The sequence below is a fragment of the Nocardiopsis halophila DSM 44494 genome (assembly GCF_000341245.1).
In the GTDB taxonomy this organism is placed as follows: Bacteria; Actinomycetota; Actinomycetes; order Streptosporangiales; family Streptosporangiaceae; genus Nocardiopsis_A; species Nocardiopsis_A halophila.
The window spans coordinates 1-57,671 of record NZ_ANAD01000102.1 but is presented as its reverse complement, the minus strand read 5'-3'; the positions used below and the strand labels follow the sequence as shown (position 1 = coordinate 57,671).

Below are 57,671 nucleotides of genomic sequence, written 5' to 3'. Positions count from 1 at the left end.
GGCGCCCCCCGCCGACATGCACACCAGCACGGCCAGGGGGAAGCGCCGGCGCGCCACCAGGGCCAGCGCCAGGGCGGCCCCGGCGAAGTAGCCGCCGAGCGGCCAGGTCCAGACGCCGGTGAACTCCGCGGACCGGCTCCAGGTCGGCACGAGGGCGGCGTTCAACCCGGTCAGGAGGAGGACCAGCAGCGCATCGGTCACCCGGTCCCGGCGCCGGGCCGGGAGCCGCGCGACCGCCCAGCGGGGCGCGCCGGAGCGGCGGTCGGACGGCGGAGCGCCGTGCTCGGGCGGGGAGGCCGAAGAGGATGGGGACGACGACACAGCCCGACGCTAGACCGTCGGGCTCTCCACCAGTACCTCCCCGAGGCCGATCCGGACTCCTCCCCATGGACGATGCGGCACCGCGCCCGGCACGCTCCCTACCGAGCCGGCACGGACGGTGGAGGGACGCGCCTGGAGCGGCGGACCGGCCGAGGAAACGCCCGCCCCGCGCCCACATGCGCCCCGCCATCCTAGATCGGGCGCCTGCGACTCTCCTGGCGCGTCGCTGAGGGCGGATGGGACCTGCTCCAGGCCGTCCGCCCTGCTCTCCCGGACCGGTACGGCCGCCACCGGCCCCCGCCGAGGTCGGAGGGCGCGCCCCGGCCGAGAGTGTTCCCTTCCTCTCCGACCGACCTCTCTGCCCGACCTCGCTGAACACCGTGCCTATGAAGGCCTCCGCCGGTTCCGGGGGCGGTGTCCTGCGCTCGGCCTGACAGGGATCGGGGCCGGTATCGAGAGTGGTGGATCCACCGCTCTCGATACCGGTCAGGGGAGTCGGCCGCCCTGCGGGGCGCTCCCGGGCCGGGTCAGGTCCTCGGCTTCGGGTCGGGCAGGGGCGGCGGGGTTCCGCCGAACTCGGGGCAGATCGCCTGGTGGTCGCACCAGTCGCACAGCTTGCTCCGGCGCGGGAGCCACTGGCCCGACCGGGCCGTGCGCTCGATCTCCTCCCAGATCCCGGCGATCTCCGCCTCCGCGGCCCGCAGCTCCTCCTCGGTCGGCTCGTACCAGCGCACCCCGCCGTCGCCCAGGTACATCAGCTGCAGCCGGGTGGGCACCTCGCCCAGCTCGCGCCAGAGCATGACGCCGTAGAAGAAGATCTGGAACTTGGCCTTGTCCTCGAACCGCGGGCGCGGCGACTTGCCCGTCTTGTAGTCCACCACCCGGATCTGCCCGGTCGGGGCCACGTCCAGGCGGTCGACGTAGCCCCGCAGCCGCAGGCCCGACTCCAGGGTGACGTCCATGCGCAGCTCGCGGTCGCGCGGCTCCAGGCGGTGCGGCTGCTCCATCTCGAAGTACCGCTCCACCAGCGGGTAGGCGCCCTCCAGCCACTCCCGCTCGGCCTCGCCGCCCGCCTCGCCGAACAGCTCCGCCGCCTCCGCGCGCGAGGAGCGCAGCCGCTCCCACTGCGGCTCCACCAGCGACCGGGCGGTGCGCGGGGTGCGCGTCTCGGCCGGCAGCTCGAACAGCCGCTCCAGCACCGCGTGCACCAGCGTCCCGCGCAGCGCCGCCGGGCTCGGCTTCTCCGGCAGCCGGTCGATCACCCGGAACCGGTACAGCAGCGGGCACTGCAGGAAGTCCGAGGCCCGTGACGGAGAGAGGGCGGGGAGCGGCGGCGCCGAGGCGGTGTCCATGCCCCCCAACCCTAGGGCGGCGCGCCCGCCGCGCGCACCGCGTAGCCTGGCGGTGTGACCGACAACGGCAGCAGCACCCGGCCCGCGGCGCGGGGCGGGACCAAGCGCGGTTCCGGCCTGCTCATGGGGCGCCCGTTCGGGATCCCGATCTACGTGACCCCGTCCTGGCTCGTCATCGCCGCGATCATCACCATCGTCTACGAGCCCGTGGTGGAGCGGACTCTGGCCCTGGGCCCGGCCTCCTACCTGGTGGCGTTCGCCTTCGCGGTCCTGCTGTACGCCTCGGTGCTGGTGCACGAGCTGGCGCACGCCGTGGTCGCCCGCATGTTCGGCATCCCGGTGCACCGCATCACCCTGTTCATGCTCGGCGGCGTCACCGAGATGCGCCGCGAGGCGGCCACCCCCGGCCGGGAGTTCTGGATCTCCATCGCCGGGCCGCTGCTGTCCCTGGTGCTGGCGGTCCTGGGGTTCGCCGCCCTGCCCTTCGTCGCCCCCGACACCGTCGCCGGGGTCCTCACCTGGCAGCTGTTCGTGGCCAACCTCCTGGTGGGCGTCTTCAACCTGCTGCCCGGCCTGCCGCTGGACGGCGGCAAGGTGGTGCGCGCCATCGTCTGGAAGCTGACCCGGCGCCCGACCGCGGGGACGGTCGTGGCGGCCTGGGGCGGCCGGGTCCTGGCCGCCCTGGTGATGCTGGCGCCGCTGCTGATCGCGCTGCGCACGGGCGAGGCCCCGAGCGTGTTCATGGTCCTGCTCGGCGTGCTGCTGGGCGCCTTCATGTGGATGGGGGCCGGGAGCGCGCTGCGCAACGCCCGCATCCGCGAGCGCATTCCCAAGCTGCGCGCCCGGACCCTGGCCCGCCGCGCCGTGCCCGTCTCCGCCGACACCCCGCTGTCGGAGGCCCACCGCCGGATGGCCGAGGCCGACGCCGGGGCCGTCCTGGTGACCGACTCCTCCGGGGCGCCGGTGTCGCTCGTCGACCCCGCCGCCGAGGAGCGGGTGCCCGAGGACCGCCGCCCCTGGACCCCGGTCTCCCAGGTGTCGGTGGCCATCACCGCGGGGGCGGTGCTCGACGCCGACCTGAACGGCGAGCGGCTGCTGGAGGCCATGCGGCGCACGCCCGCCCCGGCCTACCTGCTGGTGCACGAGGACGGCGGTGTGCACGGGGTGCTGCGCTCGCGCGACGTGGGCGACGCCTTCGCCGGCACCTGACGCCTCAGCGCACCGCCCCGTCCGGCCAGATGACCGTGACGGCGCGGTCCCGCTCCCGGGCATAGGCGACGATGTCGGCCGTACCGCCGGGCCCCCGCGCCGCGCGGCCGTCCCAGACCGCCAGCAGCTCGTCGCTGTGGTCCACCATGTACCGCCCGGCCTCCAGGTGCGCCCACGGGGTGGACTCGGCGAACGGCAGGTGGTGCACCAGTGCCGCGCGCGCCACCAGGGCGTCGTAGACGGGCCGGTGGGCGGGCGGGAGCCCGTCCCGGTAGCGCTCGGCCGGCACGATCGCCTCCAGGTCGGCGCCGGCCTCGATGACGGCCCGGGCGAACAGGGTGTCCGCCCCGTCGGCCAGGCAGCTCAGCCCGATCAGCCCCGGGCCGAGCGCGGCCAGGCGGGCGCGCAGCGCCTCCTCCACCGCCCGTTCGACGTCGGGCGGCAGCCCGCGGTGGCCGGTGACGGCGATGCGTCGCACGCTGCCTCCCCTCTTCTCGCAGGTCTGGCTCCTCGCAGGTCTGGTCGGGGGATACCCCCGGGCGCCGCCGGTCAGACCGCGGCGGGCCCACCGGTGAGCACCTCGGTCAGTCGGGCGTCGAGCCGCTCGGCGGCGCGGGCCCGCGGCCCCCGGTACTCCTTGCGGAAGCGGCGCACCCGGTCCACCACGCGCTCCGAGCGCAGCCGGGTCCCGGTGGACAGCGCCTCCCCGGCCAGCCGGAAGGCCTCGTCGGCGTCGCCGGCGTGCGCGTGCGCCCGGGCCATCTCCACCTGCAGCACCGCGCCCTGCTTGGCTCCGGGCCGCGTGCCGGCGAACGCCTCGGCGAACGCGGCCCGCGCCTGCCCGGGGCGCTTGAGCCGCACGTTCACCAGGGCCCGGTACCCGGCGACCTTGGGGGTGTCGAAGGCGAACACCCACGGCCAGGGCGGGTGGGCGTTGTCGGAGCGCTCCACGCACCGCTCGGCCAGGGCGATCTCCCGGTCGGCCTCGGCGCCGCGGCCCAGCGCCGCGTGCCCCTGGGCGCGCACGCAGGCCAGCCACGCGGTGGCGGTGGGGTGCGCGCCGGGCCCGAGGCGCCGCCCGGCCTCGTGGGCCAGGGCCAGGCCCAGCGCCGGGTCGTCGGCGTCGATCTCGAACGCCGCCAGGCTGCCGAGCATGTACACGTCGAGCAGGCGGCTGCGGGCCCGCCGGGCGCGCTCGACGGCGGCGCGGTAGTAGGAGCGCGCCGAGCCGGCGTCGCCCATGTCGGCGTGCAGCCAGGCGGCGAACCCGGCCGCCTCGCTGGCGGCCGCGGCCACGTCGGCGGCGAACGGCGTGTTCTGGGCGCGGTCCAGGGTGATCCCGGCCAGCTCGACGTGGGCGATCGCGCCCCGGGCCAGGTCGCGGGCGGGCGCGGCGGCGTCCAGCCGCCGCTGGCCGCCGGTGATGGCGCGCAGCGTGGGCGCGGTCTCCTCGTGGATCTCGGCCTGGGNCGGGGCGGCCGCTGCCGACAGCGGCAGCGCCAGCGCGGTCACCGCCGCGGCCTTGCCGAACTCTCTGCGTCGCGTGGGATCCCCCTCGTCCGGATCGCCGGCGCCGCCGAACCGGAGCAGGTGGAGCGGGATGCCCAGGCGTCCGGCCAGTTCGCGCACCTGGTCGACGGTGAGCGACTGCTGGCCGTTCACCACGCGGGACACCCAGCTCTGGGAGTACCCGACCGCCCGGGCCAGCTCGCCCTGCGACCAGCCGCGGTGGCGGCGGACCTCCTCCACGATCGCGGCGATGTCGCACGTGGACAGGGCGGCGGCCATCGGCGGCCGGGTCCAGAATTCCGGTGGCAGAGCGCCGTCTCGGTGGGGCATGAGCCTAGGCTAGGGTCGCCATCAGGTGATGGTGGCTATGTGTGAAAGAAATACTGCTATGCGTAGTCCGCATACAGCTGTCCCCGAAGCGTCCGATGGTGCACAGTCAAGGGACTGAAGTCCCGGTACGACTGGGGATTTCGTCGTCGAACGGGAGGGCGGGCCGGCATGGAGACGCGTGGTTCCGGTGGGTTCAGTGTGACCGGAAGCGGTCATCGGCTTGACAGGGGTCCCGACGCATCCTGGGCGCGTGCGGTGAGCGGGCTGACCGCCGAACTGCGCTCCTGGGGCCTGGAGGCCCGCGTCGACCGGGCCACCGGAACGGTCGAGGCCGCCGGCGCGGAGGGCCGCCGCGTGCAGCGCGCGGTGCTGCGCCCGCACCGGGGCAGCCTGTGGTGGTGGCTGCGGTGGGAGGCCGAGGGCCTGCCGCGCGGCGCCGCGCTTCCCCAGTCTCCGCTCACCCCGGCCGCCGACCCCCGGGGCGCCGCCCGGCGCATCGTCCGCGTGCTGTCCCCCGCCCGCCCCGAGTCCTGACCCCCCGGGACCGGGCCGGGCCCGGGCGGCGCCCCGGGCCCACGGGGCCGGCCGGGTCAGCCGAAGCGCTCGGCCGCCAGCACGGCCGCCCCGGCGATGCCCGCCGCGTTGCGCAGCCCGGCCGGGACCACCTCGGCCCGCAGGTCCAGGTACTTCAGGAACTTGTCCGCCTTCCGGCTGACGCCGCCGCCGACCACGATCAGGTCCGGGGAGAGCAGCTTCTCCATCTCCTCGTAGTACCGCTGCAGCCGCTCGGTGGCCCACTCCTCGTACGACAGGCCCTCGCGCTCCTTGGCCGCCGAGGCGGCCCTCGTCTCGGCGTCGACGCCGTCCAGCACCACGTGGCCGAACTCGGTGTTGGGCACCAGGTGCCCGTCGACCAGCAGCGCCGTGCCGATCCCGGTGCCCAGCGTCGTCAGCAGCACCACCCCGCGCACCCCGCGCGCCGCACCCCAGCGGTGCTCGGCGACCGCCGCCGCGTCGGCGTCGTTGACCGCGGCCACCGCCCGCCCCGTCGCCCCGGACAGCAGCGCCTCCACGTCGGTGCCGATCCACCCGTCGTCCACGTTGGCCGCCGTCTCGACGGTCCCGCGCCGCACCACCCCGGGGAAGGTGACGCCCAGCGCGGCCCCTGAGGGAGCCTTCTCGCCGACGGCCGCCGCGATCTGCGCGACCACCTCCGCGACCGCCCGGGGCTTGGAGGGGTGCGGGGTGTGGATCTTCACCCGGTCGGCGGTGAAGGCCCCGGTGTCCAGGTCCACCGGCGCCCCCTTGATGCCGCTGCCCCCGATGTCCACGCCCATCCCCACGTGCGCGCCCGCTGCCTGGTCCGCCATGTCCGCCTCCTGACTCCGCGGCCCGGGCGGCGCCCGCCGCCCGCTCCGGCCTCCGAGGTATTCGATGCCCGGGCCCACGACCGATTACGCCGCGTCGGCGTACGGGGGATACCCTGGGCCGTCGCGCGCCCGGGCGGCGTCGGCCGGGGGCCGGGGCCGCACCGCGCCGTGCGCGAAGCGACCTGCCCCACGACACCGGAGAGACGAGCACCAGTGACCGGCATCCACGGCCGCCGCGGCCCCTTCGAGGACGGCGACATCGTGCAGCTGACCGACCCCAAGGGCCGGATGCACACCATCACCCTCAAGGCCGGTTCGGCGTTCCACACCCACAAGGGGCGGCTCGACCACGACGACCTCATCGGCCGCCCCGAGGGGAGTGTGGTCCGCTCCAGCTCCGCCGTCCGCTATGTCGCGCTGCGGCCGCTGCTGCTCGACTTCACCCTGTCGATGAAGCGCGGGGCGACCATCGTCTACCCCAAGGACGCCGCGCAGATCCTGGCCCAGGCCGACATCTTCGCCGGGGCCCGGGTGATCGAGGCCGGCGCCGGCTCGGGCTCGCTGTCCTGCTGGATGCTGCGCGCGGTGGGGGAGCACGGCCGGGTCCACTCCTTCGAGCGCCGCGAGGACTTCGCCGAGATCGCCCGCACCAACGTGCGCCGCTTCTTCGGCGGCGACCACCCCGCCTGGGACCTGACCGTCGGCGACCTGAACGAGCGGCTCGCCGAACCGGACGCCCCGCGCGAGGTCGACCGCGTGGTGCTGGACATGCTCGCCCCCTGGGAGTGCGTGGACGCCGTCGCCGACGTCCTGATCCCCGGCGGTCTGGTGTGCGCCTACGTCGCCACCGCCACCCAGGTCTCGCGGGTCGTGGAGGCGCTGCGCGACCACGGCCGCTTCTACGAGCCGCACGCCTGGGAGACCATGGTGCGCGACTGGCACGTGGAGGGCCTGGCCGTGCGCCCGGACCACAAGATGATCGGGCACACCGGCTTCCTGGTGACCGCCCGCCGCCTCGCCGACGACGCCGAGGCCCCCGAGCGGCGCCGCCGCCCCGCCAAGGGCGCCTACGGCGAGGACTGGCAGAAGGCGCAGAAGGGGCAGGAGGCGGGCCGAGGGGCCGCCCCGGAGGCGGCCGGCTCCTAGCGCCCCGGCCTGGTGGGAACGTTACTTTCTCATTACGGCGCGTGTGTCCGTACCAGGGTGACCTAGGCTTTTACAAGATCGAAAAGTGAGGCCTTCGACACTCGCAGCGCCCGGGAGGTTAGGAATAGTCCATGGGTAGGTAGGGTTCCGAGTAGTCGTCCTCTTATAAGGAGGTGGCGGACGTGGCCGATCGCGACGACGAGCGTCAGGCAGAGCGCGACCGTGAAGTCGAAGAGCTCACGGCCCAGGTCTCCTATCTGGAAAAGGAACTCAGCGTCCTCCGGCGCAAGCTCGCCGACTCTCCGCGCCATGTACGGCTGCTGGAGGACCGGCTCCGCGAGGCGCAAGCCAACCTCGCCGCCGCGAACGGGCAGAACGAGCGCCTGGTCTCCACGCTGAAGGAGGCCCGCGACCAGATCGTGGCCCTCAAGGAGGAGGTCGACCGGCTCGCCCAGCCGCCCTCCGGCTTCGGCGTGTTCCTGGGATCGCGTGAGGACGACACGGTCGAGATCTTCACCAACGGCCGCAAGATGCGGGTCAACGTCAGCCCGTCGGTCGACGTGGAGCAGCTGCGCCCCGGCCAGGAGGTCATGCTCAACGAGGCCTTCAACATCGTCGAGGCGCAGTCCTTCGAGACGGTGGGCGAGGTCGTCATGCTCAAGGAGGCCCTTGAGGACGGCGAGCGGGCGCTGGTGATCTCCAACCACGACGAGGAGCGCATCGTCCGGCTGGCCGAGCCCCTGCGCGACGAGCCGATCCGTCCGGGGGACTCGCTGCTGCTGGAGTCGCGCTCGGGGTACGTGTACGAGCGCATCCCCAAGTCGGAGGTCGAGGAGCTGATCCTCGAGGAGGTGCCCGACATCTCCTACACCGACATCGGCGGCCTCGGCGGGCAGATCGAGATGATCCGCGACGCGGTCGAACTGCCCTACCTGCACAAGGACCTCTTCTACGAGCACCAGCTGCGCCCGCCGAAGGGCGTCCTGCTCTACGGCCCGCCCGGATGCGGTAAGACCCTCATCGCCAAGGCGGTGGCCAATTCGCTGGCCAAGCAGGTGGCCCAGCGCACCGGCCAGAACGTCGGCAAGAGTTTCTTCCTCAACATCAAGGGCCCGGAGCTGCTGAACAAGTACGTGGGCGAGACCGAGCGGCACATCCGCCTGGTCTTCCAGCGGGCCCGGGAGAAGGCCGGCGAGGGCACGCCGGTGATCGTGTTCTTCGACGAGATGGACTCGATCTTCCGCACCCGCGGGTCGGGCGTGTCCAGCGACGTGGAGAACACGATCGTCCCCCAGCTGCTCAGCGAGATCGACGGCGTGGAGGGGCTGGAGAACGTCATCGTCATCGGCGCCTCCAACCGCGAGGACATGATCGACCCGGCGATCCTGCGGCCCGGCCGCCTGGACGTCAAGATCAAGATCGAGCGGCCGGACGCCGAGGCGGCGCAGGACATCTTCTCGAAGTACATCACCGACGAGCTGCCCCTGCACGACGAGGACCTCGCCGAGCACGAGGGGTCCCGCTCGGCCACGGTGGACGCGATGATCCAGCGGGTCGTGGAGCGGATGTACTCCGAGACCGAGGAGAACCGCTTCCTGGAGGTCACCTACGCCAACGGTGACAAGGAGGTCCTGTACTTCAAGGACTTCAACTCCGGCGCGATGATCCAGAACATCGTCGACCGGGCCAAGAAGATGGCCATCAAGGACTTCATCGACAACCGGTCCAAGGGCATCCGGGTCTCCCACCTGATGCAGGCCTGCGTCGACGAGTTCAGCGAGAACGAGGACCTGCCCAACACCACCAACCCCGACGACTGGGCCCGGATCTCCGGCAAGAAGGGCGAGCGGATCGTCTACATCCGCACCCTGGTGTCCGGCAAGAAGGGCGCCGACTCCGGGCGGAGCATCGACACGGTGGCCAACACCGGCCAGTACCTGTAAGGACACGGCCGCACGCGGCCCGACGGGGTCCACCGGCGCTGCCGGTGGACCCCTGGTCGTTCCGGTCGTTTCCGGGGCCGGTGCCGTCGAGGCGTCGACGAATCCGGCGATCCATGGCCCCAGGGCGAAGACGTTCGGGCCGACGCCATGGTCGCTGCGGTGAGTGATGCCGGGGTGCGGTAGACACCTGCGTCGGCTTTGGTCACGCCGCGGTCGCTGATGGCGGTGCAGTTCCATGGCCCGTCCTCGCCCATCAGGATGCGGGTGGTCCGGTCGCGAACCCCTGACGTTCGTGCGGCCACGGGCGCGGGACCCGGAGAACGAGCGGCCGCGGTGCCCCCCGTCGTCGGTGCCCTGTGCCAGGATCCGCACCGTTGGAACCGACGGCGCGGAGGACGGGCGTGCCCGGCACCGCCCTGCTGGACGACACCGCCCTGGGCCGGTACACCCGCCGGTCGGCCGGACGTTCGTGGTAGAGGGGTGGTAGCCGTGTGTCCTCGTCGAATCTCCGGGTGCGAAATGCGGGGAACGGCCCTTCCGGCCTTGGCGCCCAGGCACTTGGGCCACAATTCGCGGCGGGGAGTTCAAGACGCCGTATGGGTGGATAACCTTCCACCATGACTGTGCGGCGGATTATGGGCATCGAGACCGAGTACGGGATCTCCGTGCCCGGCAACCCCGGTGCCAACGCGATGGTGACCTCGACCCAGGTGGTCAACGCCTACCTCGCGGCCTCGGCCGCGAGGGCGCGCAAGGCCCGCTGGGACTTCGAAGAGGAGAACCCGCTGCGCGACGCGCGGGGCTTCGACCTCGCACGCGAGGTCGCCGACCCCACCCAGCTCACCGACGAGGACCTGGGCCTGGCCAACGTCATCCTGACCAACGGAGCCCGACTGTACGTCGACCACGCCCACCCCGAGTACTCGGCGCCCGAGGTGACCAACCCCCGCGACGCCGTGCTGTGGGACAAGGCCGGCGAGCGGGTGATGGCCGACGCGGCCCGCAGGGCCGCGGCCGTCCCGGGGGTCGAGCCCATCCAGCTGTACAAGAACAACACCGACAACAAGGGCGCCTCCTACGGCTGCCACGAGAACTACCTGATGCGCCGGTCGACCGCCTTCGGCGACATCGTGCGCCACCTGATCCCGTTCTTCGTCTCGCGCCAGGTGGTCTGCGGCGCGGGCCGGGTCGGCATCGGCGCCGACGGGCGCGAGTCCGGTTTCCAGATCAGCCAGCGCGCCGACTTCTTCGAGGTCGAGGTGGGCCTGGAGACCACCCTCAAGCGCCCGATCATCAACACCCGCGACGAGCCGCACGCCGACCCCGACAAGTACCGGCGGCTGCACGTCATCATCGGCGACGCCAACATGAGCGAGGTCTCCACCTTCCTGAAGCTCGGAACCACCTCGCTGGTGCTGTCGATGATCGAGGACGGCTTCATCGGCATCGACCTGTCGCTGGAGACGCCCGTGGCCGACCTGCGGGCCATCTCGCACGACCCCGCCCTGACCCACCAGGTGCGGCTCCGGGACGGGCGGCGGATGACCGCCCTGCAGATCCAGCGCGAGTACCTGGAGCTGGCCGAGAAGTACGTGCAGGACCGCTACGGCAGCGAGCCCGACGCCGACACCGCCGAGGTCCTGCGGATGTGGGGGAGGACCCTGGACCGGCTCTCCGAGGACCCCGTTCTCTGCGCCGAGGAGCTGGACTGGGTCGCCAAGCTCAAGCTGCTGGAGGGCTACCGCAGCCGCGACCGGCTGGACTGGGGGCACCACCGGCTCCAGCTGGTCGACCTGCAGTACTCGGACGTGCGCCCGGACAAGGGCCTGTACAACCGGCTGGCCCAGCGGGGGCGGATCGAGCGCATGGTCGGCGAGTCGGAGGTCGAGCGCGCCATAACCGAGCCGCCGGAGGACACCCGCGCCTACTTCCGCGGCCGCTGCCTGGCCAAGTACGCCGACTCGGTGGCCGCGGCCTCCTGGGACTCGGTCATCTTCGACCTGCCCGGCTACGACTCCCTGCAGCGCGTGCCCACCCTGGAGCCGAGCCGCGGCACGCGCGAGCACGTGGGCGCGCTCCTGGACGGCGCCGCGACGGCGGCCGACCTCGTCGCCATCCTCACGGGCGGCAAGCGCTGACCCGGCCGGTGCGGGCGGCCCCCGGGCCGCCCGCACCGCTCCCGTGCCCGGGCGTGCGCGGGGGTGTGGCGGGGAACACCTCGCGGCGCGCCGACGTTCGGACGGGTGTACGGACAAAACGGCGCGAACTCGGTAACGTGCGGACAACGGGACCGGCGATCAAGGTTGAGCCGGGCTCGGCTGGGCCAAGATAAGGGCAACGGGCCCCGATCGAGGAGGTTGTGGGATGGCGACCAAGGACACCGGCGGGCAGAAGCACACGACGCGGCGCGACGAGGACGTCGAGGAGGTCGAGGCCGGCGCCGAGGCACAGGAGCGCGACGAGAAGCTGGACGAGGACGTCGACGACATCCTGGACGAGATCGACGACGTCCTGGAGTCCAACGCCGAGGACTTCGTCCGCCAGTTCGTCCAGAAGGGCGGCCAGTAGCCCCGCCTCGACGGGCCGGCCGCGCCAGGTGGGCCCCCGGCGCGCCCGGACCCGGGCCGGTTCGCCCACAGCAGACTCCGGCCGGTAGCCCCACCCCGGTACCCCGGCTGTCAGTAGGGTCGGCGGTACCAGGAAACATCGACAGTCGCCCGCGCCCCGCACGCCCCGCATCCCACCGCGGGGCGCGCGGGGCGCCACCCGAAGGGAGTCGCGTGTCTCAAGCGTTCGAGGGCGGACGGCTGCCCGCCATGTACATGAACCCGGGGCCGGCATCGTTCACCGAGTTCCTCAGCGCCGTCCACCCCGACCTGCTCCCCCGGTGGCAGGACCTGCCGCACGGTACGGACGGCCGGTCCCTCACCCCCGAGGCCACCACCATCGTGGCGCTGACCTTCCCCGGCGGCGTGGTGCTGGCCGGTGACCGCCGGGCCACCTCCGGCACCACCATCGCCAACCGGGACATGGAGAAGCTCTTCCGCGCCGACGAGTTCTCCGCGGTGGCGATCGCGGGCGCCGCCGGGATCGGCATCGAGCTGGCACGGCTGTACCAGGTCGAGCTGGAGCACTACGAGAAGCGCGAGGGCCGGCCGCTGTCCCTGGAGGGCAAGGCCAACCGGCTGGCCAACATGCTGCGCGGCAACCTGGGCCTGGCCATGCAGGGCTTCGTCGTGGTCCCGCTGCTGGTGGGCTACGACGAGGGCCGGGAGGTCGGGCGCATCTTCAGCTACGACCCGGTCGGCGGCCGCTACGAGGAGCACCGCTACCACTCGATCGGCTCGGGCTCGGTCTACGCCCGGGGGTCGCTGAAGAAGCTGTTCACCGAGGACCTGGACGAGCGGCAGGCGGTCACCGTGGCCGTGCAGGCGCTCTACGACGCCGCCGACGACGACTCGGCCACCGGCGGCCCCGACGTCCACCGCAAGATCTACCCGCTGGTCGACGTGGTCACCGACGACGGCTACCGCCGGCTCGCCGCCGACGAGGTGGCCGCGGTCGCCGAGGCCGTGGTGACCGAGCGGTCCGAGCGGCCCGACGGGCCCACGGCGCCGATCGGCTGACCCCCGCCGGGCGCACCGCCCGGCCGCCGACCACCGGAGCACCAGAGCACCGAACAGCAAAGGAACGATCAGCGGTGACGATGCCGTTCTACGTCTCGCCCGAACAGAGCATGAAGGACAAGGCGGACTACGCGCGCAAGGGCATCGCGCGCGGCCGCAGCGCCGTCGTCCTGCAGTACGACGGCGGCATCCTGTTCGTCGCGGACAACATGTCCCGCACGCTGCACAAGATCAGCGAGCTGTACGACCGGGTGGCCTTCGCCGCCGTGGGCCGCTACAACGAGTTCGAGAACCTGCGGCTGGGCGGCGTGCGCTACGCCGACTCCCACGGCTACGCCTACGACCGGCGCGACGTCACCGGGCGCATGCTGGCCAACGCCTACGCCCAGACCCTGGGGACCGTCTTCAGCGAGTCCAACAAGCCCTGGGAGGTGGAGATCGTCGTGGCCGAGGTCGGCGAGGACGCCGACTCCGACCAGATCTACCGGATCACCTTCGACGGCTCGGTCGTCGACGAGAAGGGGCTGCTGGCCATGGGCGGCTCCGCCGACGCGGTCACCACCGCGCTCAAGGAGCGCTTCGACCGGGACGCGCCGCTGAGCGAGGCGCTGTCGGCGGCCATGCACGCCCTGGCCCACGAGAACGGCGAGCGCCGTGAGCTGGACGCGGCCAACCTGGAGGTGGCGGTGCTGGAGCGGGCGCGCGAGCACCGCAAGTTCCGCCGCATCCAGGGGGCCCGGCTGACCCGGCTGATCGAGCAGGGCCGCGGCGCTTCGGGACCGTCCTCCTCCGCCGCGAGCGGCGCCGCGGAGGGCTCGGGGGATTCCGGGGCGGAGGACGCGGACTCCTGACCGGGGCCGCGCCGCCGACCGGTCCGGCCGCGCCCCGCGGAGCATCCGTCGGGCGCGGCCGGTTTCCCCGGGCCGGTCGGAGCCGATAACAACAGTGGAGTCGTCGGCAGCGCGGCGGGGCTCCGGCCGGTGCGGACCGGCCGCCAGGGGCGACCGCGGCTGCCACGGGACGGGAAACGGGTGAGGCCGCGTGGAACGCCGCATTTTCGGACTTGAGAACGAGTACGGCGTCACCTGCACGTTCCGGGGACAGCGCAGGCTGTCGCCGGACGAGGTGGCGCGCTACCTGTTCCGCCGCGTCGTGTCGTGGGGGCGCAGCAGCAACGTCTTCCTGCGCAACGGTGCCCGCCTCTACCTGGACGTGGGCAGCCACCCCGAGTACGCCACCCCCGAGTGCGACGACCTGGCCGACCTGGTCGCCCACGACAAGGCCGGCGAGCGGATCCTGGAGGGGCTGCAGGTCGACGCCGAGCAGCGCCTGCACGAGGAGGGCATCGCCGGCGAGATCTACCTGTTCAAGAACAACACCGACTCGGCCGGCAACTCCTACGGCTGCCACGAGAACTACCTGGTGGGGCGGCACGGCGAGTTCGGCCGACTGGCCGACGTGCTCATCCCGTTCCTGGTGACCCGGCAGATCATCTGCGGGGCGGGCAAGGTGCTGCAGACCCCGCGCGGCGCGCTGTACTGCGTCAGCCAGCGGGCCGAGCACATATGGGAGGGCGTCTCCTCGGCCACCACCCGGTCGCGGCCCATCATCAACACCCGGGACGAGCCGCACGCCGACGCCGAGCGCTTCCGCCGCCTGCACGTGATCGTCGGCGACTCCAACATGAGCGAGGTGACCACCCTGCTCAAGCTGGCCTCGACCGACCTGGTGCTGCGGATGATCGAGACCGGGGTGGTGATGCGCGACTACACCCTGGAGAACCCCATCCGCGCCATCCGCGAGGTCAGCCACGACATGACCGGGCGGCGCAAGGTGCGCCTGGCCAACGGCAGGGAGGCCAGCGCGCTGGAGATCCAGCGCGAGTACCTGGACAAGGTGCAGGCCTACGTCGACCGCAACGGCACCGACGCCACCGGCAAGCGCGTGCTGGAGCTGTGGGCGCGCACCCTGGAGGCGGTCGAGACGCAGAACCTGTCGCTGGTCGAGCGGGAGATCGACTGGGTCGCCAAGTACAAGCTGCTGGAGCGCTACCGCTCCAAGCACGGGCTGTCGCTGTCCTCGCCGCGCATCGCCCAGCTCGACCTGACCTACCACGACATCCACCGCGACCGCGGCCTGTTCTACATGCTCCAGCGCAAGGGCCAGATGGACCGGGTCATCACCGACCTGAGCTCCTTCGAGGCCAAGTCGGTGCCGCCGCAGACCACGCGCGCGCGGCTGCGCGGGGAGTTCATCCGCAAGGCGCAGGAGAAGCGGCGCGACTTCACCGTCGACTGGGTGCACCTGAAGCTGAACGACCAGGCGCAGCGCACCGTGCTGTGCAAGGACCCCTTCAAGGCGGTCGACGAGCGCGTGGAGAAGCTCATCGCCGGGATGTGACCGGCGGCGCCCCGCCGCCGGCCTGCTGCGCGACCTGCTGCGGGACTGCCCGGCGGGGCGCCGATGGATCGGTCGGGAGCAGGGCCGAAAACCCCGTCACCGCGGGGCCCTTAACGCGTTCTTACCCGGATACGGAAGGATCGCCTTTCCGATAGTGTGTCGGGGACCCGAGCCGATTTTGAGGTTGTGCCCTATGCGACGACGTGCCGCCGCCCTCGCGGTACCGTTCTCTGCCGTGCTGCTGGCGGTGTCCGCCTGCGGCACGATTCCCGAGGACTGGAAGACTCCGGCCTTCCTTCGCACCGGTGACGATGTGGACAGCCGGCTGCCGACGGTCAGCGGCGACCGCGGGGAGGAGCCGAAGGTCGACTTCCCCGACATCGCGCCCCCCGGTGAGCAGATCTCCGGCGTGGTCCGGCCCGGGGAGGAGCAGGGCGAGATCGTCCGCGCCGACGACCTGCTGCTCGTCGACATCGTCGACTACCAGTGGACGGACAAGGGCAAGACGGAGAAGACCAACTCCACCTACGAGACCGAGACCCCCTTCCTGCTGTCCATGGAGCAGCTGGGGGAGGAGTTCAACCAGGACCTGGTCAACCAGAACGTCGGCGCGCAGGTGGTGTTCGTCTTCCCCGCGCCCGACCCCGAGCAGGCCCAGGCCCAGGGGACGGACCCCGACGACATCCCCGAGGGCGACTCGGTCTCGGTGCTGGAGGTGCGCGACCGCTTCGGCAAGGGCGACACCGTCCCGGGCGAGCAGACCACCGACGGCGGCGAGGGGCTGCCCACCGCCACCGACAACGGGGCCGCCGAGCCGGACATCTCCATCCCCGACGGCGACCCGCCGAAGGACCTGGAGACGACCGTGCTGGTCGAGGGCGACGGCCCCGAGGTCGAGGACGAGCAGGAGATCGTCGCCCAGTACACCGGCGTGCGCTGGGAGGACGGGGAGGTCTTCGACTCCACCTGGAGCAAGGGCGGCGCGCCCTTCACCTTCCCGCTGGGCCAGGGCCAGGTCATCGAGGGCTGGGACGAGGGCCTCAAGGGGCAGAAGGTCGGCAGCCGGGTCATGCTCGTCGTCCCGGAGGACCAGGCCTACGGCAAGGAGGCCGAGGACAACGGCCAGCCGGCCGGGACCCTGGTGTTCGTCATCGACATCCTGGGCGCCGTCGACCCGCCGCCCCCGGCGGAGGAGGAGTCCGGCTCCGAGGAGGGGGACGGCGGCGACACGTCCTCCGACGAGGGCTCCGATGACTCCGGGGGCTCCGAGGACGAGGAGAAGTAGGGCCCGGTCCGCAGGCGACGGACGGGGACCACGCGCGGGGCGGCCGTACGGCCGCCCCGCGGCGCAGGACCCCGGTCAGCGGGGGGCGGCGGACGGACCGGAGGCCAGCCGGGCCGCGTGGCGCCCGGCGGCGGCCGAGGCCAGGAAGCAGGCCGTGTCCTCGTCGAGCGACCGCCCCATCGTGGACAGGCGCAGCGGCAGCTCCCGCAGCGCCTCCTCCAAGCCGTCCAGGTCCACCTCGACCAGGCGGTGGCGCTCGCCCAGCGGGGCGGCCTCGGCGGCCACCCGCGCGCCGAACGCGCCCTCCAGCGCCGGTACCGGCACGTCCGCCCGCGCCGCGGCGACCCTGCCGTAGGCCGTCAGGCTGTGGTGCGACACCCCCCGGTGGCGCTCGCGCGGGTCGGCCTCGCTCACCCGCAGCGCCGCGACGGGCCGCCCCTCCAGCACCGAGGCCGCGTTGACCGCCTCGCCCGCGGCCACCCCCGAGAAGCCCCACGGCGTGCCCGTGCCCAGGTTCCCGGGCCCCTGCGCCACCACCGCCAGATCGGCCCCGAGCACGTGCCGGGCGGCCAGAAGCCCGCTGTGCACCGTCACCGCCTCCAGATCGCCCCCGAAGGCCTGCCCGGTGGTCACCGAGGCGGCGAGCAGCCCCGCCTCCCTCAGGCCCGCCACGGTGCGGGAGAAGGCCGCCGGCAGGGCTCCGCCGTCGAGCATCACGTACACCGCGCGCAGCCCCGGCCGCTCCCGGTGCGCACCGGCCAGCACCGCGGGCAGGGCCGAGTGCAGGTCCGCGGTCACCACCGGCATGCCCTCCACGCTCCGGGCGTCCCGCAGCAGCTCGTGGCTGGGGGAGTCCTGGCCGTCGACGCCCAGCACCGCCGTCTGCACCGGGGTGTAGCGGGCCTTGACCAGGTGCCCCGGCAGGGGGGAGTCCGGCGGCGGCCGGTCCGGCAGGGCCACCACCATGGCGTAGCCGCCGGTGCCCAGGCCCAGGTCCAGCGCGGTGGTGTTGAGCAGGACCCGGTCGCCCTCCTCAGGGCGGCCCACCAGGTCGGTATAGGCGAGCGCGCGGCAGACCGGCGCCGCCCCGGCCCCGGTGGCCAGGCGGACCTCCAGCTCGACCGCACCCGGCCACGAACGGCCGGTCCCCAGCACCCGTCCTTCACGCCATCGGATCACGGAAAGCACGGTACCTTCGGGGCTGAAGGCCGCCTCGGCGGCGCGCGGCGAAGCGGGGAGGAACGGATCCGCCGATGTCCAGGAAGAAGACGGAACGCCAGCTCAACCTGGTGATCTGCCTGCTGTCGACCCGGCGGTACCTCACGGCCCGGGAGATCCGCGCGACCGTGGCGGGCTATGAGGAGGCCGAGAGCGACGGCGCGTTCAAGCGCATGTTCGAGCGCGACAAGAAAGAGCTGCGCCAGAGCGGCATCCCCGTCGAGACCGGCGGCGGGGACATGTGGAGCGACGAGGAGGGCTACCGCATCTCGCGGGCGGCCTACACCCTGCCCGAGATCGCGCTCCTGCCCGACGAGGCCGCCGTGCTCGGCCTGGCCGCCCGGGCCTGGCGGCACGCCGCGCTGGGCGACGCCGCGGCCGGGGCGATGATGAAGCTGCGCGCCGCCGGGGTGCCCACCGACTCCGACGCCGCCCCCGACCTGACCCCCGTGCTGGCCACCGACGAGCCCTCCTTCCTGCCCATGTGGCAGGCGGTGCGGGACCGGCGGCCGGTGGAGTTCGACTACCGCAAGCCCGGCGCGCACGCCCCCGAGCGGCGGGTGCTGGAACCGTGGGGCGTGGTGAACGTGCGCGGGCGCTGGTACGTGGCCGGGCACGACCGCGACCGCGGCGAGCGCCGGGTGTTCCGCCTGGGGCGCGTGGCGGGCGAGGTGCGGGTGCTCAGCTCGGGTCCGCCGGTGCGGGTCCCCGAGGGGGTGGACGTGCGCTCGGTGGTGCGGGCCCACCGCCCCGAGCCCGAGTACACCGCCCGCCTGCTGGTCGCCGAGGGGGCCGGGCACGAGCTGCGCCGCGCCGCCCGGCGCATCGTCGCCGGCGCGCACACCGGCGCCGGGCACGGCGGGCGCCCCGGCCGGCGCTGGGACCGGCTGGAGCTGCCCTACGCCGACCTGCCCGCCCTGGTGGGGGCGGTGGCCCGGTTCGGCGAGCGGGTCGTGGTCGAGGAGCCCGCCGAGGCGCGCGCCGCCGTCGTGGACCACCTGCGGTCCGTGGCCGACCGGGCCCCCGACGGCGGGGACGGCGGCGCCGTCCCGGAGCCGGACGGCGCGGGGGAGCGGCGGGTGAGCGCCTCGGCGGAGCAGCTGCGCCGGCTGCTGATGCTGGTGCCCTACGCGCTCAGCCACGACGTGCGGGTGCCGGAGGTGGCTGCGCACTTCGGCCTCTCCGAGCGCCAGGTGGTCAAGGACCTGGCGCTGCTGTGGATGTGCGGCCTGCCCGGCTACACCCCCGGCGACCTGATCGAGGTGGACCTGGACGCCGCAGAGGAGACCGGCGAGATCATCATCGGCAACGCCGACGCGCTGGCCGCCCCGCTGCGCCTGACCGCCGACGAGGCGGCCAGCCTCATCGTCGGGCTGGAGCTGCTGGCCGAACTGCCGGGGGCGGCCGGCGGGGACGCCCTGAAGCGGGTGGGCGAGAAGCTGCGCGCGGCGGCGGGCGCGGCGGCCGAGGAGTTCGCCGACTCGGTGGCGGTCCGGGTGGACCTGGACGAGGACGAGCGGGAGAAGCAGCGCCGCTGCGGGGAGGCGCTGCGCGCTGGCCAGCGGCTGCACCTGCGCTACCTGTCCGGCTACGAGGACGAGGTCACCGAGCGGGACGTGGACCCGATGGGCCTGGTCGTGCAGGACGGGCACGCCTTCCTGGAGGGCTGGTGCCGGCTGCGCGGGGGCGTGCGGCTGTTCCGGATGGACCGGGTGCTGGACCTGACGGTGCTGCCCGAGGCGGCCCAGGTGCCGGACTCGGCCCGCAGGCGCGACCTGAGCGCCGGGGTGCTGCAGCTGTCCGAGGACGACGCGCGGGTGACGCTGGAGCTGGAGCCCGAGGCCCGCTGGGTCGCCGAGGAGTACGTGTGCAGCCGCGTGGAGGAGCTGGGCGGCGGCCGCCTGCGGGCGACGCTGCGCACGCCGGCGCCGCGCTGGGTGCGGCGCCTGGCGCTGCGGCTGGGGCCGCAGGCCCGCGTGGTGGCCCCCGCCGACCTGGCGGAGAAGGTCCGCGAGGACGCGGGCCGGGCGCTGGAGGGCTACCGCGGGGGCTGAGCGCGTCCGCCGGCGCGGACGGCACGGCCCACGGGGCCCTCGGTGTGGGTGTCCCGAGGGCCCCGCGCTCCCACGGGCGCCCGCCGCAGGGGCGGGCGCCGCACGGGGGCGGCCCGCTGCCGCCCCCGTGGTCCTAGACGAAGTTCACGTCACTGCACAGGTAGTACGACTGGTCCATGTGCGAGGCCTGCCAGATGGTGAAGACGACGTGGTGCCCGCTGCGCCCGGGCGCGCTGACGTCGATCAGGGTGTCCTCGGCGGGCGGCCGGGCGCCGGTCTGGCGCACCAGCTCCAGGTCGTCCCACGTCAGGGGCTGGGCGGTGGGGTCGAAGCCCGCCCGGGTGACGTAGACGAGGAAGTGGTCGGCGCCGTGCTGGGCCTGGTCGTACAGGTGCAGCGTGAAGTCGGAGCCGACGTCGGTGGTCTTCCACGGGCCGACGGCGTCCATCGAGCTGTAGCGGCCGTTCTGGGTCTCGCCGCCGCTGCACAGGTGCCCGTCGGGGACGGCCTCCTGGTAGTCGCCGCCCACGCCGTCGCGGTACAGGCCCTTCCAGTTCCACATGGCGTTGGGGTCGTCCTGCCATGCCTGCCAGCACATGGGGTCTTCCTGCTCCATGTCCGGGTTGAGGTGGTCGTCCCCCCAGCGCTCCCAGCATCCGTAGTTGCGGGAGGCCGGGTCGACGATCGAGCCGTGGGCGTTGGCCGGGGCGGTCCACGGGATCAGGGCCAGGGGTGCGGCCGCGAGCAGGGTGAGGGTGCGCAGGAGGGGTCGGGAGGTGGTCGGGGGATGTCCAGGGTTCATTGCGCCATCTCCGTGATCCGGCTGTGGGGTCCGGGTTGGGAGCGCTCCCACATTCTTCGCTACCCAGTGCGACCGAAGTGAAACGTACGGTCGGCCACCGGATCGGAAAGGGCGGGCCGCCTGCGGCGCGGAGGCGTCCGCCCGGGATCTCAGAAGGCTTGCGCGATGCCCTCTTAAGGGGAAGAGCGTGGGAGAATCTACGTCATCAAGGACGGGGGTGATCACCCGCTCTTAAGAGAGGCGCCCTCGGCTCCCTGGAGGCCGCCTCACAGGACGGCCCGGATCGTGATCCATTCGTCCGGTCCGTGACGCTTCTGGGCCGGGCGGGTTTCATGTTCGACCGAGTATGGTGGTGGGCGTGCTCGCGATCGTCGGCCTCGCCGCTGTGACCCTCGTCGGCCTGCTGCTCGTGGCGGTGCTGACCGCCCGCATGCTGGCCGCGCTCCACCGCCTGCGCGCGCAGGCGGCCCGGACCCGGGGCGAGCTGGAGCCGCACTACCGCGCCTACCGTGCGCGGACCCGCGGCGCCCGCCAGGTGGTCGAAAGCGACCCCGAATGAGGCGCCGGCGGAGTGCGCGTACGATCAAAGGTGCAGGTAGCGCCTGGGAAAGAGGTTGAAGTCATGGGTATGGACTTTCGGACAGTACTGATCCTGCTGCTGATCGCACTCCTGCTGTTCGGCGCCACCAAGCTGCCCACGCTCGCGCGTTCGCTCGGCCGCAGCGCCCGCATCCTCAAGAGCGAGGCCAAGGGCCTGGTCGACGAGGAGAACGGCGAGCGCAAGGACGGCCAGGACGGGCAGGAGGCCCCCGCCTCCGACCAGCAGGCCCGCCCCGGGCAGGGCGCCTCCGCCCAGCAGGACCGGCAGGCCTACCCGGAGCTGCCCGCCGGCCAGCAGATCGTGAACGAGAAGGGCGAGCCGGTCCGCCGCTACGAGGACTGACCGGAGCACGGGGCGGGCGGACCGCCCGGCGACAGGGACGGACAGGAGCGCGGGCCGCGGGCGGCCCGCTTCGAGGAGCGTTTGCGGGCGATGCAGTACCGGCGACAGCGGCGGAGACCCCCGAGGGACCCCGAAGGGCGCATGCCGCTGATGGACCACCTGCGCGAACTGCGCAGCAGAGTCGTGAAGGCGGCGCTGTTCATCGCCGTGGGCGTGGTCGTCGGCTTCGTCGTCTTCGACCCCGTGTGGGAGGCCCTCCAGGCGCCCTACTGCCGGCTGCCGGCCGAGGTCCGGGACGGCGGCGACGGCTGCGAACTCATCTTCACGGGCATCTTCGACCCCTTCTTCCTCAAGTTCAAGGTCGCGGTCGTCGTCGGGCTGCTCATCACCACCCCCTTCTGGCTGTACCAGCTGTGGGCCTTCATCGCGCCCGCGCTGCGCGGCAGGGAGAAGCGCTACACCTACTTCTTCGTGGCCGCCGCCGTGCCGCTGTTCCTGGCCGGGTCCGGGCTGGCCTACTACATCACCGGCCTGGCGCTGGAGGTGCTGTTCGGCTTCGCCACCGAGGACATGGTGGCGATGATCACGATCACCAACTACCTGAACTACATGATCCTGATGATCCTGGTGTTCGGGTTCGCGTTCGTGGCGCCGCTGATCGTGGTCCTGCTGAACCTGCTCGGGGTGGTCTCCCACGCCGGGCTCGCCCGGTGGCGCCGCCTGATCATCTTCGCGATCTTCGTCGTCTCGGCCATGGTGACCCCGGCCGAGCCGATCTCCATGCTGGCGCTGGCGGTCCCGCTGATCGTGCTCTTCGAGGTCGCCGAACTGTTCTGCCTGGTCCACGACCGCCGCAGGGGCGGCGGGGAGCTCGGCGAACTCGACGACGACGAGATCTCGCCACTGGATGACGACGAGCCCGCCGCCGACGCGGACCGGAAGCGCTAGGGTCGCCCCGAAGACCGTCCCCGGCACCGCCCCGGACCGGGCCCGGGGCCGTGCACACCCCTGAGAGGACCCGCCCCATGAGTGAAGAGAGCAAGCGCGAGCTGCCGCCCGAGGCCATGGGCAACGAGAAGTGGCACGACACCACCGACGCGGTCTGGTACCGCTCGTCGCTGTCGCGCGAGGACTCCGAGGCGATCGTGGAGGTCGCCAAGTTCGACGACGGCTTCCGGGCCGTGCGCGACGGCAAGAACCCCGAGAAGGGCATCCTGTTCTTCACCCCGCAGGAGTGGGAGGCGTTCGTGCTCGGCGCCAAGGACGGCGAGTTCGACATCCCGGAGGAGTACCTGACCGAGGAGGAGCGGCGCATCCAGCGCGGCGAGGTCGAGGTGCACGCGGTGCCGTCGCCGCTGAACAGGAAGCGCCCCGAGGAGAGCGCCGGCTCCTGAGGCCGGGCCGGAGCCGGGGCGCCCCCACGGGCTACCGGTCGGTATCCTCACTGCACCCGGGAATCCCCCTCGGGCGCCCCCTGGATCCGGCCTGACAGGAAGCCCCCCATGTCGCCCAGCATCGCCGTCCTGGTCAACCCCTCCTCCCGCCGCGGCCGGGCCGCCGTCGCCGCCCGCCGCCTGCTGGCCGAACTGCGCTCCGCTGGCGCGCACACCACCGTGCTCGTCGGCCGCTCGGCCGCCGACAGCGCGCGCCTGGCCCGCGAGGCGGCCGAGAAGCGCCCCGACGCGCTGGTCGCGGTCGGCGGCGACGGGCTGGTCAACACCGCCGTGCAGGGGGTCGCGGGCACGGACGTGCCGCTGGGCGTGCTGCCCGCGGGCACCGGGAACGACATCGCCCGCGAGTTCGGCTTCGGCCCCTCGCCGGCCGATGCGGCGCGCCGGGCGCTGCACGGCCGTGCGGTGCAGGTGGACGCGGTGTCCTGCGCCGGGGGCGAGCGCGGCCCCGGCTTCCACTACCTGAGCGTGCTGGCGTGCGGCTTCGACGCCCGGGTCAACGAGCGGGTGAACGGCTTCGCCGTCTCCCTGGGGCCGGCCAGCTACCTGGCGGGGATCGCTGCCGAGCTGCGCTCGTTCCGCCCGGTGCCCTTCCGGCTGGAGGTCGACGGCCGCGTGGTGGAGGCCGAGGGGATGCTGGCGGCGGTGGGCAACACCCGCAGCTACGGGGGCGGGGTCCGGGTGTGCCCGGGCGCCCGCCCCGACGACGGGCTCCTGGAGGCGGTGTTCGTGCACGCGGTCGCGGTCGGCGACTTCCTGCGGTTCTTCCCCCGGGCGCTCGGCGGGACCCACGTGGACCTGGACGAGGTCGAGGTGCTCACCGGGCGCCGCGTGGCGGTGGAGGCCGAGCCGGGCCCCGACGGCCGTCCGGTCGCCGGGTACGCCGACGGCGAGCGGGTGGGCACCGTGCCGCTGGTGTGCGAGGCGGTGCCGGGGGCCGTGCACCTGCTGCGGTGAGCGCCGGAGGGGGCGGCGCGCCGCTGCGCCCGCGCCCGCTGCGCCCCCGCCGGACGTGCCCTTCGTCGCCGGTCGTGTCGGGAACGCCATAGGCTGGGGACGATGAGTACGCACGCCGAGCGGTACGCCGCGTTCCGCCGCCGACAGGCCCAGACCAGTCCCGCGGTCGAGGAATTCCAAGGGCTCTACGGATTCGAGTTCGATCCCTTCCAGGTGCGGGCGTGCCGGGCGCTCGAACAGGGCCACGGCGTGCTGGTCGCCGCCCCCACCGGCTCGGGCAAGACCATCGTCGGCGAGTTCGCCGTGCACACGGCGCTGCGCGACGGGGGCAAGTGCTTCTACACCACGCCCATCAAGGCGCTGTCCAACCAGAAGTACAACGACCTGGTGGCCCGCTACGGGGCCGACCGGGTCGGGCTGCTCACCGGGGACAACAGCGTCAACGGCGAGGCGCCGATCGTGGTCATGACCACCGAGGTGCTGCGCAACATGCTCTACGCGGGCTCGCACACCCTGTCCGGGCTGGCGTTCGTGGTCATGGACGAGGTGCACTACCTCGCCGACCGCTTCCGGGGCGCGGTGTGGGAGGAGGTGATCATCCACCTCCCCGAGTCGGTGCGGATCGTGGCGCTGTCGGCCACGGTGAGCAATGCCGAGGAGTTCGGCGAGTGGCTGCAGCAGGTGCGCGGCGACACCACGGTCATCGTGGACGAGAAGCGCCCGGTGCCGCTGTGGCAGCACGTGATGGTGGGCCGCAGGCTGCACGACCTGTTCGTGCCGCTGGAGGCGGCCGGAGCCGAGGAGGGCGACGGCGAGGAGGGCTCGTCGGGCCGGCGGCGCTCCCGCAAGCGGGACCGGGGCCGGCGCGGCGGCGACGAGGACGCGCCGGTGCACGTGGAGGTCAACGGCGAGAAGATGCGGATCAACCCGCGGCTGATCCGCTTCGCGCTGGAGGACGAGCGCGTCACCCAGCTCGCGCACCGGCGGCGGCACCCGCAGACGCGGTCCCGCAGCGCACCGCGTCCGCGCGCCAAGCACGCCCCGCCGAGCCGGGTGCAGATCATCGACGAGCTGGACCGCGACGGCCTGCTCCCGGCGATCACCTTCATCTTCAGCCGGGCCGGGTGCGACGCGGCGGTGCGCGAGTGCGCGGCGTCGGGGCTGGTGCTGACCACCGAGGAGGAGGCGGCCCGGATCCGCGAGTACGCGGAGCAGCAGTGCGCCGACATCCCCGCGGCCGACCTGGCGGTGCTGGGGTACCACGACTGGCTGCGGGCCCTGGAGTGCGGGCTGGCCGCGCACCACGCCGGGATGCTGCCCACCTTCAAGGAGGTGGTCGAGGCCCTGTTCTCCCAGGGCCTGATCCGGGCGGTGTTCGCCACCGAGACGCTGGCGCTGGGCATCAACATGCCCGCCCGCACGGTGGTCATGGAGAAGCTGGACAAGTGGAACGGCGAGACGCACGCGCCGCTGACGCCGGGGCAGTACACCCAGCTGACCGGGCGCGCGGGCCGGCGCGGCATCGACGTCGAGGGCCACGCGGTGGTGGTCTGGCAGGCCGGCACCGACCCCGAGGCGGTGGCGGGACTGGCCAGCACCCGCACCTACCCGCTGGACTCCAGCTTCCAGCCCTCCTACAACATGGCGGTCAACCTGGTGGGCCAGGTGGGCCGGGACCGCAGCCGCAACATGCTGGAGGCCTCCTTCGCCCAGTTCCAGGCCGACCGGGCGGTGGTGGGCCTGGTCAAGCGGCTGCGCAAGCAGGAGGAGGCGCTGGCCGGGTACGCCGAGGCGGCCACCTGCCACCTGGGCGACTTCATGGAGTACGCGCGGCTGCGGCGCCGGTTGAGCGACATCGAGGCCGAGGGGTCGCGCAAGCGCACCGCGCGCCGGCGCGACGAGGCGATGGAGGCGCTGGAGCGGCTGCGCCCGGGCGACGTGATCCGCGTTCCGGCGGGCCGCAGCCGCGGCTTCGCGGTGGTGCTCGACCCGGGGCTGCGCGGGGACGTTCCGGCGCCGCTGGTGCTGACCGCGGACAAGCAGGTGCGGCGTGTCAACGCGGCCGACTTCCCGGTGCCGGTGGAGGCGGCGGGGCGGGTGCGGATCCCCAAGTCGTTCTCCACGCGCTCGCCCAAGTCCCGGGCCGACCTGGCGTCGACGCTGCGCAACAAGCTCGACGACGGGTCCATCGACACCCGGGCGGCGCAGCCGCTGCGCGGCTCCAAGGAGGAGGACCCGGAGATCGCGGAGGTGCGCGCCGAGATGCGGCGGCACCCCTGCCACGGCTGCGCCGACCGGGAGGACCACGCGCGCTGGGCCGAGCGGTACTTCCGCCTGCAGAAGGAGACCGACGGGCTGCGGCGCCGGGTGGAGGGGCGCTCGCACGTCATCGCGCGCACCTTCGACCGGGTGTGCGGGGTGCTGCAGACCCTGGGCTACCTCGACCCCGGGACCGGGGACGAGGTCACCCCCGACGGCCGGGTGCTGGCCCGGCTGTACTCGGAGCTGGACCTGCTGGTGGCCGAGTGCCTGCGCCGGGGGGTGTGGGACGGAATGGACCCGCAGGAGCTGGCGACGTGCGTGGCGTCGCTGGTGTACGAGTCGCGGCGCAACGACGACCCGTTCCCGCGCGTGCCGGAGGGCCCGGTGGGCGAGGCCCTGGAGGAGATGGAGCGCCTCTGGGCCGACCTGCACGAGGTCGAGCGGGAGCACAGGGTGTCGTTCCTGCGCCGCCCGGACATGGGCTTCGTGTGGGTGGCGCACCGCTGGGCGCGCGGCGACCGGCTCGACCGCATCCTGGGCGAGGCGGACATGCCGGCGGGCGACTTCGTGCGCACGGCGAAACAGCTCATCGACCTGCTCGGCCAGATCGCTGGGGCGGCCCCGGAGGAGAGCGGCGTGCGCCGCACCGCCCGCAGGGCGGTCGACCTGGTCAAGCGCGGCGTGGTCGCCTACTCCTCGGTGGGCTGAGGCCCGCCCGGACCAGGGGAGCCGCTTCGGGACGGAAGGCCCGCGTGGCGCCCGGGACGGTGTGGCACCGGGAAGCGGCGGGGATGGTCCTCGAACATGCGGACAGGGGCGCGACGGGCGCCCGACCGTGAGAGGAACGGACGTCGTCGATGCCTGAGCGCACACTGATGGTCACCAACGACTTCCCGCCCCGCGAGGGCGGGATCGAGGTGTTCGCCTACGAGATCGCGCGGCGCCTGGCCGGGCCGGACGGCACCGGGGTGACCGTGCTGGCCTCGGGGCGGCGCGGCGGCACGGCGGGGGAGGGCCCCGAGCGGTTCGACCGCCGTCAGCCGTTCGAGGTGGTGCGGGTCGACACCGCGATGCTGCTGCCCACGCCCCGGGTGGCCCGCCGGGCGGCGGAGCTGGCGGCCGAGCGCGGCTGCACCCGGGTGGTGTTCGGCGCGGCGGCGCCGCTGGGGCTCATGGCCGGGCGGCTGCGCCGCGACGGCGGGGTGCACAGGATCGTGGGGCTCACCCACGGGCACGAGGCGTGGTGGGCGCGGCTGCCGGCGACGCGGCGGCTGCTGCGGCGCATCGGCGAGGGCGTGGACCACCTGACCTACATCGGGGGGTACACCCGGGACGCGATCGCGCCCGCCCTGTCGCCGGCGGCGCGGGAGCGGATGGTGCGGCTGGCGCCGGGCGTGGACACGGGGCTGTTCCGACCGGGCGGCGACGGCGCGGAGGTCCGGGAGCGGCACGGCCTGGGGGAGGGGCCGGTGGTGCTGAGCGCGTCCCGGCTGGTGCCCCGCAAGGGCGTGGACGCGCTGATCCAGGCGATGCCGTGGGTGCGGGCGCGCATTCCGGACGCGCGGCTGCTGGTGGTCGGCGACGGCCCGGACCGGGAGCGGCTGCGGCGGCTGGCGGCGTGGACGGGCGTGGAGGGCGAGGTGGTCTTCGCCGGCACGGTGGCGCACGCGTCCATGCCGCCCTACTACGCGGCCGCGGACCTGTTCGCGATGCCCTGCCGGACGCGGAGGCTGGGCCTGGAGGCCGAGGGGCTGGGGATCGTGTTCCTGGAGGCGGCGTCGTGCGGCCTGCCGGTGCTGGCGGGCTCGTCCGGGGGCGCGCCGGAGACCGTGGCCCACGGGACGACCGGGTACGTGGTGGACGGCGGCGACGCCAGGGAGATCGCCGACCGCATCACCCGGGTCCTGACGAGCGGATCGAGGGCGAAGGCGATGGGCGAGGCGGGCAGGAAGCGCGTCGACCACGCCTGGACCTGGGACGGCGCCGCCGAACGCTTGGAGAGGCTGTTGGAGGGATAGCGGCGGGCGGGCATCGGGAACGGGGCGCCCCCTTCCGTCTCCATTCGGCCGGTTCGCCGCCTGCTCTGATCCGGGGCTCCACGATAGGAGCCTCACAGGGTGAAATGCGGTGGAAGACGTGGATGTCGACGGGGGTTTTCCTCGTCTGCCCTTTTCACCTCGAAAGATGTAGCCTTGATGTCTGGGAGTGCATACGTGGCACCCCCGACCTGGGCAAGGGGGCCCTCATGGAGATGAGGCTCATCCTTACGGCGTGCATTTCCGCGTCAGTAGCGCTCGCCGTCGGTTTTCTCGGGGGATGGTTCGCCTATCAGGCCTATCTTGCCGCCTCTCTGTCCGATGTCGCGGGGGACCTCGAAGAGGAGTCGGCCGGAGNGGGGGCGGGGGGAGCCGGTCGAGGAGGAGGCTGAACCCGAGGGGGCGGGCGACGAGGTCGGCGCCGGTGCCCCGGAGGCGACCGGCCCCTCGGACGGCCTGTTCGAGTACGAGATCGACGGCACCGACACGGTCGGCGCGTACAAGGACGAGGACTGCGGGGAGACCCACCACCCCTCGGGGGACCGGTTCATCGTCCTCGGAGTCACGGCGACGAACACCGGAACGGAAGCATCGATGCCGGCCGTGGACCCCGGGGAGGTGACCGGCTGGACCGAGGACGGCAGGGCCTTTGAGACGTCCTGGGACATCTGTTCGTTCGCTGAAGACATCAACCCGGGCACCTCGACGGAGTACGAGGTCGTCTTCGATGTCCCGGATGGAACGGAGTTCGCCGTGGTCCAGCTCTCCGCGTACGAGGCGCCGGATGTGGCCGTGATCGGCGTCGGGTAGACGGCGCCCGGTCCGTCGTGGTGCGGCCGGTCGGCAGTAGTCGTGCCCCCGAAGGCCCCCTTCGTACCTGCATGGGCTACAGTGCCGCATGTCACCATATAGTAGGACGACCAAATATCTCGGTGTCCCCGCGCGACTTGGTTAGGGAACGACATGGCCGTTGAGCGCACGCTGCCCACCCCCGAGGGGGAGGACCTCCTCGGGCTCGTCCGCGATCTCGCGGGCAAGGAGATCGCCCCGCGGGCGGCGGAAGGGGAGGAGCGCGCCGAGTTCCCCCGCGACCTGTTCCGGCTGCTCGGGAGCTCCGGGCTGCTCGGGCTGCCCTACCCCTCCGAGTACGGCGGCGGCGACCAGCCCTACGAGGTCTACCTCCAGGTCGTCGAGGAGCTGGCCTCCGCCTGGCTCGCCGTCGGCCTGGGCCTGAGCGTGCACACCCTCTCCTGCTACCCGGTGGCCTCCTCCGGGTCCCCGGAGCTGAAGGACCGCCTTCTGCCCGACATGCTCGGCGGCGGCCTCCTCGGCGCCTACTGCCTCTCCGAGGCGCACTCCGGCTCCGACGCCTCCGCCCTTTCCACCCGCGCGGTGGCCGACCCCTCCGCCCCCGCCGACGGCTACACCGTCGAAGGCGCCAAGTCCTGGATCACCCACGGCGGAGCCGCCGACTTCTACACCCTCTTCGCGCGCACCGGCGGTCCCGGCGCCTCGGGCATCAGCTGCCTGCACGTGCCCGCCGACACCCCCGGCGTGGCCGCCGACGCCCCCGAGCGCAAGATGGGCATGTCCGCCTCGCCCACCGCCGTCGTGCGCTTCGACGGCGTCCGGGTGCCGGCCGACGCCCTGGTGGGGGAGGAGGGCTCCGGCTTCTCCATCGCCCTGTCCGCCCTGGACTCGGGGCGGCTCGGCATCGCCGCCTGCGCGGTGGGCGTGGCCCAGGCCGCGCTGGACGCCGCCGTGGAGTACGCCAAGGAGCGGCGGCAGTTCGGCCGCGCCATCGCAGAGCACCAGGGGCTGTCCTTCATGCTCGCGGACATGGCCACCAAGGTGGAGGCCTCCCGCGAGCTGTACCTGGCGGCCGCCCGGCGCCGCGACGCCGGGCGCCCCTTCGGTACCCAGGCCGCGATGGCCAAGCTCTTCGCCACCGACACGGCGATGCAGGTCTCCACCGACGCCGTGCAGGTCTTCGGCGGCTACGGCTACACCCGCGACTTCCCCGTCGAGCGCTACATGCGCGAGGCGAAGGTCCTGCAGATCGTCGAGGGCACCAACCAGATCCAGCGCATGGTGGTCGGCCGCTCGCTCACCGGCGACCGCTGAGGTCCGGCGGGGGGCCTCCGGTCCCCGGCAGGGGCCCTGCGCCCCCCGTTCCGCGCCCGTGCGTCCGCAACCGGCCACGGGCGCGGAATCCGGTTTGCGCCGAGGGAAACAGATTCGTAACAGGCGTCCCCCGATCACTGTTAAGGCGGGACTTCGCCTGATACCACAATGGCGTGGAGCCGATGTGGTCCACGGCACAGCGTGTCCCGCCCCGAGGAGAACCGGTGAGGAGACCGGCCGTTTCCGAGGAGGAGGCGGTGCGCGCCGTACGACTCGGGTCGGGTGGAGGCGCAACGTGGCCAATGTCCGCTTGGACGGCGTTTACAAGATCTACCCCGACGGCACGCGCGCGGTCGACGACCTGAGCCTGGACATCGCCGAGGGCGAGCTCCTGGTGCTGGTAGGGCCCTCCGGGTGCGGCAAGACCACCGCCCTGCGGATGGTGGCCGGCCTCGAGGAGATCAGCCGCGGCACCGTGGCCATCGGCGAGCGCACCGTCAACCGGGTCTCCGCCCGTGACCGGGACGTGGCCATGGTCTTCCAGAGCTACGCCCTGTACCCGCACCTGAGCGTCCGGGACAACATCGCCTTCGGCCTGCAGCTGCGGAGCATGCCCAAGGCCGAGATCGCCGAGCGGGTGGCCAAGGCCGCCGCGACCCTCGGCCTGACCGACCACCTGGACCGCAAGCCCCGCAACCTCTCGGGCGGCCAGCGCCAGCGCGTGGCCATGGGGCGGGCCATCGTGCGCAACCCGCAGGCCTTCCTGATGGACGAGCCGCTGTCCAACCTGGACGCCAAGCTGCGGGTGCAGATGCGCGCCGAGATCTCCCGCATCCAGCGCGACCTGGGCGTGACCACCGTCTACGTCACCCACGACCAGGTGGAGGCGATGACCCTGGGCGACCGGGTGGCGGTGATGAAGAAGGGCGTCCTGCAGCAGGTCGCCCCGCCCCAGGAGCTCTACGAGCGGCCGGTGAACCTCTTCGTGGCCGGGTTCATCGGGTCGCCGGCGATGAACCTGCTCCAGGGGCGCCTGGAGGGCGACGGGGACGGTGCCGTCCTGCACCTGGGCGACCAGGCCCTGGGCGTGCCGCACGCGCTGCTGGACGAGCGCCCGGCCCTGCGCGGCTACCTGGGGCGCGACATCGCCGTGGGCATCCGCCCCGAGGACATGGAGGACGCCGACCTGGAGGGCGCGGGCGGCGCGTCCGGCGGCGCGGCGGTGCTGGCCTCCACGGCCGACCTGGTCGAGGCGCTCGGCGCCGAGCTGCTGGTGCACTTCGTGCTCTCGGCGCCGCCGGTGGTCACCGACGACACCCGCGAGCTGGCCCGTGACGCCGGGGCCGACGAGGGGGAGGTGCCCGGCGAGGGCACCGTGATCGCCAAGTTCAGCCCCCGTTCACGGGTGGCCGAGGGCGCGCCGGTGCGGATCCGGGTGGACACCGGCCGACTGTACTTCTTCGACCCCGAGAGCGGCGCCGGGATCTGGGGGGAGCCCGGGGACGCGGACCCCAGAGAGGTGGGCGATGACTGAGCACAGGTGGAGTGCGCGCGGCGGCGTGGCGCTGGCCGCGGCCGGGGCGCTGGTCGCTGCCGGGTGCGCGCCCGGCGACGGCGGCGGCGCGCCGGGCGGAGGCGACCTGCAGGGCGTGCAGCTGAAGGTCGCCGCAAAGTGGACCGGGGTGGAGCAGGAGAACTTCGTGGAGGTGCTCAGCGCCTTCGAGGAGGAGACCGGCGCCACCGTCGAGTACGAGCCCACGGGCGAGGACACCGGCGCCTACCTGGGGCCCAAGATCGAGGCGGGCGAGCCGCCGGACGTGGCGCTGCTGCCCCAGCCGGGGCTGCTGGAGGAGTACGCCGCCCAGGACGCCCTGGTGCCGCTGTCCGGCGACGCGGCCTCGGCGCTGGAGTCGAACTACACCGACTACTGGCGCGACCTGGGCTCGGTGGACGGCGAACCGTACGGCATCCTGCTCAAGGCGGCCCACAAGTCGATCGTGTGGTACCGCCCCGACGCCTTCGACGCCGCCGGGGTGCAGCCCCCGCAGACCTGGGACGACATGGTCGGCACCACGGCCTCCACCCTCTCCGACGCCGGCGAGACGCCCTTCGCGATGTGCGGGGCCTCGGGCTGGACGCTGACCGACTGGTTCGAGAACGTCTACCTGTCCCAGGCCGGGCCGGAGAACTACGACCGGCTGACCGCGCACGAGATCCCCTGGACCGACGAGTCGGTGGTCCAGGCCCTGGAGACCCTGGGCGAGGTGTGGGGCGAGCCGGACTACATGGTCGGCGGCACCTCCGGGGCCGTGCAGACCGACTTCCCCACCTGCGTCACCCAGGTCTACGGGCAGCAGGAGGCGGCCATGGTCTACGAGGCCGACTTCGTCGCGGCCAGCGCGACCGAGGCCGGGGCGACCGTGGGCGAGGACGCCCGGGCGTTCCCCTTCCCCTCGGTCGGCGAGGCCGCGCCGGTGGTGGTCGGCGGCGACATCGCGGTGGCGATGAGCGAGAACGAGGGCACCCAGGAGCTGCTGGCCTACCTGGCCTCCCCGGAGGCCCAGAGCACCTGGGCCGGCCTGGGCGGCTACCTGTCGGCCAACTCCCAGGTGCAGCCCGACGCCTACGACGACGACTTCACCCGGCAGCTCGCCCAGACCGTCCTGGACGCCGGCGAGGACGTCCGCTACGACATGTCCGACCAGGTGCCCAGTCGGTTCGGGGCCACCGAGGGGCGCGGCATGTGGGCCGCGCTGCAGGACTTCCTGCGCGACCCGGGCGACCCCGAGGCCGCCGCCCAGGAGCTGGAGGACGCCGCGCAAGAGGCGTCCTGACCCCGGCCGGGTCCGGCGGCCCCCGCACCCCGGGGCCGCCGGGCCCGCCTCCCCCGGCACCAGCGACAGCGGAGAGGAGGGCGCGCGGCGCACCGCGAGGGCGCGCCGCGCCGCACCGCGATGGCCGAGACCTCACAGCCGCCGGAGGCGGGAGGCGCCGCACCGGGCGGCCCTGCGGCCGGCGAGGAGCCCGGGCCCCAGGAGCCCGGGCGCGCGGGGGCGTTGGGCCCCCCGGGCTGGCTGGCGCTGGCCTTCCTGCTGCCGGCCCTGCTGTTCCTGGGCGCCTACATGCTCTATCCCATCGGGTTCTCGGTGTACCGGAGCCTGTGGGACGCCTCCGGCACCACGTTCGTGGGACTGGAGAACTACCTGCGGATGTTCACCAACCCGCCCACGTTCGTGGCGCTGCGCAACAACGTGGTGTGGGTGGTGGTGGCGCCGATCGCCGTGACCGTCGCCGGGCTGATCTTCGCGGTGCTGACCGAGCGGATCCGCTGGGCCACCGCGTTCAAGCTCGTGGTGTTCATGCCGATGGCCGTGTCCTTCCTGGCCTCCGGCGTCATCTTCCGCCTGGTCTACGAGCAGGACCCCGAGCGCGGGCTGGCCAATGCGGTGATCACCACCGTGCAGGACACCGTCGCCCCTGCGGGGGCCTACCCCGACGCCCGCCCGCGCGAGGGGGCGGGCCTGGCCGAGGGCCCCGAGGGCGGCTACCGGCTGGAGGCCGAGGCGGCGCCGGGTGAGGGGGTCGCGCTCCCGCTCGTGGGGGTGGCCGCCGACGACCTGCCCGCCTCGGCCGGACCGGCCTCCGGGCCCCCGGACGCGGGGCCGGAGGCGGTCACCGGAACGGTCTGGCTGGACTTCACGCCCGGCGGTGGCGGCGAGGAGGGCGCGATCGACCCGGAGGAGCGGGGCCTTCCCGGCGTCCAGGTGCGCCTGGTCGAGGCCGACGGCTCGACCGCCGCCACCGCGAGGGCCGGCGGCGACGGCTCCTTCGCCTTCGAGGGCGTGGAGCCCGGCGCGTACTCGGTGGTCCTGGACGGGCGCAACTTCGCCGAGCCCTACCGGGGCGTGACCTGGCTGGGGCCCACGCTCGTCACCCCGGCGATCATCGGCGCCTACCTGTGGGTGTGGGCGGGCTTCGCCATGGTGCTCATCGCGGCCGGCCTCGCGGCGATCCCCCGCGAGGCCCTGGAGGCGGCGCGGGTGGACGGCGCCACCGAGTGGCAGGTGTTCCGCCGGGTCACGGTGCCGCTGCTCTCGCCGGTGCTGATGGTGGTGTTCGTGACCCTGATGATCTATGTGCTGAAGATCTTCGACCTGGTCTTCGTCATCGCCCCCGGATCGGTGCAGGCCGACGCCAACGTGCTGGCGGTGGAGATGTGGCGGGTCGCCTTCGGCGCCAACGACCAGGGGCTGGGCAGCGCGCTGGCGGTGTTCCTGCTGGTGCTGGTCGTGCCCGCGATGGTGTTCCAGATCCGACGGTTCCGCCGGGAGAACTCATGAGCGACGACGCCGCGGCCACGGCTCCCCCCGACGCGCGGCCGGACCCGCCGCCGGAACCGGACGGGGGCGAGGGGGCGCCCCGCCGCTCGGCGGCCTCGCGGGCGGCGGCCCTGCTGGGGTCTGGCGCGGTGCAGGTGCTGCTGGTGCTCATCGCGCTGTTCTGGCTGGTGCCCACCCTGGGCCTGTTCGTCTCCAGCCTGCGCACCCCGGCCGACAACGCCGCCTCGGGGTGGTGGACCGCGCTGGCCCGGCCGGCCGAGCTCACCCTGGCCAACTACGCGGGCCTGCTGGACAACCCGGTGTTCGTCGGCTCGTTCTGGAACACGGTGCTGATCACCGTCCCCTCGACCCTGCTGATCGTGGTGATCGCCTCCCTGGCCGGCTACGCGCTGGCGTGGATGGAGTTCCCCGGGCGGGACTGGCTCTTCCTGGGCGTGGTGGCGCTGCTGGTGGTGCCCATCCAGGTGGCGCTGGTGCCCATCGCCCAGCTCTACGGCGGGGCGGGCATCTACGGCTCGATCGTGGGCGTGGTGCTGTTCCACGTGGGCTTCGGGCTGCCGTTCGCCATCTTCCTGCTGCGCAACTTCTTCGCGGCGATCCCCCGGGACCTGCTGGAGGCGGCGCGGATGGACGGCGGCAAGGAGCTGACCATCTTCCGCCGGGTGATCCTGCCCCTGGGCGGTCCGGCGATCGCGTCGCTGACGATCTTCCAGTTCCTGTGGGTGTGGAACGACCTGCTGGTGGCGCTGGTGTTCGCCGACGCGGCCAACCAGCCCATGACCAAGGCCCTGCAGGCCGAGATGCGCCAGTTCGGGGCCAACATCGACGTGATCTCCTCGGGCGCCTTCATCTCGATGGTGGTGCCCCTGGTGGTCTTCTTCGCCTTCCAGCGCTACTTCGTCCAGGGGGTGATGGCGGGGGCCGTCAAGTAGCCGCCGGCCCGGAACGCGAAAGGGGCGGGGGCGCCGCGCGCCCCCGCCCCTGCTCTCAGGGCCCCGCTCCGGGTCTCAGCGCACCGGGCCTCAGCGGTTGTCCGGGTGGCCGATGGCCAGGCCGCTCTCCTTGTCGAAGAAGTGCAGCTGGGTGACGTCCACCGACAGCGTGATCTGCTGCCCGTGGGTCACCTCGCTGCGCGGGTTGACGCGCGCGGTGAACACCGACTTGTCGCCGGCCAGCGGCAGCCCGCTCCCGGAGCCGGCGTCCTCGCCGTCCCCGGAGAGGTCGGCGGCCAGCGCGGCGGCCTCCTCGTGCTGCACCGGCGGGGCGTCCACGCTGAAGATCACGTTGATCTCGGTGCCCAGCTCCTCGGTGACGTCGGCGGTCACGCGCATGCTCGGGCTCTCGCCCGAGGAGAGCGCGGCGTCGTCGAAGTCGGAGGGGCGGATGCCCAGGATGACCTGGCGGCCGAAGTAGTCGCTGAGCCCGTCGCGGGAGGCGACCACGCCGGCGGGGACCTTCAGGGCCTGGTCGGCGAACTTGAGCACCGCCCCGTCGCCGTCGCGCTGCAGCTCGGCCATGACGAAGTTCATCGCCGGCGAGCCGATGAACCCGGCGACGAACAGGTTGACCGGGTGGTTGAACAGGTTCTTGGGGGTGTCGACCTGCTGCAGGCGGCCGTCGCGCAGCACCGCGACCCGGTCGCCCAGGGTCATCGCCTCGACCTGGTCGTGGGTGACGTAGACGGTGGTCACGCCCAGGCGCTCGTGCAGCTGGTTCAGGGAGGCGCGCATCTGCACGCGCAGCTTGGCGTCCAGGTTGGACAGCGGCTCGTCCATGAGGAAGGCCTGCGGCTCGCGGACGATGGCGCGGCCCATGGCCACGCGCTGGCGCTGGCCGCCGGAGAGGGCGGCCGGTTTGCGCTTGAGGTAGGTCTCCAGGCCGAGCATCTCGGCGGCCTCCTGCACCCGGCGCTGGATCTCGGGCTTGGCGACCTTGCGCAGCTTCAGGCCGAAGGCCAGGTTCTGCTCGACCGTCATGTGCGGGTAGAGGGCGTAGTTCTGGAACACCATCGCGATGTCCCGGTCCTTGGGCGGGCGGTCGTTGACCACCTCCTCGCCGATGACCAGGTCGCCGGCGGTGATCTCCTCCAGGCCGGCGATCATCCGCAGGGCGGTGGACTTGCCGCAGCCCGACGGGCCGACCAGCACCATGAACTCGCCGTCGGCGATCTCCAGGTCGAGGTCGTCGACGGCCTTGACGCCGCCCGCGTAGACCTTGTCGACCCCGTCGAGGACGATTTTCGCCATGCTCGGGCTCCCGTGTCCGTGAGTGACCGATCTCGTGATCGATCCGACCTGACGTTTCGATCACATCGAACACGATCGGGCGGTTCCTGTCGATAGCGGGATCGATTTCGATCCGATTTCGGTCGCTGTGAGGGGAGTGGGGGGAGGGGGAGCGCGTGCGCGGGCGGTCGCGGAGGGGTGGCCGGGGGGCGTCCTGCGGACGAAGTGGCGCCGAATCGTCAGGGTGCGTTAGCCTGTCGGCGGTTATCCCTTTCCGGACACTTCGCGTGCCCGCGCCGGGCCCTTCCGGCGGTCATCGGCCGACACGGGCGGCGGTGGTTGCGGCGGAGGGGCCGGAGTCTGGGTAATCTACTGACCAGTCCAGCACTGGACGGACCGGTCGAGCGGTCCGGCGCGTGCCCCACCGGCCGCCGCACCACGCACCAGGTGCGCTCGGAGGTCGGGTAGGCGCCGGGGTTCCGCGACCGGGCGGGGGGTTGGACCCGGAAAAGGCCCGAACATCCAGTAGACAACGGTCTCCGCGCTCGCCGCCGACGAGACGGATCCGGTCCGAAGGGTGGTTTCGGGCCTTTTCCGCGTCCCCCCATACCCCGCCCCGACGGGGCGGCCGTCCGGGGAGGACGCCCGCCGCATGAGCGGAAGGCGCGGGGAGGCCAGGGGACGGGAGCCGCGGCACCCCGCGCCGGGCGTCCCTCCCCGCCTGCGCCGACCGGGCGCGGGCCCATCTGGTCGCCGGCGGCCGAAACCGCCCGCACCCACCCTCTCTCCGGCCTCACCGCACACCGCCGCCGCACCGGTCGCCCCACCCCGCGGAGGCGGGCCGCCCGTGCCCCTGCGGAACGGGCGCCCTCCGCGCCGGGCAGCGCGGGGGATGCTGCAACTCCAAGGAGAGCGTCCATCGATCGTGGTGATCTCACCACTTCAGGCCGCCGATCGTGGTGCTTCCACCACGATGGATGGACGCAGGAGGAGCCGCCCGATCGGCGCCCGGCCGTCGGCGGGCGCCATCCTTGGAGTCTGGCCTGTCCCACCCTCAGAGATGTGACCAGTGCCGGTTTCTCGCCGGCCACGGCTGCCGGGCGGTACGCCTCTCCAGCGGTTGCCGTTCTGGGGGCGGCCCGCTCCCCGAGGGGAGAACCCCGGCCGTGCGGTCCGGTGCGGGCCCCGTCCCGGTCGGCGGACGCGCCTCCGCCGGGCGGTGGAGGGGCCTCGGCGCGGCCTCTTCCGGGCGCCTGTGCCGGGGATCCAGGCCCTCCGGGGGCGGTTCAGGGGTGGTGGTACTGTTGCGCTGTGCCGGGGCCCACAGGGCCCGGCGCGTGCCATCCCCCTCCCCGCAGAGCAGACGTCCCGGCGCCGGCGGCCCATCGGCCCCGCGCCCTCCCCGGCCCGTCGCAGGGCCACGGGGACGCAGGTGGAAAGCGAGCCGCACGTGGTAGCCGAGGGCACCCGCTCCGATGCCGGCGGCGCCGAGGGCACCGGAGCCGCCCCGCGGCCCCGGTCCGGAGGCCGCCCCCGCCGCCCCTCGCGCGCGGCCCTGCTGAGCGCCGCGGCCGCCGCCGGGAGCGGTCTGGCCCAGCTGTTCTCGCTGCCGCCCTACGGCCTGTGGTGGCTCGGACCGATCGCGGTCGCCCTCCTGGGCTGGGCGGTGCTCGGCGTCCGCCTGCGCCGCGCCGCCTGGCTGGGCCTGCTGTCCGGCGCGGTGCTCATGGTCCCGCTCATCCGGTGGCAGGACGTGTTCGGCGTCGACGTGTGGCTGGCCATCTCCGCCGCCGAGACCGCCTACTACGTCCCGATGGCCATGGCCCTGGCCGCCGTCTCCCGGCTGCCGGGGTGGCCCGTGTGGACCGCGGCGGTGTGGGTGCTGCAGGAGGCGGTGCGCGCCCGCTTCCCGCTCGGCGGGTTCCCCTGGGGCAAGCTCGCCTTCGCCCAGCCCGACACCCCCTTCTCCGGTTACGCCGCCCTCGGCTCCTCGCCGCTGGCCTCCTTCGCCGTGGCGCTGTGCGGGACCCTGCTGCTGGCCGGGCTGCTGCGCGCCCTGCGCCCCCGCCCTCCGGGGGCCGGAGCGCGCGCCCTGGCCCTGCCGGCCGGGCTGCTGGCCGGGGCGGTGGCCGTGCCGCTGTTCGGCGCCGCGGCCCCGCACATCGGCGCACCGCAGGCCACCGGCACCTCCACCGTCGCCCTGATCCAGGGCAACGTGCCCAACGTCGGCGAGATGGACATCGCCGGCGAGCGCATGCAGGTGCTGCAGAACCACGTCGACACCGTCGAGGAGCTCGCCGACGCCGTGGACGCGGGCGAGGCCGAGCGGCCCGACCTGGTGGTGCTCCCCGAGAACGCCAGCGACCTGGACGCCTACACCGACCCCGAGGCGGCCGAGCTCATCGACCGGGCCGCCCGGCGCATCGACGCGCCCCTGCTCTTCGGCATCTCCCACTACAGCGACGACGGCACCGAGCGGGAGGTCCGCAGCGTGGTGTGGAGCCCGCAGGAGGGGCCCGGCGCGCACTACGCCAAGCGGTACCTGGTGCCCTTCGGCGAGTACATCCCCTACCGCGACTTCTTCACCCGGTTCGTGGAGCGGCTGCGCCGGGTCGGCGCCGACGCCGTGCCCGGGACCGAGCCGGGCGACCTGGAGATCGGCGGCACCACCCTGGCCACGGCCATCTGCTTCGACGTGGCCTTCGACCGCCCGCTGCGCGAGGCGGTGGCCGCGGGCGGCGGGATCATCGCGGTGCCCACCAACAACGCCAACTACAACTTCACCGGCCAGAGCGACCAGCAGCTGGCCATCACCCGGCTGCGCGCCGTCGAGCACGGCCGCCCCGCCGTGGTCGCCGCCACCAGCGGGGTGAGCGCCTTCGTCGCCGCCGACGGGACGCTCACCTACCGTTCGCCCGAGGCGGAACGGGCCTGGCAGGTCGCCGAGCTGCCCGCCATGGAGGGGCTGACCCCCGCCACCCGCCTGGGCGCGCTGCCCGAGGCGGCCCTGTGCGCCCTGGCCCTGGGGGCCCTGGCCGCCGCGGCGGTGGCCGCGCGCCGGGGCCGCACCGCCCGCGCCGCGTCCCCGGCGGAGGGTGAGAAGCGGGTGTGAACCCGCCGGCGCGGGAACGACGGGCCGGCCGCACGCGTTGTCCCCGACGAAGACCGCGACGCCGAGGATGGTGGACATGCCCCTGCTGATCGTGTTGGCGCTGATGGCGCTGCCGTTCGCCGAGATCTGGCTGATGATCGCGGTCGGCGGGCAGATCGGCGTCCCCTGGACCATCGCGCTGCTGTTCGCCTTCACCGCGAGCGGGGTGCTCGTGCTGCGCCGGGCCGGGACCCGCGCCCACCGCCAGTTCGAGGAGACCCTGCGCGCCCAGGCCCAGGCCTACCGGGACGCCGGCGGCGACCCCCAGGCCACGGCCAAGGCCCTGCGCGAGGGGGACTCGGCCCGCTCCCGCGACGGCATGCTGGGCGCGCTCATGCTCATGGTGGGCGGCATCCTGCTGGTCATCCCCGGGTTCATCACGGCCGCTCTGGGCGCGCTGCTGGCGCTGCCCTTCACCCGGCCGCTGCTGCGCTGGGCCTTCTCGGCCTGGGCCGACCGGCGCGCCCGCGCCATGGGGGCGACCGCCGGTCCCGGGTCCTTCGGCCCCTCGGGCCCCTCCGCCCCGTCCGGCTCCTCGAAGGGCCCCTCCGGCCGCCCCGGGAGCGGCAAGGTCATCCAGGGCCGCGTGGTCACCGACCCCGCCGAGAACGGCGGCGCCGCGGGCTGAGGCGCTCTCCGGCGCCCCCGCCGTCGTCCCCCGCCCCGCCTTGGTCCGGTCGCGCCCGGAAGCGGCCCCGAACCGCTCCGGGAGCGCCCGCCATACGGGCGAACCAGGCCTTTTCCGGGTGTCCCGGGCGCATGCACTCGTGACTCGGGGGACAATTGAGGCGTGAGCAACGAACCGCGGTGGAACTACCTCATGGACATGGACGGGGTGCTGGTGCGCGAGGAGCACCTCGTCCCCGGCGCCGACGCCTTCGTCGCCGAGCTGTGCGAGAGCGGCATCGGCTTCATGGTGCTGACCAACAACTCGATCTATACGCCTCGGGACCTGAGGGCGCGCCTCAAGCGCACCGGCCTGGACATCCCCGAGGAGTCGATCTGGACCTCCGCGCTGGCCACCGCACGGTTCCTGGACGAACAGCGGCCCGGCGGCTCGGCGTACGTGGTGGGGGAGTCGGGGCTGACCACGGCCCTGCACAACGTCGGCTACGTGCTGACCGACCGCGACCCCGACTACGTGGTGCTGGGCGAGACCCGCACCTACAGCTTCGAGGCGATCACCCGCGCCATCCGGCTGGTGGAGAACGGGGCGCGGTTCATCGCCACCAACCCCGACGAGAAGGGTCCGAGCCAGGAGGGCTCGCTGCCGGCCACCGGCGCGATCGCGGCGCTGATCGAGCGGGTCACCGGGCGCGCGCCCTACTACGTCGGCAAGCCCAACCCGCTGATGATGCGCTCGGCCCTGCGCGCCCTGGGCGCGCACTCCGAGTCCACGCTCATGATCGGCGACCGGATGGACACCGACGTGCGCTCGGGGCTCGAGGCGGGACTGAAGACGGTGCTGGTGCTGTCGGGCATCTCCGGCCGGGACACCGCCGACCTGTTCCCCTACCGGCCCACCAAGGTGATGAACTCGGTGGCCGACCTGGTGGGCATCACCGCAGACCCCTTCGGCATCGGGGTGCCCACGGCCGAGTGACCCGCGGGCGGTCCTGCCGCCCCGGACGCGAAGAGGGCGGCGGCCCGGTCTCCCGGGCCGCCGCCCTCCTGCAGCGGCGCTCCCGCCGCTCGGCGCCTGGCGGCATCCCCTCCTCAGGCGCTCTTGCGCTGCGCCATCGTCTCCATGTGCTCCCGCTCCTCGCGACGGCGGGCACGCAGCAGCTCGAGGCGCTCGGCGAGGACCTCTTCGAGCTCTTCCACGCTGCGGCGCTCCAGGAGCATGTCCCAGTGCGTCCGGGCGGGCTTGGCCTTCTTCTCCGTGGGCTCCTCGCCGTTGACCATCAGGGCGGTCTCGCCGCAGTAACGGCACTCCCAGTTCGAAGGAGTCTCGGCCTCGGTCGCGAAGGTGACGGAGAAGCGATGACCCCGAGGGCAGTCGTAGGTCACCTCCTGGCGCGGTGCCAGGTCGGTGTTGCGGTCGTTCTCGTAGCTCGTCGCCCCGAGCCGCGTGCCGCGAAGTGCTCGCTCGGCCATCGTTTACATGCCTCCAGGCGCTCTAGCGGTCTTCGTGGTTGTAACGCTCCGGTCCGTCTCAAAGATTCCCCGGACGATCGGGGTCCAACCGTGCGATGATAGGGGGTCGGTCCGCGATGCTCGCATCGGGGGCACCTTACCGTCCGTGAGGGCGGTCCGCGCCCGGTCACGGGGCGCGATCGACGGCCCCGGGCTTTTCGCGGAGTTGCCCCGGCGGAAGCACGGCGGAAACACGGCGGTCCTAGTGTCACCGGAGCCCTGCCCGCACTCGCACGAGGTGGTCGCCGTGGACTCCGCCCCCGCCCCCGCCCCCGCAAGCGCGCCCCCTTCCGGCCCCGCGCCCGGTCACGGGACCGGCGCGGGCACGGCCGCCGGCGCCGGAGCGCCGACCCGCCGGTGGGAGGAGCTGCGGGCCCGGTCGGGGGAGGTCGTCGCGGTGGAGGCGGCGCCCGGCGTCCCCGGCTGGCTGGTGCTGGGCTACCGTGCCGCTCTGGACGTCCTGCGCGACCGCGACCGCTTCGCCGCGGAATCGCCCGAAGGGGCGCGGCGGGCGCCCGGCCCCTGGTCGGGTGCGGTGCCGGCGGACGGGGCCGGCCACCGGCGGGTGCGCTCGGCCCTGCTGGCCGGGGCGGCCGCGATGACCCCGGACCGCACGACCGGCGAGGTGCGCCGGGCCGCGGGGCTCCTGCTGGACGCCCTCGCCCCGCGGGGCGAGGGGGACCTGGTCGCCGACTACGCCGCCCCGCTGCCGTCGATGGCGCTCAACGGGCTGTTCGGACTCGGCCCCGACCACGGGCGGCTGCTGGCCGCCGCCGGCCCCGGCGAGGCCGCCGCCTACTTCGACGGGCTCGTGCGCCGGCGCCGGCGCACGCCCGGGGACGACACGGCCTCGGCGCTGCTCGCCCATACCGGGGAGGACGGGCCGCTGACCGACGCCGAGGCGGCGCGCGCCCTGGAGGGGCTGTGGCGGGCCGGGGCGCGTCCGACGGCGGCCCTGGTGGCCGGGGCGGTGTCGGTGCTCCTGCGGGACCCGCCGGGCGGCACCGTCCCCCCGGCGCACGAGCTGCTGGAGCGGGTGCTGTGGTCGGACCCGCCGGCCGACGTGGTGGCGGGCCGCTACTGCACCCGGGACGTGCGCTTCGGCGGCGCCGTCATGCGCCGCGGACAGCCGGTGATGGTGGCGCTGGCCGCGGCTCACGGGGACCCGTCCGTGGCCGGAGCGGGGCGCGCGTTCGGGGACCGCTCGCACCTGGCCTGGGGCGCGGGCGAGCACCGGTGCCCCTTCCGCGGGCAGGCTGCGGAGATGGCGGCGGCGGGGGTGCAGGCGCTGCTGGACCGGTTGCCGCGGATGCGCCCGGACGGACCCGAGGAGCGTCCGGCCGGGGGCGGGGCCGGCGGCCCCGGGCGGCTCCCGGTGGTCTTCCCGGCCGAGGAGCCGTCCGGGACCGGCCCGGCTCCGGGCGGGAGCGGGCGCGAGGGCGGGGGAGGCCTGCGCAGGATCCTGCGCAAGGCGCGCAGCCGCCCCCGGCCCCAGGGGGCCAGGTACGGCCCGCCGTCGGCGCCCGCGGACGACGGAGGGCACGAGCCGCCGCCCCGGGAGGCCCCGGTGCGCGCGGCACGTACCCTGGCGGCCCCGGGGCGGGCCGGGGCCCGCTACCTGGCCCCGATGGCCCCGCCCCCCGCCCCGGAGCCCGACGACCTGGACCGCCTCCTGGAGCGGTGGAAGGAGCGGTGAGCCCCGGCAGGGACGCCGCAGGCGCCGTACCGGCCCACGGGACGGCCGGGGCCCGCGAAGAACGCCCGGGGCTCCGCTCAGGAGACCGGTTCCAGGATCACCACCGGGATGTCGCGGTCGGTCTTGGTCCGGTACTGGTCGTAGTCGGGCCAGGTCGCCGCCATCACCGGCCACAGGCGCTGCTTCTCCCCGGCATCGGCCGTCCGGGCGCGCGCGGTGAAGCGGTCACCGCGCACCTGCACCCCGGCCTCGGGGTCGGCCTGGAGGTTCTTGTACCACTGCGGGTGGTCCGGGGCGCCGCCGTTGGAGGCGACGACCACATAGGAGTCCCCGTCGGTCCGGTAGATCAGCGGCGTGCTGCGCGGCCGCCCGGACGAACGCCCGGTGGTGGTGAGGATGAGGACCGTGGTCCCGTTCCAGTCGTGCCCCTCGGCGCCGTCGGTCTCCCGGTACCGCTCCACGTGCTCCTTGCCGAACAGCATCTGCTCCCCCTCGTGTCGTGGTCGGACGGCGGGCGCCCGGCGCGCACGGCCCCTGCCGGCGGCCCGGGGCCCACCGCTGCCGTCTGGCACTCCAGTTACCCTCCCCGCCCCGGGCGGAATCCCGCGTGCGGCGGCCGCGTGGCGCCGGGCGCCGCCGGGCCCGGGCCCTGTACACCGGTGCCGGTCCGGCCGATCATGGCCCCGAGCCGTCCGAGGGGTGAGTGACGGGAACGGGCCGCCCGCCGCCCCGTCCGCCGCGCCCCGCTCCGCAGGGAGGGAAGGGGAGGGACGATGCCCACCTCATGTCGCCGGNGGGGGGCCCCCCTGCCTGCTCCTCGGCTCGTGCGCGGTGCTGTCCACGAGCGTGCGCGAGGACGACACGCCCGACTCCGCCTCCACCTCCGTCACCGGCGAGCCCGTCACCCTCAGGCTCGCCTACGCCGACGACCCGCCCACGAAGGCCCTGGTGGACGGGTTCACCCGGCGCCATCCGAACGTGACGGTCGAGCTGGAGCGGACGCAGTTCCGCGACTACGTCACGACCGTCAAGCTCTCCATGTCCTCAGACGACCCGCCCGACATCGCCCAGTACAACCCGGGCGCCATGGGGTCGCTGATCCCGGCCGGGCTCATCATGAACCTGGACCTGCACGCCGAGGCCTACGGGTGGCAGGAGGAGTTCCCCTCCAGCGCCCTGGAGCCCCTGCGCACCGGCGAGGACGCCGGAGAGTACGGCAGCGGCAGCCTGTACGCCGTCCCGGGGTCGCTGTCGGTGCTGGGGGTCTTCTTCAACACCGAGCTGCTGGAGGAGGCGGGCGTCGACGGTCCCCCGGCGACCCTGGAGGAGTTCGAGCAGGACCTGGAGCGGGTGGAGGACACCGGGACGACGCCGCTGGGCGCCGGGGCCCTGGAGGTCGGCGGCTTCCACCTGTGGAACGCGCTGCTCAACGTCCTGGGCGACCAGCAGGACTACCGCGACTGGGTCTACGGCTCGCCCGGCGCCACCATCGAGACCGCGGCCGCCGAGCGGGCCGCGCGCACCCTGACCCGGTGGGAGCGCGCGGGCTACCTGTCCGAGGGCGCCAACGCCGCCTCCGACATGGACGCCCAGGCCGACTTCGCCGCGGGCGGGAGCGCCTACCTGGTGACGGGCAACTGGGCGGCCGCCGCGCTGTCCGAGGAGATGGGCCAAGACGTCGGCTTCTTCCTCATGCCCGGGCCCACGGGCCGGGAGCCGCCGGTGGCCTCGGGCTCCAGCGTGTCCTACGCCGTCTCCTCCCGGACCGGGCACCCCGACGTCGCCGCGGCCTTCCTCGACTACCTGGGCACGTACGAGGCGGCGCGGATCCAGGCCCGGAGCGGGTTCATGCCGGTCGACCCGGCGGCGGCCGGGGCGGGGGAGGGGGTGATGGGCCAGATCAACGCCGGCTTCGCCGAGGTCATCGAGGCGGAAGGGCTGGTGCCCTTCCCCGACTACGCCACCCCCGGGATGATCGACCGGCTCACCCCCGGGGTCCAGGGGCTGGTGGCCGGGGTGCGGACCGAGGAGGAGTTCCTCGCCTCCCTCCAGGAGGAATGGGAGGACGAGCATGAGTGAGGGCGCCCCGGCGGCCCCGCGCCCCCGCCCCGCGCGCCGCTCCGAGCGCGGCCCCCGGGCCGGGAGCCCGCGCCCGGGCCGGGTGGGGACGGGCGCCTGGCCCTACCTGCTGCCGGCGGTGCTGGTCTACGTGGGCTTCGCCGTCTACCCGGCCGTCAGCACCCTGCAGTTCTCGTTCCTGGACTGGGACGGGGTGGCGCCGCCGGCCTGGGCCGGTGTCGACAACTTCCTGCGGGTGGTGACCGAGCCGCTGCTGGGCCGGGCGATCCTCAACGCGCTGCTGCTTATCGTCTTCTTCACCGTCCTGCCGATCGCCCTGGGGCTGGTGATGACGGCCCTGATCGCCGGCAGGGCGCGCCGCGGGGCCGCCTTCTACCGGGTGGTGTTCTTCCTGCCGCAGGTCCTGCCGCTGGTGGCCGTGGGCACCACCTGGCGCTGGATGTACAGCGAGGACGGGATGGTCAACCGGTTCCTGGGGGCGGTCGGGCTCGGGGACCATGCGCGGGCCTGGCTGGGCGACGAGAACACCGCGCTCGCGGCCCTGGGGCTGATCGGCACCTGGTGCATGAGCGGCCTGTGCATGGTGCTGTTCATCAGCGGGGCGCAGAAGGTCGACGCGGCCCTGCACGAGGCCGCCGCCATCGACGGGGCGGGGCCGGCCCGCCGCTTCCTCAGCGTCACCCTCCCCGGGCTGCGCAAGGAGATCGGCATCGCCGGGGTCATCACCACCATCGCCGCCCTGGCCGGCTTCGACCTGGTGTTCGTCACCACCGACGGCGGTCCCGCCGGGGCGACCAACGTTCCGGCGCTTCTGGTGTACCGGCTGGCCTTCAACGAGGGCGACATCGGCGCCGCCAGTGCGCTGGCGGTCGTCCTGACCGTGCTCGTCGCGGTGTTCGTCGGCGCGATCCGCCTGCTGACCCGGGAGGACGCATGAGCGGGGCAGGCCCCATGGGGCAGAGCGCTCTGGGCACGGCCCTGCGCTACGGACTGCTCAACCTCCTGGCCGTGCTCGTGCTCCTGCCCTTCGCCGGCATCGTCCTGGCGGCCCTGCACCCGGCCGGGGCCCAGGTCGCCGGGGCCGCCCTGCCCGACCGGTGGTCCTGGGAGAACTTCGCCCTGGCCTGGGAGGCCGGCGGCTTCGGGGACCTGATGCGCTCGGGGCTGATCATCAGCGGGGCGGTGGTCCCGCTGACCGTCCTGCCGGCCACGACGGCCGGGTTCGCGCTGGGGGTGCTGAAGGTGCGCGGCGGCCGGGCCCTGTCCCTGGGGTTCGTGCTGGGCCTCACCGTCCCGGTCGAGCTGCTGGTCATCGCCCTGTACTACAACCTGCGCGAGGTCGGCCTGACCGACTCCTACACCGGCGTGGTCATGGCCGAGGCCGCCCTGTTCCTGCCGTTCGGCGTCTACTGGATGCAGTCGCACTTCTCGGGGGTTCCCCGGGAGCTCGTGGAGTCCGCCCGCATGGACGGGGCCGGCAACGCGACCGTGCTCTGGCGGGTGCTGATGCCGCTCTCCGGGCCCGCCGTGACCACCCTGGCGGTGCTGGTGTTCATGTGGTCGTGGAACCAGTTCCTGCTGGTGCTGGTGATGATGCAGGACCCGTCGATGCGCACCCCGCCGACCGGCCTGGGGCTGTTCGTGGGGCGCTACGGAACCGACGTGCCCCTGCTGGCCGCGGCGAGCCTCATCGTCATCGCCCCCATCGTCGTGGTCTACCTGGTCTTCCAGCGCAGCTTCGTCGAAGGGGTCACCCGGGGCGCGGTCAAGGGGTGAGCGGGTGCGGCCGCGGGGCGCGCCCCGCGGCCGCACCCGCCTCAGAGCCGTTCGGGCACTTCGTTGCCGGCGTCGCGGATGCCCTTGCGGAAGTCGGTCTTCCACAGCAGGAACCCGCCGATGATGAAGAAGGCGATCAAGGAGAAGATCGCCACCCGGTAGCCGCCGGTGAGCGTCACCGCCACCGTCACCGCCAGCGAGCCCAGGAACGTCGACCCCCGGTCGCTGATCTGGTAGACCGCGAAGTACTCGGCCTCCCGGCCGCTGGGGATGAGCTGGGAGAACAGCGCGCGGGCCAGGGCCTGGGACCCGCCCAGGACCAGGGCGATGCCCACGCCCAGCGCCATGAACAGCACCGGCTCCCCGGCCGGCAGCAGGTAGCCCAGCGTCACCAGCACGCACCACACGGCCAGGGTGGCCAGCACGGCGTTCTTGGGGCCGGTCACCCGCGCCAGCGCGCCGACCAGCAGGGCGCCGCCGAACGCCACGAACTGGATCATGAGGATCGTGCCCATCATGACCTCTTGGCCGATGCCCAGGTCCTGGGTGGCGAACGGGGCGGCGTAGCGCACGGCGGCCTGGATGCCGTCGTTGAACAGGATGAACGCCAGCAGGAACAGCAGCGTCTGCGGGTGGTGGCGCATCCCCTTCACCGTGTGCGCGAACTGCAGCACGGTCAGCTTGGCCGTGGGGCGGCCGGCCGTGAGCGCCAGGTCGGTGTAGCGGTTGCGCAGCGGGCGCAGCGCCAGCACGGTGAACCCGGCCCACCACACACCGGCAGAGGCGAAGGCGATGCGGACCGCGTCGGCCTGGCCCACGCCCAGGTCGTCGGCCATCAGCACCAGCGCCAGATGGGCGGCGAGCATGGTGGCCCCGCCCAGATAGGCCAGGGCCCACCCGGTGCTGGAGACCCGGTCGCGCTCGTCGGGGGTGGCGATCTCGGGAAGGAAGGAGTTGAAGACCGCCAGGGAGGCGCCGTAGACGACGTTGGCGACCAGGAACAGGGCCGAGGCGAGCAGCCAGCGGTCGCCGGCGAGGTACAGGGCGCTGACGGCGACCGAGCCGGTGAAGGCCAGCCAGAACAGCCACCGCTTCTTGTGCCGGGAGCGGTCGGCCAGGGCGCCCACCGCCGGGAGCAGCAGGATCTGCAGCAGGATCGCGGTGGTGGTCACCGCCGGGTACAGGGCGTTGGCGTGCAGCTTGATGCCCAGCGGATACACGTAGTAGGGGCCGCCGGTGCACACGGTGGTGTCCGGCGCCCCGGCGGCGGCGCAGGCCAGGCCGCTCAGGTAGGGGCCGATGAGCACGGTGACCACCGAGGTGATGAACACCTGGTTGGCCCAGTCGTACAGGTACCAGCCGCGCTGCTCCCGCTTGCGCTGGGCCGGATCGGGGGAGGGGGCGTTGCCGGGTGCGGGGGTGGGGGCGGCGGAGGTCATCTGGTGCGGGATCCGTCCTGGTCGTCGGCGGGGGGGACGGGGTCGCCTCCGGCGGGCGGCCAGGCGCCGCGGGCCCTGAGGACGTCGCGGAGCCCGGTGGTGTTGTCGGTGACGATGCCGTCCACCCCGGCGTCGAGCAGGCGCGCCATCACGCCGGTGTCGTTGACGGTCCACACGTGCACCTGCATGCCCAGCCGGTGGGCGGTGGCGATCAGGTCGCGGCTGAGCACGGGGAAGCCGTGCATGCGCATGGGGATCTGCACGCACTGCACGCCGCGGCGGGCGAGCGGGCGCAGCGCGGGGTGGAGCGAGGCGACGCGCAGCCGGGCGACGTCGACGGGGCCGCAGGAGGTGGCCACGCGGGGGCCCATGGTCCGGCGGACGCGGTCGAGCCGGGCCTGGTCGAACGAGCCGAGGCAGACCCGGTCCCAGGCGCCGGTGCGGTCGAGCACCCCGGCCAGGGGCTCCACGGCGCCGTCGGCCTTGACGTCGATGTTGAAGCGGGCCTGCGGCCAGGCGTCCAGCAGGTCCTCCAGCAGCGGGACCGGCTCGCCGCCGCCCACCCGGGCCCGGGCGACCTCGGTGGAGGGCAGGTCGGCGATGGCGCCGGAGCGGTCGGTCGCCCGGTCCAGGGTCTCGTCGTGGAAGGCCACGAGCACGCCGTCCCGGGTGGCGTGCACGTCGGTCTCCAGGTAGAGGTAGCCCAGGTCGACCGCGTGCTGGAAGGCGGCCGCGGTGTTCTCCAGCTCGGTGCGCGCGTTCCCGGCGGCGTCGAAGAGCCACCCGCCCCGGTGCGCCAGCCCGATGGGGACGGGGAGATCGAGGTAGCGGTGAGTCACACCCAGAAGTATGCCGTTCTGCGGCGACACGGACACCACCGCCCGGCGGCCCGCACCACCCCCGAAGGCGAACGCGCGGTGCGGGGGCGGGGGCCGGGCGTCCCCTGAGGCGTGCCTTCCGCGCTGTTCGCCTGACCGGTCCGGGCCCGGCACCCGCCGTGGCCGCCGTGTCGGCGGTACCGCCATCGCCCCATGGGCCCCGGGCCGGGGCGGCGATCGGGATCAGGGCGGCGCTGATCCCGCTTCCCGGGCCGACCGGAAGGCCGAACGCGCGGTGCCCGGCGAAAAAGCTGGAATTCCATGTGGCAACGGGCGGTGGCCGCGGCCTCTGTATCTGTGACGGGCGCGGCTCCGAGCCGCCTCCCCGCTCCCGTCGGTGCCCGAGAGGAGCTGGAAATGCCGCGACTGCATCCGCCCCGGCGTCCGTCCGCGATCCGCTGCCAGCGTGTCCAGGGAGCCTGGTCGGCTCGCCAGGTGTCCCGACTGGCCCAGCTCACCGCCGAGGTCCTGGCGGGCGAGCGCGCGCCGGTCCAGGTGGAGCCCCTGCTCGACCCGCGCCCGTACTCGCTGCTGTGCCGCAGGGCCGGCGTCTTCCGCGAACGCACCCGCCCGCGCGTCCTGCGCACCTGGGTCCGGTGCCAGGGCCCCGCGGTGGCCGAGGTGGCGGCACTGGTGCGGTGCGGGCGCCGCCACCGGGCCCTGGCCTTCCGCGTGGTGCGGAAGGAGGGCCTGTGGGTGTGCACCCATCTGGAGACCGATACCGACAAGAGCTGAGCCCCTCCCCGGAGACCGCCTGCCCCCCGGGCGTAGCGGGCGGGGCAGGCGGCCTCCTCGTCGAGAGCGACGTTCCGAGGAGCCGCGACCAGGCCGGACCCCGAAGACGCGGCCACGGCGAGGGCCCACCCGGGGGCCGTCAGAATGACGGCCCCCTCACGCGGCATGCGACCGGCCGAAAGCGGGACCGGCGATCGATAGTGGTGGATTCACCACTTCAAGCCGCTGATCGTGGCGATTCCACCACTATCGATGTGCGGGAGCCGAGCGCCCTGCAAGCGGCCCTGGACGATTTCCGAAAGCCACAGTGGCGCCGGCCGTCGTGTGCCCGGTGAGGGGGCCGCGGCCCTGCACGGTTCCGCTGCTCTGGAAGGGCGGCCGTGCGACCATGGGCCCGTGTGGCCCGTGTGGCCGAGGCCGGCGGCGTCAAGCGGGGCCCTTCCCCGTCCTGGGGTGCATGTGCGGCATCGGGGATGAGCGGGGCCCGGCGATGTGAATGGGCGGGATTCGGGGCATGTCTTCCGCGCCTTCCGCGATTATGACCCTCCGTGCCGGTATAGTGACTATGTGTTGCCACATCGCCACTCAGCGTCGCAGCCCGCAGGTGTGCGCCCCGCCGACCGCGGCCGGCCGGGGCGGGCGCGGGCCTTCCGCAACGACTGGACCGGCCTCCACCCGCCCGATCCGGGGTCCTGGACGCCCCGTCTGGCGGTCGGCGCCGTGGTCACCGCCCTCGGCGGCGAGCGCCTGGACCTGACCCTGGCGGCGCTGTCGGTCCAGACCTACCCCGCGCACCTGCTCGACGTGGTCGTCATCGCCGCGGACAGGGTCCCGGTGCCCGCCGACCCGGGCGAGAGCGTCCGCGTCGAACGGGTCCCCGCGGGCACCGGGGCCGCGGCCGCACGCGCCCTGGGCGCCCGGCTCGCCGAGGGCGACATCCTGTGCTGGCTCGACGCCGGCATGCTCGTCGACCCCTTCTACGCCGAGACGCACGCCCGCTGGCACCACATGCGCCCCGACTGCGTGACCCTGGCCGACGTGCTCTGGGCCCAGGACGCCCCCGCCGACCCCGCGGACGTGGCGGTCATGGCCCTGTCCGGCGGCATGGCCGACGCCCTGGGCGGTGAGGGCGCCTGCGCCGACCGCGACGCCCTGCTGGACGCCACCGGCGACCTGGCCGAGGCCGACGGCCGCGCCCGCCTGGCGTTCACTCGCGCCGCATGCGCCGTGCGCAGCGCCTTCTACCGGGCCGCCGCCGACGGCGACGCCCCCTTCGGCGAGGCCGAGCTGGCCGACCGGCTCTGGAACGCCGGAGCCCTGTTCCTGGCCGACCGCGACGCGCCCGCCTGGTCCACCGGCGACGCCGCCCCGGCCCTGGCCACCGGGCACCGGGGCGGGCCGCACCCGCCGCGTGTCCGCGCGGTCGTCGACATCGGCGGCGCCGACTACGACATGGTGCGCGGGTGCGTCGACCGGCTGCTGGACGCCGGCGAGCCCGACGTCGGCGTCGACCTGGTCGCCGACTGGGAGGGGGAGCGCGTCTCCGAGGAGGCGCTGCTGGAACTGCGCCTGATCCAGGCCGCCTACCTGGCGGACGCGCGGGTGCGCTTCGTGCCGGACCCGCCCCGGACCGGCTTCCCCTCGCCCTTCCTGCTCCAGCTCCCCGTCGCCTGGGGCCTGGCCCCCGGAACGCTCGGACTGCTGACCGCCCGCGCCGAGCGGGCGCAGGCCGGGATCGTCGAACTCGTCCCCGAGGCCGCCCCCACACCGGGCTCCGGCGTCCGGCTCTGGCGCACCCGCGCGCTCACGCGGGCGCTGCGCGAGCGCTGCGAGGGGGAGCGGGCGGCCGACGTCGTCGCCGAGGTGCACGGGCGCTACCGCATCCGGGCGGGTGAGGGCACGCTGGTGGACCTCACCGACCCGGAGGCCTGCCACTACCGCTCCGAACCGCTGCGGACCGGAACCGCCGCCGAGGCCGACGGCGGGGGAGGGGCCGCAGAGCCCGAGGGGTACGGCGCCGACGAGGACGCCGTCCCGGACGACGACCGCTCCCTGCGCGGGGGACCCGATAGGGAAGGGGTCGGGCAGGGGCGCCTGCGGGCCCTGGCGGCGGGGATCGGCGGCGCCGTGGCCCGGGTGCGCCGCCTCTGTGCGAACCCTCTGCGTTTCATCCGCTGACCCGGCCCGCCACAGCGGGCCCCGCGGGCGGGCCGCGTTGTTGATCTCGGGAAAGTCGGCCCTATACCGGCCGGTACAACCCCGACTTCCCCGAGATCAACAACGGAAAGGGGAACGGCCCTGCAGGCGCGGTTCCAGGGCCGGCTTCTCCCGGGGCCGGCACGGGAGCGGGCGCAAGCCGGACCACGGTGCCGGACACGGACACGACCCGACGCCCCTGCGACCCCGCCGCCCGGCAGGCGGGCCCGGGGACGTGTCCGCCCCTGTCGTGTGGTCGGCGTCCACCGGGTCCTCGACCGACCTGTCGTTGCAGTACCCGGGAGATCGACGAACTACCGCAGAGGTGAGGATCTCCAACTGAAGGGCTAGCCCTCGCCCGTGCCGATGGCGTCCAGGGTCGCCTGCAGGTCCTCGCGGATCTCCTCGGGCAGGGGCGCCGACCCGGTCTCGGCGGACGCCGCCTCCTGGCCCTCAGGGCTGATGACGTAGCTCAGGAAGTCCCGCACCCGCTCGCCCCTGGTCTCGTCCTCATAGTCCATGCAGGCGACCTGGTAGCTGACCAGGACGATCGGGTAGACACCCTTCTCGGTCGTGCCGTAGTCCAGCTCCAGCGCGTGGTCGTAGCGGCTCGACCCCTCGCGCTCGGGGGCGTCGGCCACCACCTTGGCCGCCGACTCCGGGGACAGCTCCACGAACTCCTCGCCCACGCCGACGCGCGCCGCCGACATGTGCCCCACGTGGGAAGCTTCCACGTAGCCGATGGTGCCCTCACCGCCGGACACCGCCTCGGCGATGCCGCTGTTGCCCTGTGCGGCCTCGACCGGGGGCAGCGGCCACTGGCCGCCGGGATCGAAGGTCCAGGTGTCCGAGGCGGTGCTGTGCAGGTACTCGGTGAAGTTCTCCGTGGTGCCCGACTCGTCCGAGCGCGAGACCGGTGTGATGGGCATGTCCGGCAGGTCGGCGTCCGGGTTGTCCTCGGCGATCTCGGGGGCGTCCCACGTCGTGATGTCGCCCTTGAAGATGCCCGCGATGGTGGCTGGCGCCAGGTTCAGCTCCTCCACGCCCTCCAGGTTGAACACGACCGCGATCGGGACCACGTAGGCGGGGATGTTCACCGCCTCGGAGGAGTCGCAGCGCCCCACCGCCTCCTCGTGCTCGACGGGGTCCAGCGCGGCGTCGGACCCGGCGAAGGCGACCGCGCCGTCGAGGAACTGGCTGCGGCCGCCGCCCGACCCGATCGCGTCGTAGAAGACCAGCGCGTCCTCGCAGGAGGTCTGGTAGCCCGCGATCCACGTGGTCATCGCGTTCTCCTGGGCGCTGGAGCCCGCACCGGACAGGGTGCCGTCGAAGCAGGCCATGTTCTCGGGCACCGGGATCGGGTCGTTGCCGCGCACGGCGTTGTCGCTCCCGCACCCCGTGGTCAGGGCGACGGCCCCGGACAGGGCGGCCGCGAGGCAGGCGCGGCGGCTGGACGGACGCATGCGCATGGCTGTGGTGTTCTCCCCTGGTGGGCGCCTCGGCGGCGTTCCGGCGGCCGCCCCCTGTCGGGCACGGTACGGCCCGTCGGACGGTTCCGGGCACGGCGCACCGGCGCGGCTGAACGAACGACGTCGAAGAATTTAACAACTGGTGGCGCGCCGCGCCGAACCGGGCCGGTGTGGTGATGGGCTCACCCGGCCCGGGAACCCGTCAGGCCCGGTCGCGGGCCTGGCGGATGCGCTCCAGGACGGCGCGCAGCCCCAGCTCGTAGCCGAACGCCCCGCAGCCCGCGATGTAGCCCTGCATCACCGGCGCGGTGACCGAGGTGTGCCGGAACTCCTCGCGCGCGTAGACGTTGGAGATGTGGACCTCCACGCAGGGCGTGTCCACCGCGTCCACCGCGTCGCGCAGCGCGATGCTGTAGTGGGCGAAGGCGCCCGGGTTGACGACGATGCCGTCGAGGTCGGCGGCGCCGTGCACGAGGTCGACCAGTTCGCCCTCGTGGTTGCTCTGCGCGCACCGCACCTCGGCCCCCAGCTCGGCCCCCAGCGNGGAGCCGTAGGTGGCGGGGTCCCTGCGGCCCAGCAGGCCGAGGTTGGGGCCGTTCAGCAGCAGGACGGTCGGGCGGTCGGTCGCTTCGGACAAGGGGAGGCCTTCCGTGCGGTCGGGTGGCGGTCGTGCGGCGGGCGCCGGCCGGCGGGAGCGGCCGGTGCCGGAAAGCCTAGCCCCGGGACCGATGGCACGGTTACCGGCCGCGCGCACGCGGGCACCAAGGAGTGCAGATGAGCAGCCACGGACCGACCGCGCCGACGTCGACCTACCGCCTGCAGATGCGCCCTGCGGGCGGCCTTCGCGATGCCGCCGACACCGCCTCCTACCTGCACCGGCTCGGGGTGGGGGCGGTCTACACCGCCCCCCTGCTCGCCGCCCCCGGCTCCACCCACGGCTACGACTGGACCGACCCCCGCCGGGTCTGCCCCGACCTGGGCGGGGAGGAGGCGCGCGCCGCGCTGGCGGCGCGGCTGCGGGCCCTGGGCATGGGGCTGGTGGCGGACATCGTCCCCAACCACATGTCGGTGGCCCTGCCCGAGGCCAACGCCTGGTGGTGGGAGGTGCTGCGGGACGGTCCCCGCGCCGTGCACGCCCGCTGCTTCGACATCGACTGGGAGCGCGGCCCGCTGGAGCTTCCGGTGCTGCCCGACGACGGCGACGGCGGGCGGACGGCGCTGTCCCGCCTGGTCCTGCGCGGGGGGCACCTGGAACTGGACGGGCGCCGCTACCCGGTGGCCGAGGGCACCGTCCCCCACGACGGGGAGGCCGATCCGGAGCAGGTGCACCGGGCGCAGCACTACCGCCTGGTGTCCTGGCGCCGCTCCCGCGAGGCCATGTCCTACCGCCGGTTCTTCGACGTGTCCGACCTGGCGGCGCTGCGGGTGGAGGACCCGTGGGTGTTCGAGCGGGTCCACCGGGAGGTGCTGCGCTGGGCCGACGCGGGGGAGGTGACCGGTCTGCGGGTGGACCACCCCGACGGGCTGGCCGACCCCGGCGGGTACCTGCGCCGCCTGCGGGACCGGTTCGGCGGGTGGATCGCGGTGGAGAAGATCCTGGCGCCGGGGGAGGAGGCGCCCGCGAGCTGGCCGGTCGAGGGCACCACCGGCTACGACGCCGCGCGCGAGGTGTGCGGGCTGTTCGTCGACCCGCGGGCGGAGGGGCCGCTGACCCGCCTGGCCGAGGAGCTGGGGGCGCCGGGGGACCCGCGCCGGGTGGAGGAGGAGTGCAAGCGCCGGGCGGCCACCGAGGTGCTGGCGGCGGAGACCCGCCGCATCGCCTCGGCCGTCGAGCGCGCGGCCGCCGCGGAGGCCGGAGGGGAAGCCGGCGGCGCGGACGAACGCGGGGCGGGGGGCCGCGGCCCCGCGGAGGCCACCGTCCGGGCCGTGGCCGAACTGCTGGCCGCCTTCCCCGTGTACCGCACCTACCTTCCCGAGGGGCTCGGCCGGTGGGCCGAGGCGGTGCGGCGCGCCCGCGAGCGCGTGCCGGAGGCCGCCGCCGAGCTGGCGCTGATCGACCGCCTGGTGCGCGGCGACCCCGGTGGCGAGGCCGCCGTGCGCATCCAGCAGACCAGCGGCATGGTGACGGCCAAAGGGGTGGAGGACACCGCCTTCTACCGGGCGACGCGGTTCATCGCGCTCAACGAGGTCGGCGGCGACCCGGCCGGGTTCGGGGTGTCCGTCGGCGCCTTCCACACCGCCCAGGCCCGCAGGGAGACGGCCCGGCCGCACGGCATGACCACGCTGTCCACCCACGACACCAAGCGCTCCGAGGACGTGCGCGCGCGCCTGGCGGTCCTCACGGAGATCCCCGAGGAGTTCGCGGCCGCGGTGCGCGAGTGGACCGTCCGCCGCGGGCTGAGCGAGCCGTCACTGAACCTGCTCGCCTGGCAGACCCTGGTGGGGGCGTGGCCGATCAGCGCGGTGCGGCTGCGCGAGCACCTGCTCAAGGCGGCGCGCGAGGCGAAGGCGGCCACGTCCTGGACCGACCCGGACCCCGCCTTCGAGGAGGAGGTGCGGGCCTGGCCCGAGCGGGTGCTCTCCGACCGGCGCATCACGGTCGGCGTCCAGGGCCTGGTGTCCCGGATCCGGCCGCACGGGTGGAGCAACGCACTCGGGCAGAAGCTGGTGCAGCTGGCCATGCCGGGCGTCCCCGACGTGTACCAGGGCACCGAGCTGTGGGACCTGTCGCTGGTGGACCCCGACAACCGGCGCCCGGTCGACTTCACCGCCCGGGAGGTGCTGCTGGAGCGGCTGGAGTCGGGGCGGCGCCCCCCGGTGGACGCCTCGGGGGAGGCGAAGATGCACGTGGTGCGCCAGGCGCTGCGCCTGCGCCGCCGCCGGGACCTGCGCGGGTACCTGCCCCTGCGCGCCGAGGGGTGCGCGGCCGGACACGCGGTCGCCTTCGCCCGGGGGCCCGGCCTGGGGGCCGCCGCGGTGGCCACCCGCCTCCCGGTGGCGCTGGAGGCGGACGGGGGGTGGAGGGACACGGTCCTCCCGCTCCCATCGGGCCCGGGGCGCTGGCGGGACCTGCTCAGCGGCCGCGAGGTGGAGGCCCCGGCCGCCGGCGGCCTGGTCGCGCCGAGGCTGTCCGACCTCCTGGCCGACTATCCGGTGGCCCTCCTGGAACGGAGGGAGTGAGCGGCCGGGCCGAGCCTTTNCCTCGGGGCCCGC

Annotated in this window: 47 protein-coding genes (1 of these 47 running past the window's edge); 33 read left to right on the top strand and 14 right to left on the bottom strand. The window is 74.0% G+C overall.

Annotation, left to right across the window (positions count from 1 at the left end; all coding sequences use genetic code 11):
* Together D450_RS0113205 and D450_RS0113200 are read right to left on the bottom strand one after the other, a co-directional pair.
* A protein-coding gene (locus tag D450_RS0113205; protein ID WP_026128524.1) for a sensor histidine kinase crosses the window boundary here: on the bottom strand, window positions 1–321 show its 5' end (the start). 1,005 nt of this gene lie to the left of the window's left edge; the window shows 321 of its 1,326 coding nt (coding positions 1–321); its start codon is at window positions 319–321; its stop codon lies off the left edge, out of view.
* Window positions 322–848: 527 nt separating this feature from the next.
* Window positions 849–1,673: a RecB family exonuclease gene (locus D450_RS0113200; protein WP_017539143.1), complete on the bottom strand. Its 825-nt coding sequence runs from the start codon at window positions 1,671–1,673 to the stop codon at window positions 849–851.
* A 54-nt stretch (window positions 1,674–1,727) separates the two neighbouring features.
* On the opposite strand from D450_RS0113200, the gene D450_RS0113195 reads away from it, so the two are divergent.
* Complete coding sequence (locus D450_RS0113195) at window positions 1,728–2,882, top strand: site-2 protease family protein (RefSeq protein WP_017539142.1); 1,155 nt, start codon at window positions 1,728–1,730, stop codon at window positions 2,880–2,882.
* A gap of 4 nt (window positions 2,883–2,886) precedes the next feature.
* Here D450_RS0113195 and D450_RS0113190 read toward each other — a convergent pair whose 3' ends face one another.
* Both D450_RS0113190 and D450_RS0113185 read right to left on the bottom strand, forming a co-directional pair.
* Complete coding sequence (locus D450_RS0113190) at window positions 2,887–3,360, bottom strand: LOG family protein (RefSeq protein ID WP_017539141.1); 474 nt, start codon at window positions 3,358–3,360, stop codon at window positions 2,887–2,889.
* 71 nt (window positions 3,361–3,431) lie between these two features.
* Window positions 3,432–4,670, bottom strand: coding sequence for a helix-turn-helix domain-containing protein (locus tag D450_RS0113185; RefSeq protein WP_017539140.1), 1,239 nt, complete (start codon window positions 4,668–4,670; stop codon window positions 3,432–3,434).
* A gap of 306 nt (window positions 4,671–4,976) precedes the next feature.
* Between D450_RS0113185 and D450_RS0113180 the strand changes: the two genes are divergently transcribed.
* On the top strand, window positions 4,977–5,255 hold the full coding sequence (locus D450_RS0113180; RefSeq protein ID WP_017539139.1) for a hypothetical protein: 279 nt from the start codon (window positions 4,977–4,979) through the stop codon (window positions 5,253–5,255).
* Between the two features lie 56 nt (window positions 5,256–5,311).
* Here the strand turns inward: D450_RS0113180 and ppgK are convergent, their stop codons facing one another.
* A complete protein-coding gene (ppgK, locus tag D450_RS0113175; RefSeq protein ID WP_017539138.1) occupies window positions 5,312–6,091 on the bottom strand; it encodes a polyphosphate--glucose phosphotransferase in 780 nt (259 codons plus the stop codon).
* A 213-nt stretch (window positions 6,092–6,304) separates the two neighbouring features.
* Here ppgK and D450_RS30115 point away from each other — a divergent pair, with 213 nt between their 5' ends.
* From D450_RS30115 to D450_RS0113130, 8 genes are all read left to right on the top strand, one after another.
* The gene (locus tag D450_RS30115) at window positions 6,305–7,237 is read left to right on the top strand and encodes a tRNA (adenine-N1)-methyltransferase (protein WP_017539137.1); all 933 of its coding nucleotides are present in this window, start codon (window positions 6,305–6,307) and stop codon (window positions 7,235–7,237) included.
* Window positions 7,238–7,410: 173 nt separating this feature from the next.
* On the top strand, window positions 7,411–9,180 hold the full coding sequence (arc, locus tag D450_RS0113165; protein ID WP_017539136.1) for a proteasome ATPase: 1,770 nt from the start codon (window positions 7,411–7,413) through the stop codon (window positions 9,178–9,180).
* Window positions 9,181–9,797: 617 nt separating this feature from the next.
* On the top strand, window positions 9,798–11,318 hold the full coding sequence (dop, locus tag D450_RS0113155; RefSeq protein ID WP_338037977.1) for a depupylase/deamidase Dop: 1,521 nt from the start codon (window positions 9,798–9,800) through the stop codon (window positions 11,316–11,318).
* A 226-nt stretch (window positions 11,319–11,544) separates the two neighbouring features.
* Entirely contained in the window at window positions 11,545–11,748 is a 204-nt protein-coding gene (locus D450_RS0113150; RefSeq protein ID WP_017539133.1) for a ubiquitin-like protein Pup, read from the top strand.
* A 212-nt stretch (window positions 11,749–11,960) separates the two neighbouring features.
* Entirely contained in the window at window positions 11,961–12,806 is an 846-nt protein-coding gene (gene prcB / locus D450_RS0113145; protein ID WP_026124626.1) for a proteasome subunit beta, read from the top strand.
* 80 nt (window positions 12,807–12,886) lie between these two features.
* On the top strand, window positions 12,887–13,657 hold the full coding sequence (gene prcA / locus D450_RS0113140; RefSeq protein WP_017539131.1) for a proteasome subunit alpha: 771 nt from the start codon (window positions 12,887–12,889) through the stop codon (window positions 13,655–13,657).
* 190 nt (window positions 13,658–13,847) lie between these two features.
* Window positions 13,848–15,206, top strand: coding sequence for a Pup--protein ligase (pafA, locus tag D450_RS0113135; protein ID WP_017539130.1), 1,359 nt, complete (start codon window positions 13,848–13,850; stop codon window positions 15,204–15,206).
* A 193-nt stretch (window positions 15,207–15,399) separates the two neighbouring features.
* A complete protein-coding gene (locus D450_RS0113130; protein WP_026128523.1) occupies window positions 15,400–16,491 on the top strand; it encodes an FKBP-type peptidyl-prolyl cis-trans isomerase in 1,092 nt (363 codons plus the stop codon).
* Between the two features lie 75 nt (window positions 16,492–16,566).
* Here the strand turns inward: D450_RS0113130 and D450_RS0113125 are convergent, their stop codons facing one another.
* Window positions 16,567–17,670, bottom strand: coding sequence for a DUF3866 family protein (locus D450_RS0113125; RefSeq protein WP_026128522.1), 1,104 nt, complete (start codon window positions 17,668–17,670; stop codon window positions 16,567–16,569).
* A gap of 74 nt (window positions 17,671–17,744) precedes the next feature.
* Between D450_RS0113125 and D450_RS0113120 the strand changes: the two genes are divergently transcribed.
* Window positions 17,745–19,763, top strand: coding sequence for a helix-turn-helix transcriptional regulator (locus D450_RS0113120; RefSeq protein WP_017539127.1), 2,019 nt, complete (start codon window positions 17,745–17,747; stop codon window positions 19,761–19,763).
* Window positions 19,764–19,896: 133 nt separating this feature from the next.
* On the opposite strand, the gene D450_RS0113115 is transcribed toward D450_RS0113120, so the two are convergent.
* Window positions 19,897–20,565, bottom strand: coding sequence for a lytic polysaccharide monooxygenase auxiliary activity family 9 protein (locus D450_RS0113115; RefSeq protein ID WP_017539126.1), 669 nt, complete (start codon window positions 20,563–20,565; stop codon window positions 19,897–19,899).
* 358 nt (window positions 20,566–20,923) lie between these two features.
* Between D450_RS0113115 and D450_RS0113110 the strand changes: the two genes are divergently transcribed.
* From D450_RS0113110 to D450_RS0113050, 12 genes are all read left to right on the top strand, one after another.
* Window positions 20,924–21,124: a hypothetical protein gene (locus D450_RS0113110; protein WP_241483143.1), complete on the top strand. Its 201-nt coding sequence runs from the start codon at window positions 20,924–20,926 to the stop codon at window positions 21,122–21,124.
* 69 nt (window positions 21,125–21,193) lie between these two features.
* Window positions 21,194–21,508: a twin-arginine translocase TatA/TatE family subunit gene (locus tag D450_RS0113105; RefSeq protein ID WP_017539124.1), complete on the top strand. Its 315-nt coding sequence runs from the start codon at window positions 21,194–21,196 to the stop codon at window positions 21,506–21,508.
* A 141-nt stretch (window positions 21,509–21,649) separates the two neighbouring features.
* Complete coding sequence (gene tatC / locus D450_RS0113100) at window positions 21,650–22,456, top strand: twin-arginine translocase subunit TatC (protein ID WP_017539123.1); 807 nt, start codon at window positions 21,650–21,652, stop codon at window positions 22,454–22,456.
* Between the two features lie 77 nt (window positions 22,457–22,533).
* Window positions 22,534–22,902 (top strand): DUF397 domain-containing protein, encoded by a 369-nt coding sequence (locus tag D450_RS0113095; RefSeq protein WP_017539122.1) that lies wholly within the window; start codon window positions 22,534–22,536, stop codon window positions 22,900–22,902.
* 108 nt (window positions 22,903–23,010) lie between these two features.
* Window positions 23,011–23,916, top strand: a complete 906-nt coding sequence (locus D450_RS0113090) for a diacylglycerol/lipid kinase family protein (protein WP_017539121.1) — start codon at window positions 23,011–23,013, stop codon at window positions 23,914–23,916.
* Between the two features lie 102 nt (window positions 23,917–24,018).
* On the top strand, window positions 24,019–26,886 hold the full coding sequence (locus tag D450_RS0113085) for a DEAD/DEAH box helicase (protein WP_017539120.1): 2,868 nt from the start codon (window positions 24,019–24,021) through the stop codon (window positions 26,884–26,886).
* Window positions 26,887–27,035: 149 nt separating this feature from the next.
* Window positions 27,036–28,196: a glycosyltransferase family 4 protein gene (locus D450_RS0113080; RefSeq protein ID WP_017539119.1), complete on the top strand. Its 1,161-nt coding sequence runs from the start codon at window positions 27,036–27,038 to the stop codon at window positions 28,194–28,196.
* 981 nt (window positions 28,197–29,177) lie between these two features.
* Window positions 29,178–30,338: an acyl-CoA dehydrogenase family protein gene (locus tag D450_RS0113070; protein WP_017539117.1), complete on the top strand. Its 1,161-nt coding sequence runs from the start codon at window positions 29,178–29,180 to the stop codon at window positions 30,336–30,338.
* A 295-nt stretch (window positions 30,339–30,633) separates the two neighbouring features.
* On the top strand, window positions 30,634–31,872 hold the full coding sequence (locus D450_RS0113065) for an ABC transporter ATP-binding protein (protein ID WP_017539116.1): 1,239 nt from the start codon (window positions 30,634–30,636) through the stop codon (window positions 31,870–31,872).
* The gene (locus D450_RS0113060) at window positions 31,865–33,172 is read left to right on the top strand and encodes an ABC transporter substrate-binding protein (RefSeq protein WP_193789663.1); all 1,308 of its coding nucleotides are present in this window, start codon (window positions 31,865–31,867) and stop codon (window positions 33,170–33,172) included. The genes D450_RS0113065 and D450_RS0113060 overlap by 8 nt, the downstream gene beginning before the upstream one ends.
* Window positions 33,173–33,292: 120 nt before the next feature.
* Window positions 33,293–34,678, top strand: coding sequence for an ABC transporter permease (locus D450_RS0113055; protein ID WP_017539114.1), 1,386 nt, complete (start codon window positions 33,293–33,295; stop codon window positions 34,676–34,678).
* On the top strand, window positions 34,675–35,610 hold the full coding sequence (locus tag D450_RS0113050; protein WP_017539113.1) for a carbohydrate ABC transporter permease: 936 nt from the start codon (window positions 34,675–34,677) through the stop codon (window positions 35,608–35,610). Before D450_RS0113055 ends, D450_RS0113050 begins: the two co-directional genes overlap by 4 nt.
* Before the next feature lie 90 nt (window positions 35,611–35,700).
* On the opposite strand, the gene D450_RS0113045 is transcribed toward D450_RS0113050, so the two are convergent.
* Window positions 35,701–36,924 carry an ABC transporter ATP-binding protein gene (locus D450_RS0113045; protein WP_017539112.1) on the bottom strand — a complete coding sequence of 408 codons (1,224 nt, stop codon included), beginning with the start codon at window positions 36,922–36,924 and terminating at the stop codon, window positions 35,701–35,703.
* A 1,429-nt stretch (window positions 36,925–38,353) separates the two neighbouring features.
* On the opposite strand from D450_RS0113045, the gene lnt reads away from it, so the two are divergent.
* From lnt to D450_RS0113030, 3 genes are all read left to right on the top strand, one after another.
* Complete coding sequence (gene lnt / locus D450_RS0113040; protein WP_017539111.1) at window positions 38,354–40,015, top strand: apolipoprotein N-acyltransferase; 1,662 nt, start codon at window positions 38,354–38,356, stop codon at window positions 40,013–40,015.
* Window positions 40,016–40,091: 76 nt separating this feature from the next.
* Window positions 40,092–40,682 carry an FxsA family protein gene (locus D450_RS0113035; RefSeq protein ID WP_026128521.1) on the top strand — a complete coding sequence of 197 codons (591 nt, stop codon included), beginning with the start codon at window positions 40,092–40,094 and terminating at the stop codon, window positions 40,680–40,682.
* Window positions 40,683–40,874: 192 nt separating this feature from the next.
* Window positions 40,875–41,657: an HAD-IIA family hydrolase gene (locus D450_RS0113030; RefSeq protein ID WP_017539109.1), complete on the top strand. Its 783-nt coding sequence runs from the start codon at window positions 40,875–40,877 to the stop codon at window positions 41,655–41,657.
* A 113-nt stretch (window positions 41,658–41,770) separates the two neighbouring features.
* Here D450_RS0113030 and D450_RS0113025 read toward each other — a convergent pair whose 3' ends face one another.
* The gene (locus D450_RS0113025) at window positions 41,771–42,151 is read right to left on the bottom strand and encodes an RNA polymerase-binding protein RbpA (RefSeq protein ID WP_017539108.1); all 381 of its coding nucleotides are present in this window, start codon (window positions 42,149–42,151) and stop codon (window positions 41,771–41,773) included.
* A 286-nt stretch (window positions 42,152–42,437) separates the two neighbouring features.
* On the opposite strand from D450_RS0113025, the gene D450_RS0113020 reads away from it, so the two are divergent.
* Complete coding sequence (locus D450_RS0113020) at window positions 42,438–43,886, top strand: cytochrome P450 (RefSeq protein ID WP_241483142.1); 1,449 nt, start codon at window positions 42,438–42,440, stop codon at window positions 43,884–43,886.
* 77 nt (window positions 43,887–43,963) lie between these two features.
* On the opposite strand, the gene D450_RS0113015 is transcribed toward D450_RS0113020, so the two are convergent.
* On the bottom strand, window positions 43,964–44,368 hold the full coding sequence (locus tag D450_RS0113015) for a nitroreductase family deazaflavin-dependent oxidoreductase (protein ID WP_017539106.1): 405 nt from the start codon (window positions 44,366–44,368) through the stop codon (window positions 43,964–43,966).
* Between the two features lie 364 nt (window positions 44,369–44,732).
* On the opposite strand from D450_RS0113015, the gene D450_RS0113010 reads away from it, so the two are divergent.
* From D450_RS0113010 to D450_RS0113000, 3 genes are read left to right on the top strand one after another with little or no spacing between them, the layout of a single operon-like run.
* Window positions 44,733–45,965, top strand: coding sequence for an ABC transporter substrate-binding protein (locus D450_RS0113010; protein ID WP_017539105.1), 1,233 nt, complete (start codon window positions 44,733–44,735; stop codon window positions 45,963–45,965).
* Window positions 45,958–46,902 (top strand): carbohydrate ABC transporter permease, encoded by a 945-nt coding sequence (locus D450_RS0113005; RefSeq protein ID WP_017539104.1) that lies wholly within the window; start codon window positions 45,958–45,960, stop codon window positions 46,900–46,902. The genes D450_RS0113010 and D450_RS0113005 overlap by 8 nt, the downstream gene beginning before the upstream one ends.
* 14 nt (window positions 46,903–46,916) lie before the next feature.
* Window positions 46,917–47,741, top strand: a complete 825-nt coding sequence (locus D450_RS0113000; RefSeq protein WP_017539103.1) for a carbohydrate ABC transporter permease — start codon at window positions 46,917–46,919, stop codon at window positions 47,739–47,741.
* A 41-nt stretch (window positions 47,742–47,782) separates the two neighbouring features.
* Here the strand turns inward: D450_RS0113000 and D450_RS0112995 are convergent, their stop codons facing one another.
* Both D450_RS0112995 and D450_RS0112990 read right to left on the bottom strand, forming a co-directional pair.
* Window positions 47,783–49,180: an MFS transporter gene (locus D450_RS0112995; RefSeq protein WP_017539102.1), complete on the bottom strand. Its 1,398-nt coding sequence runs from the start codon at window positions 49,178–49,180 to the stop codon at window positions 47,783–47,785.
* Complete coding sequence (locus tag D450_RS0112990) at window positions 49,177–50,019, bottom strand: glycerophosphodiester phosphodiesterase (protein ID WP_017539101.1); 843 nt, start codon at window positions 50,017–50,019, stop codon at window positions 49,177–49,179. The genes D450_RS0112995 and D450_RS0112990 overlap by 4 nt, the downstream gene beginning before the upstream one ends.
* 474 nt (window positions 50,020–50,493) lie before the next feature.
* Here D450_RS0112990 and D450_RS0112985 point away from each other — a divergent pair, with 474 nt between their 5' ends.
* Both D450_RS0112985 and D450_RS30110 read left to right on the top strand, forming a co-directional pair.
* Entirely contained in the window at window positions 50,494–50,793 is a 300-nt protein-coding gene (locus D450_RS0112985; RefSeq protein ID WP_017539100.1) for an Rv3235 family protein, read from the top strand.
* A gap of 606 nt (window positions 50,794–51,399) precedes the next feature.
* Window positions 51,400–52,971 carry a hypothetical protein gene (locus tag D450_RS30110; RefSeq protein WP_051063581.1) on the top strand — a complete coding sequence of 524 codons (1,572 nt, stop codon included), beginning with the start codon at window positions 51,400–51,402 and terminating at the stop codon, window positions 52,969–52,971.
* Window positions 52,972–53,336: 365 nt separating this feature from the next.
* Here D450_RS30110 and pstS read toward each other — a convergent pair whose 3' ends face one another.
* Complete coding sequence (gene pstS / locus D450_RS0112975) at window positions 53,337–54,458, bottom strand: phosphate ABC transporter substrate-binding protein PstS (RefSeq protein ID WP_017539099.1); 1,122 nt, start codon at window positions 54,456–54,458, stop codon at window positions 53,337–53,339.
* A 202-nt stretch (window positions 54,459–54,660) separates the two neighbouring features.
* A complete protein-coding gene (locus D450_RS0112970; protein ID WP_017539098.1) occupies window positions 54,661–55,095 on the bottom strand; it encodes a type II 3-dehydroquinate dehydratase in 435 nt (144 codons plus the stop codon).
* 137 nt (window positions 55,096–55,232) lie between these two features.
* On the opposite strand from D450_RS0112970, the gene treY reads away from it, so the two are divergent.
* A complete protein-coding gene (treY, locus tag D450_RS0112965; RefSeq protein ID WP_017539097.1) occupies window positions 55,233–57,638 on the top strand; it encodes a malto-oligosyltrehalose synthase in 2,406 nt (801 codons plus the stop codon).
* Window positions 57,639–57,671 lie beyond the last annotated feature (33 nt).

What these genes read in the sequence shown, in the direction of transcription:
- ppgK (WP_017539138.1), bottom strand. Translation starts at nt 6,091, where the DNA reads ATGGCGGACCAGGCAGCGGGCGCGCACGTGGGGATGGGCGTGGACATC.
- D450_RS0113035 (WP_026128521.1), top strand. Translation starts at nt 40,092, where the DNA reads ATGCCCCTGCTGATCGTGTTGGCGCTGATGGCGCTGCCGTTCGCCGAG.
- tatC (WP_017539123.1), top strand. Translation starts at nt 21,650, where the DNA reads ATGCCGCTGATGGACCACCTGCGCGAACTGCGCAGCAGAGTCGTGAAG.
- D450_RS0113150 (WP_017539133.1), top strand. Translation starts at nt 11,545, where the DNA reads ATGGCGACCAAGGACACCGGCGGGCAGAAGCACACGACGCGGCGCGAC.
- D450_RS0113090 (WP_017539121.1), top strand. Translation starts at nt 23,011, where the DNA reads ATGTCGCCCAGCATCGCCGTCCTGGTCAACCCCTCCTCCCGCCGCGGC.
- pstS (WP_017539099.1), bottom strand. Translation starts at nt 54,458, where the DNA reads ATGCGCATGCGTCCGTCCAGCCGCCGCGCCTGCCTCGCGGCCGCCCTG.
- D450_RS0113025 (WP_017539108.1), bottom strand. Translation starts at nt 42,151, where the DNA reads ATGGCCGAGCGAGCACTTCGCGGCACGCGGCTCGGGGCGACGAGCTAC.
- D450_RS0113200 (WP_017539143.1), bottom strand. Translation starts at nt 1,673, where the DNA reads ATGGACACCGCCTCGGCGCCGCCGCTCCCCGCCCTCTCTCCGTCACGG.
- D450_RS0113130 (WP_026128523.1), top strand. Translation starts at nt 15,400, where the DNA reads ATGCGACGACGTGCCGCCGCCCTCGCGGTACCGTTCTCTGCCGTGCTG.
- D450_RS0113070 (WP_017539117.1), top strand. Translation starts at nt 29,178, where the DNA reads ATGGCCGTTGAGCGCACGCTGCCCACCCCCGAGGGGGAGGACCTCCTC.
- D450_RS0113045 (WP_017539112.1), bottom strand. Translation starts at nt 36,924, where the DNA reads ATGGCGAAAATCGTCCTCGACGGGGTCGACAAGGTCTACGCGGGCGGC.
- D450_RS0113115 (WP_017539126.1), bottom strand. Translation starts at nt 20,565, where the DNA reads ATGAACCCTGGACATCCCCCGACCACCTCCCGACCCCTCCTGCGCACC.
- D450_RS0113080 (WP_017539119.1), top strand. Translation starts at nt 27,036, where the DNA reads ATGCCTGAGCGCACACTGATGGTCACCAACGACTTCCCGCCCCGCGAG.
- D450_RS0113000 (WP_017539103.1), top strand. Translation starts at nt 46,917, where the DNA reads ATGGGGCAGAGCGCTCTGGGCACGGCCCTGCGCTACGGACTGCTCAAC.
- D450_RS0113050 (WP_017539113.1), top strand. Translation starts at nt 34,675, where the DNA reads ATGAGCGACGACGCCGCGGCCACGGCTCCCCCCGACGCGCGGCCGGAC.
- D450_RS0113005 (WP_017539104.1), top strand. Translation starts at nt 45,958, where the DNA reads ATGAGTGAGGGCGCCCCGGCGGCCCCGCGCCCCCGCCCCGCGCGCCGC.
- D450_RS0113085 (WP_017539120.1), top strand. Translation starts at nt 24,019, where the DNA reads ATGAGTACGCACGCCGAGCGGTACGCCGCGTTCCGCCGCCGACAGGCC.
- D450_RS0113060 (WP_193789663.1), top strand. Translation starts at nt 31,865, where the DNA reads ATGACTGAGCACAGGTGGAGTGCGCGCGGCGGCGTGGCGCTGGCCGCG.
- D450_RS0112995 (WP_017539102.1), bottom strand. Translation starts at nt 49,180, where the DNA reads ATGACCTCCGCCGCCCCCACCCCCGCACCCGGCAACGCCCCCTCCCCC.
- D450_RS0113030 (WP_017539109.1), top strand. Translation starts at nt 40,875, where the DNA reads ATGGACATGGACGGGGTGCTGGTGCGCGAGGAGCACCTCGTCCCCGGC.
- D450_RS0113095 (WP_017539122.1), top strand. Translation starts at nt 22,534, where the DNA reads ATGAGTGAAGAGAGCAAGCGCGAGCTGCCGCCCGAGGCCATGGGCAAC.
- dop (WP_338037977.1), top strand. Translation starts at nt 9,798, where the DNA reads ATGACTGTGCGGCGGATTATGGGCATCGAGACCGAGTACGGGATCTCC.
- D450_RS0113105 (WP_017539124.1), top strand. Translation starts at nt 21,194, where the DNA reads ATGGACTTTCGGACAGTACTGATCCTGCTGCTGATCGCACTCCTGCTG.
- D450_RS0113055 (WP_017539114.1), top strand. Translation starts at nt 33,293, where the DNA reads ATGGCCGAGACCTCACAGCCGCCGGAGGCGGGAGGCGCCGCACCGGGC.
- prcA (WP_017539131.1), top strand. Translation starts at nt 12,887, where the DNA reads ATGCCGTTCTACGTCTCGCCCGAACAGAGCATGAAGGACAAGGCGGAC.
- D450_RS0113015 (WP_017539106.1), bottom strand. Translation starts at nt 44,368, where the DNA reads ATGCTGTTCGGCAAGGAGCACGTGGAGCGGTACCGGGAGACCGACGGC.
- D450_RS0113120 (WP_017539127.1), top strand. Translation starts at nt 17,745, where the DNA reads ATGTCCAGGAAGAAGACGGAACGCCAGCTCAACCTGGTGATCTGCCTG.
- treY (WP_017539097.1), top strand. Translation starts at nt 55,233, where the DNA reads ATGAGCAGCCACGGACCGACCGCGCCGACGTCGACCTACCGCCTGCAG.